This window comes from Nocardia otitidiscaviarum NBRC 14405 (assembly GCF_000308635.1).
GTDB classification, from domain to species: Bacteria; Actinomycetota; Actinomycetes; order Mycobacteriales; family Mycobacteriaceae; genus Nocardia; species Nocardia otitidiscaviarum.
The window spans coordinates 57,672-101,858 of sequence record NZ_BAGD01000048.1; the positions used below are offsets into that span (position 1 = coordinate 57,672).

Genomic DNA, 44,187 nt, shown 5'->3' on the forward strand with positions numbered 1-44,187 from the left:
CGAACGAGATCTTGTACAGCGCAGCGGTATTCAGCTCTTGTCCGGGGCCGACCAGATTCGCCTGGTCTTCGGCGCTGTAGGCCCGGTAGGCGGGTACGAACGCCTTGTCGATGACGATGTCGTTGGAGCCGGTGCCCGCCAGCCCCGACACGTCCCAGACGTCCTCGATGACGTAGTCGCTGCGCGGCACCAGCACGGTGAAGTAGTCCATGCCCTGGTCCGAGGGCACCAGCGCGCCCAGGAACACCCACTGCGCGTGGTCGCAGCCGGAGGAGAAGCTCCAGCGGCCGCAGATCTCGTAGCCGCCCTCGACCGCGGTCAGCTTGCCGGTCGGCGCGTACGAGGAGGAGACCAGGGTATCGGGGTTCTCGGCCCACACATCCTGTTGGGCGCGATCGTCGAACAGGGCCAGCTGCCAGGGATGCGCACCCAGCACCGATGCCACCCAGGCGCTCGACGGGCAGGCGGTGGCGATGGCGCGGATCACCTCGTAGAAGGCCACCGGCGACGCCTCGGCGCCCCCGAACCGCGCGGGCTGCAACATGCGGAATACCCCGGCGGCGGTCAGCTCGGCGATGGTGGCGTCGGGAATCCGCCGCTGCTCCTCGGCCTGCACGGCTCGTTCCCGGATCGCGGGCAGCAGATCCCGGACCCGATCGAGCACCTTGTTCGTCATTGAGCTGTTCCCTCCTGGTCCAGTGATTCTGATTGTCGACGCTATGGCCGCCGTCGCGCGGCGATCGGGAAAAGTCCCGGTGATCGGAACCCTCGGCCCGCTCAGCCGTCGCGGCGGCCCTCGGCCGGGCGGCGGTTCGAGCTATTCGTTCCGGGCGGCGGCGGTGCCCGCGCGGCGGCCGAAGAAGGTGCCGTCACCGAGGGATGTGCCGCTGATGTAGCCGAAGCCGTGCAACCCGTTGGCGACCCGCCCGGCGGCGAAGAGACCGCCGATCGAACTGCCGCCCAGATCCAGGACATGCCCGTCCAGGTCGGTGTGCAGCCCGCCGAGGGTGAAGACGGATGCCCCGGTGCCGCGCCGGTCGCCGGATTCGGCGGGTGGGCGCACCCCGGCCTTCACGTCGATGGCGGCCAGGGGCGGCGTGAGCGGGCGCAGCCAGCGGGATGCCTTGTGGAAGTCGAGATCCGCTCCCCGCGCGGCGAATTCGTTGTACCGGCGCACCGTGTCGACCAGCGCGCCGTCCGGGAGCCCGGTCAGCCGCTCCAGTTCCTCGGGTGTCTCGCCGACGTGGGTCGGCCGCACCCCCCACCGCTGCGGTTCGGGCACCGCCTCGAATCCTTCCTCGTCCACGATCACCCAGACGGCCGTGTCGCCACCGGCCCAGGCGCCGCCCATGTTCTGTCGGAACAGCGCCGCCTGCCCGATGCGCCCGGGATAGGTGTCCTCGTTCACGAACCGCTGTCCCCGAGCGTTGACCACCATGCCGCGCGCCGCCAGGCCCGGTATCAGCGATATGCCGACCTGCCCCGCACCCATGTGCCGCACGCCCGCCCCGAGCGCCTGCGCCATCAAAATGCCGCTGCCGTCATCGGTTCCGGCGCTGACCTTGGTGTGGCCCAGCAGATGTGGCGCGTGCGCGGCCAGCATGGCGTCGTTGTCGACGAATCCGCCGGTGGTGAGGATGACGCCGCGCCGGGCGCGGATGGCGATCTCCCTGCCGTATCGCCGGGCGACCACCCCGATCACCGTCCGATCCTCGGCGATCACGAGATTGGTGACGTAGGTGTCGAAAAGAGTTCCGGCCCTGGCCGTTTCGGCGGCCTCGGTGAGGCATTCCATGAGCAGTCTGCCGCCGAAGTCGTGCGCGGCGGGCCGGTGCCCGCGCGGTGCTGGCCGCGCCGATTCCGTGAACGGCCAACTGTTCTCGCCCAGCCACATCAGCCCGTCGTCGGTCGGCGGCACCCAGGTCGGGGCGTCCCACAGACTCGGGGTGAACGGGACGCCGCGGTCGACCAGCCAATGGAAGTGCTCGACGCTGCCCGCGCAGTACTCGGCGATCTTGGCCGGGTCCGCGCTCGGCCCCAGCGCAGCGGTCAGGAACGCCGCCATCTCCTCCGGGGTGTCGTCGAATCCGCACGCCCGCTGTACGGGGGTGCCGCCGCCGAGGTAGATCTCGCCGCCCGACAGCGCGGACGCGCCACCCGCTCCGCCCGCCCGGTCCACCACCAGCACGCGCGCCCCGGCCCGTGCCGCCTCGAACGCCGCCGCGGCACCGGCGGCACCGTATCCGACCACCAGCACATCGGTGTCGATGTCGAACTCGTCGACCTCGGTCACCGCCCGCGTTGTCACAGCTTTCCGCACCGTCATGGCTACGACGGTCCCCGCGCCGCGGGAAGGGCATAGCGGCGCATCTTGCTCAATGACTCTCCGATCCCGTTGATCGGGACTGGGAACCGTGGCCGGCCAGCCCAGTGGCGATGGTGTGTGAACGGCGTCACGTGTGGTTGGGACGCCTCACGAGGAGGAGAGTCGATGCGGATTCTGGTCACCGGAGTCACCGAACCGAGTGGTCGTGCCGTGGCGCGCATGCTGGTGGCGGCGGGCCACGAGGTGGTCGGTCTGGACCGGCGGCGGCACCGCTACGTGGACCCGCGGGTCACGGTGACCGTCGGCGACCTGTCCGACGCGCGGGTGTGCGCCGACGCCGTCGCCGGGGCGGATGCGGTGGTGCATCTGGCCGGAGGCGCGGTCGCCGGGCTGCTGTCCGCCGTTCGCGATGCCGGGGCACGCATCGTGGTGCCCGTCGCGGCGGGCTTCGATCCGACGGTGGAGCGCACGATCACCGGCAGTGGTGCGGACGCGCTCATCGTGCGCACCCCCGTGGTCACCGGCCGTCGGGTGGACCGAACCAGTTGGCGCGCCGTGGAAACCCTCGCGGGCACGCGCGGAGATCACGCGCTGCAGGTGCTGCACTATGACGATCTGGAACGCTTCCTGGTGCTCGCGGCAGTCTCCCAGCGCGGTGGCGTGGTCGGATTGGCCGCTCCCGGTGAGGTTTCCGGCGACGACGTGCGCCGCATACTGAAGGAGTCCGGCGTACGGTATTCGGCCTGGCTGCCGCGCTCGTCCCCCCGGCGCGCCCCGGTGGACACCACCGCCGCCCGGGACGAATGGCAGGTCCGCTACGGCTGGACCGCCCGGGAGGTGGTGGCCGACGTGGCGCGCGGCCTGCACGGGCGCAAGGCCGACGGCACCGGATTCCGGCCCCGGCGCGGGGCCATTCCGCTACCGAGTCACGTAGTGCCGCAGTCGGCCCCGACCTCGGACGGCCATCCGCTGGTCTCCGCCGCCCCCGAGGGATATCAGGGCGAGTTCGACGATCTCGTCGACGAACGTATCCCGGTACATACCGCCACCAATACCTCCGAAGCGCTGCCCGGTCCGCTGACCCCGCTCACCATCGACCTGCAGGCCGGTGCCATCCGGCTGGGCAACGAGGCCATGGGCCGGATGATCGCGCTGGAGGGAATCGCGTTGGAGCACTGGGTGTCCCGGGTGACCAGTGTGCTCGGCCACCACATGTACATCAATCCCTCGATCGGTGTGTTCACCGCCGAGAACATGCCCGGCTGGGACGAGGAGAGCATCCGCAAGGACGTCTACGGCGCGATCGGCGATATGGAGCTACATCCGCTGGGCCGTCCGCCCATGGCGGGCGGTCGCCTCGGCACCCTGAAGGCTACCGGTCGGGTGGCGGCCACCGCCCTCGGCTATCGCCGCACCGCCGAGCACATCAATGCCGCATCGCATACCGAATCGCTGTCCCGCGAGGAGATTTCGGAGCTCACCGACGAGCAGTTGCACGCCCGCGCCCTGCTGTGGCGCGACCGCCTGAATCAGGCGTGGCAGGCCGCCGCCATCGGCGTCATGATGACCGGCGCAGCCACCGCCGTGCACAAGGGTGAGGTGAAGATCGACCTGGACCGGCTGGAGTCGGCCAAACCCATGCTGGCGGTGGAGCGGCTGGCGGCGCTGTGCCGCCGCGACGCCGGACTGCACGAGGTGGCGCGCACCGGCGATGTGGCGGCCGCCCGGGAGAAGTCGCCGGAGTTCGCGGCGGCGCTGGACGAGGAACTGGGCCGGGTGGGCCATCGCGGCCCGGGAGAATGCGAACTGCTCAACCCGACCTTCGGCGACCGCCCCGAACTGCTGGTCGCCGCCGCCGCGCGCGCCGCGGAAATGCCTGCCCCGCAGCGGGAGCCGGTACCCGCGCCGACCACCCGCACCGCCCGGATGGCGGTCGGCGCGACCGTCTACCGTGAACGCGCCCGCGACGCCGTCGTGCGGATCACCAACAATCTGCGGATGGCCACCCGGGAGCGCGCCGCGCGCCTGGTCGCCGGCGGCAAGCTCACCGAGCCGGAGGATTCGGCGTTCCTGACCCTGGACGAGATCCTGTGGGCCCCATCCGATCTGAAGGAGCGGGTGGCGCGCCGCCGGGAGGAGCGCGGCCGGTTGCAGGCCATCCGCATGCCCGACCTGGTGAACGGCCACTGGGTTCCGGAGGAGATCGAGGGCGCGATCGCCGTCGGCGACACCCTCACCGGGCTGGGCGTGAGTCCCGGCGTGGTGGAGGGCACCGTCAAGCGCGTGCTGTCCCTCGACGACGATATCGAGCCCGGTGACATCCTGGTCGCCGCCGTGACCGATACCGGCCACACGGCCATGTTCGGCTATGCCGGGGCCGTGGTCACCGATATCGGCGGCGCGGCCTCCCATGCCGCCATCGTGGCCCGGGAGTTCGGCGTGCCCTGTGTAGTGGACACCAAGACCGCCAGCACCGGCCTGTCCGACGGACAGCGCGTGCGAGTGGACGGCGCGGCCGGAACGGTGACCCTGCTGGCCGACGCCGACCAGCCACCGGCACGGGCAGGCGCCTCCCGCCCCACACCCCCGTACGATCCCCCTCGATAGCGGAAAACGCACCGGTCGCGAACGCAACGGGTGCAATCTGGATATATGCGCGCACCCGGGAGCACGGATATCGAGGCGGCCCGATGACGATCGTCGCCGGAGTGGACAGTTCCACGCAGTCCTGCAAGCTGGTGGTGTGTGACGCCGACACCGGAACCGTGGTGCGGCAGCGTCAGATTCCGCATCCGGACGGTACCGAGGTGCCGCCCGCGACCTGGTGGGAGGCGCTGCGCGCGGCGTCGGAGCAGATGATGCGCGAGGTGGCGGCCATTTCGGTGGCCGGACAGCAGCACGGCCTCGTGGTGTTGGACGCGGCCGGGTATCCGGTGCGGGACGCCCTGCTGTGGAACGACACCCGTTCCGCGGAGGCGGCCGCGCAACTGGTCGGCGAGCTGGGCGGGCCGCAGGCGTGGGCCGACGCGGTGGGCAGTGTGCCGCTGGCCGCGCATACGGTGGCCAAACTGCGCTGGTTCGCCGACCACGAACCCGAACTCGCCGACCGCACCTCGAAAGTGCTGCTCCCGCACGACTATCTGACCTGGCTGCTGCGCGGCGGCGACGCCGACACCGAGCCGACCACCGATCGCGGGGACGCCTCGGGCACCGGCTACTGGTCACCGGCCGCGGGACGCTACCGCCGCGATCTGCTGTCGCTGGCCTTCCGCGGGCGCACCCCGGAGCTGCCCCGGGTGCTGGCCCCGGCCGAGATCGCCGGACACACCCCCGGCGGCCGGGTGGTGGCGGCGGGCACCGGTGACAATGCGGCCGCCGCACTGGGTTTGGGCATCGAGGAGGGGGATGTGGTGGTGTCGCTGGGCAGCAGTGGCACCGTCTTCTCCCGGTCGCCGCGGCCCAGCGCCGACGCCAGCGGGGCGGTGAACGGTTTCGCCGACGCCACCGGCGCGTTCCTGCCGCTGGTGTGCACGCTCAATGCCGCCCGCGTCCTGGATTCCACCGCCACCCTGCTGGGCACCGACATCTCCGGGCTGGAGGTGCTGGCGGCCCAATCCCCGCCCGGTGCGGACGGTCTCACCCTGCTGCCATATCTCGCCGGTGAGCGCACCCCGAATCTGCCGCATGCCGCGGGCAGCCTGCACGGCCTGCGCCCGCACACCATGCGACCGCACCACCTGGCGCGGGCCGCCATCGAGGGCATGCTCTGCAATATCGCCGACGCCCTGGACCGGCTGCCCACCGTGCCCCGCCGCATCCTGCTCATCGGCGGCGCGGCGCGCTCGCGACTCATCGCCCACACCGCGGCGGCGATCTTCCACGCCACGGTGACCGTGCCCGAACCCGGGGAGTACGTGGCCCGGGGCGCGGCCCGCCAGGCGGCGTGGGCCTTGCGCGGCGGAGCCGGGCCGCCCGCGTGGCCGAGTCCGCCCGCCACCGAGTTCCCGCCGCCCGCGCGGAGATTCGGCGATGCCATCCGGCAGCGCTACGCCGAGGTGCGGGATATGTACTACCCACCCGCGTGACCGGGACGGTGACACGCTCCGGTCAGGGACCGCACTCGCCGTCCGGCATCAACAGCGGGGCCAGTGAGACGCCGCCCTGCGCCCAGCCCGCACTGGTCACCCATAGCTCACCGTCGTCGACCACCTCGGCCGCGTGGGCGCGGATCCGACCCACCCGGTCGCTGGGGCGGAAGTGGAAGGGCCCCTCGCCGCGGAACACCTCGGTGCCCACGTATTCCGGACGGGGGCCGATGAACAGGTACCAGATCCCGTTGTGCCGCAGGACGAACGGTGATTCGGTGTTGCCGCCCTCGGTGCCGGTGAGCGGGTCGGCGTAGGCGATGCGGCGCGGGCCCCAGTGCACGAGATCGGGGCTGACGCGGTAGGCGACCACGTGGTAGCCGCCCTCGGGATCGCTGGTGGCGCAGTAGTACATCACCCACAGGCCGCGAATGCGCAGCACCATCGGGTCGCGGGCGTCGTAGCCGTCGTGGAACAGCGGCCCGTCCGGGTGCCGGGTCCAGTGGAACAGGTCCGGGGAGGTCGCCAGGTTGATGGCGGTGGCGGTGCGGTCGGGTCCCCCGCCCGAGTAGAACATCCAGTACCGGTCGTCGGCGTAGACGACATGCGGGGCCCACAGGTGTGTCTCACCGTAGTCGGGGTCCACCAGCAGGGCCGGATCCCGGGTGATCCACGGCCCGTGAAGCGATCGCGCGGTGGCGTGGGCGAAAACGGTTTCGTCGAACGGTGCGCCGGGTTCGGGGTGGGTGATGCCGAACAGGTGCCAGCCGCCCTCGGCATCCCGAACGATGGTGTGGTCGTTGATGTACCACTGTTCCGACAGTCCCTCGCTCGGGTCGTAGACGCGGGTGAAAGCACCCGCGGACACCTCGATGGCAGCTCCGCGCATCTCCTCAGTGTGACCGTCCCGCGCCCGCTGTCACCACGATCCGCGAATGATCGTGGCTACGATCGAGTTCGTGCGGTCAGGATCGCGGTTCTCCGGTGTGCTCGCCTTCGTCCTGCTACTGGCGGTGGCGGCCGCGGTGGCCTGGGAACAACAGCCGCGCGGCTATCGTGACGCCGCCGCGCCCGTCGAGGTGTTCAGCGCCGAGCGGGCGCTGCGGACCGTCGAGGCCATCGCGTCGCGACCGCATCCCATCGGCAGCGCCGAACACGACCGCGTGCGTGACCAACTGGTGGCGCAGCTGCGGGAACTGGGCTTGGAGACCGAGGTCCAGGAGGGGATCGGGCAGTGGCCCCGGGCCTTCCAGCGCGAGGGATTCGGCATGGGACGCACCGCCAATATCGTGGCGCGCATGCCCGGCACGGCCGCCACGGGCACGGTGTACCTTGCGGCGCATTACGATTCGGTGCCCTCCGGCCCGGGCGCGAATGACGACGGTGTGGGTGTGGCGGCCATTCTGGAGGCGGTGCGCGCCCTGCGCGCGGGTGAGAACTCGCTGCGCAACGACCTGGTCGTACTGCTCACCGACGGCGAGGAGATGGGCCTGCTCGGCGCGGAGGCGTACGTGGCCGCGGGTCTGGACGGCAGCCACCCCGGCGTTGTGGTCAATCACGAGGCGCGCGGTGCGGCCGGACCGGTGCTGCTGTGGCGGATCACCCATCCCGACGGCCACCTCATCGACGCCGTCGCCGACGCGCCGTACCCGAACACCGACTCCCTCTCGACTGCCCTGGGCGGCGCCCAGACCACCAGCAATACCGATTTCGTCGCGTTGGAGGCGGGCGGCCTGCACGTCCTGGACTGGGCGTTCGCCGGGAGCAGCGCCTACTACCACAACCGCCTCGACGATCCGGCGCACGTCCACCTGCCGACGGTGCAGCAGATGGGTGAGAACACCCTCGCCCTGGCCCGTGACTACGGCAACACCGATCTCGCGACGCTGGACACCGGTGTCGATCGCGCCTATTTCCAGCTGCCGTTCGGCGTGCTCGTCGTCCTCCCGGTGTGGGTGATCATCGCCCTGACGGTGCTGACCGTGCTGCTGGTCGCCTGGGTGGTCTGGCAGGCGCGGCGCCACGGGGAGACGCGGGCGCGCACGATCCTGCTGGCCGGGCTCACCTTCCTGCTCGCCGTACCGGTCGGCATGGGCGCGGTGTGGGCGCTGTGGGAACTGCTGCGCGTGATCCGGCCCGAGTACGCCGCCCTCGGTCCGGTCGATCCGTATCGGCCGGAGAGCTACTACGCGGCGGTGCTGGCGCTGCTGGTCGCGGTGCTGGCGGCGTGGTGGGCGCTGGCGCGGCGGCTGTTCGACACCACCGCAACCGCGGTCGGCCTGCTCGGCGCGGTGACGCTGGTCGGGGTGGTGTGCGCGGTGCTGGTTCCGGCGGGCGCGCAGATCCTGATCGTGCCGACCGGTGCCGCGGCGACGGGCGTCGCCCTCACCTTCCTGGTGCCGCAGCGCTGGAAACTGGTGGCGCTCACCGTCTTCCTGCTGCCGACGGCGGTCTTCCTGGGCGGTGTGACCTGGCCGGTGCTACAGACCGGACTCGCGGGCGCACCCTTCCTGGTGGCACCGATGGTGCTGCTGCTCGGCGGCCTGCTGACGGTGACGCTGGTGCGGGTGTGGCCGCCGCGGCACGGCTGGCTGATTCCCACGGCCGCGCTGGCGCTCACCGTCGCCCTGACGGCGCTGGGGTCGACCGTGGACCGCTTCGACGACGAGCACCCGATGCCGACCCAGCTGATCTACGCGCTGGACGCGGATTCCGGCGAGGCACGCTGGCTGTCCCCGCGCGAACCGGATGTCTGGAACGACACCTATCTCGACGACACCGCGCCCGCCGGACCGTTCGCGGCGCTGTGGCCCACGGCGGTCGCGAGCGGCCCCGCTCCGGCCCAGGCGCTCTCGGCTCCCGTCGCCGAGATCCTCTCCGACACCACCGAGGCCGGGCAGCGCACGGTCCGGCTGCGCCTCCGATCGACCCGCGACGCGCTGCGCCTGGATCTGCACTACGACACCGAGATCCGCGCACTGCGGGTGGCCGGACGCGCGGTGACGCCCGTTCCGGCCACCGGTTTCCAGTTCTGGGCTCCCCCGGCCGACGGCCTCGAGGTCGAGGTGGTGGCACCGGCGGGACCGCTGTCACTGCGCGTACTCGACCACACCTGGCTCACCGATACCGGCCTGACGACCTTCCCGGACCCACCGCGCGATGTCTTTCTGCGCCAGAACAGTCTGGCCGCGGTCTTCACCACCGTGCGAGGACTCTGAGCCGCCCGCCGGGGACACCGTGAGCCGGACACCACACATCCGGTGATCGACTAGGACAACAGCTGACCTATTTGCGCGACAGGATGGTCGTATGACGACCGAACTCTCGCTGCGCCGGTTGAACCGCACTCTGCTCCAGCGTCAACTGCTGGCGGAGCGGGTGGACATGTCCGCGGCCGACCTGATCCGGCACCTGGTCGCCGTGCAGGGACAGGAGCCGAACTGGCCCTACGTGGGACTGTGGACCCGGCTCACCCGATTCCGGCCCGACGACCTCACCACGCTCTTGCGGGACCGGACGGTGGTGCGCTCCACCATGATTCGACGCACCGTCCATCTCACCACCGCATCGGACCACCGCTGGTTGCAGCCGACGGTCGCGCCCATGGTGGAGTCGATCCTCGGGGCGGCCTACTTCCGCGAGGCCATGACGGCGGTGGATCCCGTCGAGCTGGCGGCAGCCGGGCGGGAACTGCTGACCGGCCGTACGGTGCCGCGCCGCGATCTGGGACGCCAACTGGCGCAACGGTTCACGACACCGCATCCGGGCCGCCTGGCGCAGGCGCTCGGGGCGGTGCTGCCGCTCGTCCACGACGCCGAGGCCGGTGCGTGGGGCGGATGGCGCAATCGCCGGGTCGCGGTCGCTCTGGCCGAGGAGTGGCTGGGCGCACCGCTGGCGGCCGGACCCCGGCCGGACACCCTGGTGCTGCGCTATCTGGCGGCTTTCGGCCCCGCCAGCGTCGCCGATATTCAGGCGTGGTCGGGCCTCACCCGGCTGGCCGAGGTGGTGGCGCGGCTGCGTCCGGAGCTGCGGGTATTCCGCGACGACACCGGGCGCGAACTGTTCGACCTGCCCGACGCGCCACTGGCGGACCCGGAGACGCCGACGCCCGTGCGCCTGCTGCCCGCCTTCGACAACGCCCTGCTCGGGCATCGCGACCGCCGCCGGATGATCAGCGACGCCGACCGCGCGCGCATCGCCGCCGAGGCGTCCGCCGGGGTGCCCATGTACCTCGTCGACGGATTCGTGCACGGCCGCTGGTCATTGGACGGCGCAACCGTCCGAATCATCCCGTGGCATCCGCTCTCGGCCGCCGACGAGGTCGCCGTATGTGCCGAGGCGGCGCGGCTGATAGCCCTGATCGCGCCGGGTGCGGACGGGAAGGTCGTCGTCGAGCGGCGCTGAGCCGGGCGGTCGGTGCGCCTCGATCAACGTGCGGCCCAGGCGTTTCGCGCGCCGCGCGGCATGTTCGTCGCCCTCCGCGGCGGCGATGATCGAGCCTTTCATGAGGATGTGGAAGGTGCGTGCGAAATCGTCCGGGTCGGTCAGCCCGGCCTGTTCGGCGCGGCCGCGGACGATATCGCGGATGGTGCCGAGATGTTCGATCCCGGCCCGGCCGATGGGGTGGTCCGCGCCCATCTCCAGGAGCACGTTGATGAAGGTGCACGCGTCGAAATCGCGCGAGACGAACCATTCCTCGAAAACATCGAAGATGGCGAGCAACTGCTGCACCGGTGTCGAACCGCGGGTGCGGGACTGTTCCTCCACCAGTGCGAAGGTCCACAGTTCCTCACGCCGCCGCAGGACGGCGAGCACCAATTCGTCCTTGGTCGGGAAGTATTCCGCGAGCGCGCCCGGGGCAATGCCCGCGCGCACCACCACTTCATCGGTATCGACATCGCGAACGCCGCGCCGAGTGAACAATTCGTACGCGGCGGCGACAATTCGTTCCCGGACTCCGACAACCGCGTGCCTGCTGGTTGTCATACCTCGAGCATACGGCCGCCGGGACCGTCCGGCGACGACTCGACCGGATGGTGTCACATCGGTGACACCACCAGGGTTTCCCGCAGTATGTCGAGTTCGGCCGCCGAAAGCCCGTTGGCCAGCAACCATTTCGCCGCGCCGCCGTAGTCGGCGCGCATCCGCTCCAGGAAGCGGAGCATCACCTCCGGCTCGACGGCGAGGATGCCGGTGCTGACCGGTGGCAGGCCGGTATAGGACGGCAGCGCGTCGAGCCGCTCGCGGACCCGGGCCATGCGCTCGTTGGTGAGCGCGTAGTCGTGGGCGATGGCCTCGGGCGTCACACCGACGGCATCGAGCAGCACCGCCGCCAGCACCCCGGTGCGATCCTTGCCCGCGGCGCAGTGGAACAGCAGCGACCGCCGGTCCGCGTCGATGAGCAGGCGCACGGTCTCGACGATGTGCTCCGGGCTGCCGCGCAACAGTTGGCCGTACAGTTCCACCAGATCCACCCGGGTCTTGTCGGGTACGAGATCGCGTGCGGCCAGCGAGGATCGCGGTGATTTGCGAATGGGCAGATTCGCGATGGTGACGGCCGCGGTGGCGATCGGCCCGTAACCCTCCCGCTCGACCTCGTCGGGCAGGCGCAGGTCGACGACCGTGCGCAGACCGAGCTCGCCGAGCAGCAACTCGATATCGGCGGGAGTGGCCTGCTGGAGCGTGCTGGAGCGGTAGAGCACACCGAATCGCGTCGTGCCGCCGCCGGTGACGGGGAGTCCGCCCAGATCCCGCAGGTTGTCGATCTGGGCGAACTCCACCCACCGCCGCCCGGTGTCGGGGTAGCGCGCGGAGACGCCGGGTGCGGAGTTCTCGTGCTGTGCCGGACCGGTCACCGGGGTGTCAGTGGGCACGACCGGCCGCCGCCTCCTCGGCGCGGTTGCGGCCGCACAGTCCGATCAGGTCCTCGTGCAGTTCGAACCACACCGTGTGGTAGCTGTCCATGATCGGGCGGGCCACCCAGGTGTGGTCACCGGCGTCGATGCGCTCCAGCGCACGGTCCAGGCGGTCGGCGTAGCGGCCCAGCCGCGGCGCGACAGCGCCGAGCCGCCCGATCAGCGGACGCAGCCGCCGGTGGGCGTCGGTGAGCCGGGCCAGGACGGCGGCGTCGTAGTCGGCGTCGGCGTGGTCGTTGACGGTGTCGGCGTCCTTCATCTGCCAGTCGGTGATGATGAGCTTCACATCCTGGTTGTGGACACAGAATTCGTCGTAGGCGGCCGAAATCGCGGCGTGGTCGACGGTTTCGCGTTCATCGGCCAACAGCCGCTCCAGGCGCGGACGGCCGTCCGGGGTGAGCCGGAAGCCCGCAGGGGTCGTGGCGCACAGGCCCGCTGTCACCAGATCCGCACAGCGGGCGGTGATCTCGTCCACCCCGGCGGCCAGGCTGGCGGCGAGGTGCTCGGCATTCACCCGGCCCTTGATTCCCACCAGACGCAGCAGCTCGAGTTCGGTGACCGGCGGCACCTCGGTCGAATCGAACTGCCGGGCAGTCGTTTCCGGTGCGCTCGCCCGCGCTTCGAGGTGTGCCGCCAGGCCGTCGGGCGCGGTGCCCGCCCACGTGGCGAGCTGCGCGACATCGGCGAGAATATCGGCCGCGACCGGCTTTCCGGCGACCTCGCCCGGCCACACCACACCGGCACCCCCGTCCACGGTGACGGTGCGCCCGGCCAACGCCGCCACCACGCCGGAACCGCAGCCGACCACGCACGGGCGGCCCAGTTCCCGGCTGACCAGCGCCGCATGGGAGGTGGTGCCGCCCAGTTCGGTGACGATGGCGCGGGCGGCGATCATGCCGTGCAGGTCGTCGGGACTGGTGGTGGGGCGCACCAGGATCACCGCCTCCCCCGCCTGGGCGCGGGCCTCGGCCTCATCCGGATCGGTGACGACCAGGCCGGAAGCCAGTCCCGGGCAGGCGGATTCGCCGTGCGCCAGGGGCTGCTGCCCGGTGGTGTCGCCGGAGGCGGGACGCAGCACCTCCCGCACCTGATCGGGAGTGATCCGATCCAGCGCCTGCCGTGCCCCGATCATCCCCTCGTCGACCATGGCGACCGCGGCCCGCACGGCGGCCCGGGCGGAACGTTTGGCCGGGCGCGACTGCAACAGCCACAGAGCGCCGGACTCCACGGTGAACTCGATGTCCTGGATATCGCGGCCGTGGCGTTCCAGCTGCGCCGCGGCGGCGAGCAATCGCTCGTGCACGCGCGGCTGGGTGGCGGCCAGTTCGTCGAGCGGGCGCGGCGTGGTGCGGCCGGAGACCACGTCCTCGCCCTGCCCGCCGACCAGCCACTCCCCGTAGGCCGGGCCGTCGCCGGTATTGGGGTTGCGGCTGAACAGCACTCCGGTGCCGGACAGGTCGTCGAGATTGCCGAAGACCATGGCCTGCACGGTGACCGCGGTGCCGAGTGTGTCGGCCACACCGCGATTGCGCCGATAGGTCTTGGCGCGCGGGGAATCCCAGGAGCGGAACACCGCCTCGATCGCGCCGCGCAACTGCTCCCACGGATCATCCGGCACCACGCCGTGCTCATCGCCGAGCACCGTCTCCCGGTACTGGGCGAGGAAGCGCCGCCACGTGTCGTCGGCGTAGGCCGGATTCCCGGATTCCTCGGCCAGCGCCCGCCGCACCGCGTCGGTCATACCGAGATTGAGGACGGTATCCATCATCCCGGGCATGCTGACCGCCGCGCCGGAGCGCACCGACACCAGCAGCGGGCGGGCGGTGCCGCCGAAGCCGCGGCCGGTACCGCGTTCGATCATGGCGATCCCCGCGCGCACCTGCGCCCAGATCTCCGCGGCGATGCCACCGCGGCGGTGGTAGTCGGCCCAGCCGTCGGTGGTGATCACGAAGGCGGGCGGCACCGGCAGCCCCAGTGCCCGCATGTGGTCGATGCTCCACGCCTTGCCGCCGATCCGCTCCCGCGACAGCCCGCAGCGGCCGTCGAGTTCGACGACGGTCGCCGCGTCGGCCGCCACATCCGGTCGCTGGGCAAGCTCCGCTCCCGCGGTCATATCACTCCTTCGATCGTGTGGATTCCTGCGCACCGCGCCCCGTGCCTCCCGTCCGGGCGTCATGTACCGAGCGTGCCGGGTCGGCGACGCGGTTCTCCAACCCGATCTCGTTGAGCGGAACCGGCGCTGCCGCGGTAACGGTCCGCCGGTCGCGGCGGATCGACCCCGGTGAACGGGACTCATCCGACGAATCGGGCGTGGCGGGCGGGGCGGTGCGGCAGGATGGGCGCATGGATCGGCGGGACGAGTCCATGGGCGATACGCGGCTGACGAGTATTCCCGCGCTCCTCGCGGACCGGGCACAACAGTTTCCGGACGTGCTCGCCATCGCCGGGCCCGAGGGCCGGATGACCTACGCCGAACTGGCGGAGCATGCCCTCGAGGTGACGCGGGCGGCCATGGCGAGCGGGCTCGGACCCGGCGACCGGGTGGGGATCTGGGCTCCCAATGGCGCGCGCTGGATCGTCACCGCGCTGGGACTGCTCGGAGCGGGTGCGGTGCTGGTGCCGATCAACACGCGGTTGACCGGAGTCGAGACGGCGGAGATCCTGGCGCGCGCCCGGGCGCGGGCGCTGTTCACCGTGCGCGGCTTCCTGGGCAACGACTATCCGCGGCTGCTGGCGGACTCGGGCCGGGTGCTGCCGACCCTGCGGCGGACGGTGGATATGAGCGCCGCCGGGGAATGGCGGGCGTTCCTCGAATCCGGCTCCGGAACACCGGCTCCCGCGGCCCGCGCGCGAGCGGCCACCGTCGACGCGCACGCGATCTCCGACATCCTGTTCACCTCCGGCACCACCGGCGCGCCCAAGGGCGTGCTCGCCACCCACCGGCAGACCCTGGAGGTGTTCGACCGCTGGGCCGACGCGGTCACACTGCGGCACGGCGACCGCTGTCTGCTGGTCAATCCGTTCTCGCACACCTTCGGGTACAAGGCGGGCATCATCGCCTGCCTGCTGCGCGCCGCCACCATGATCCCGGTCCCCCGCTTCGACGCCGATGCGGTGCTCGATCTCATCGCGCGCGAACGCGTCACCATGCTCGCGGGCGCGCCCACCCTGTTCACCGACCTGCTGCGCCGCGACCGCACCGGCCGCGACCTGAGCTCGCTGCGGCTGGCCGGAACCGGCGGCGCGCCCGTTCCCACCGAACTGGTCGAGCGCATTCGCTCCGAACTCGGTGTGCCGCACGTCTATACGGCCTACGGCCTCACCGAATCAATCGGCGTGATCACCGTCTGCCCGCCCGACGCACCCGCCGAACTGGCGGCGACCACGGTGGGAAAGGCCGTCATCGACACCGAGATTCGCCTGGTGGACCGCGACGGCGCACCCGTCGCGGCGAGCGTGCCGGGCGAGATCACCGTGCGCGGACCGAATGTCATGCGCGGCTACCTCGACGACCGGGAGGCCACCGCCGCCGCCATCGACACCGACGGCTGGCTGCACACCGGGGATGTCGGCACCCTGGACACGGACGGCTACCTGCGCATCACCGACCGCCTGAAGGATGTGTTCATCGTCGGCGGCTTCAACGCCTATCCCGCCGAGATCGAGCGAACCCTGCTGGGACATCCTGGAATTCGCGATGTGGCGGTGGTCGGCATCCCGGACCCCCGCCTGGGCGAGGTGGGGCGGGCGGTGGTGGTGCCCACCGACCCGGCCACCGCCGATGCCGACGCCATCCTGGGGTGGGCACGCACCCGGCTGGCCGGATACAAGGTGCCGCGCGAGATCGCGTTCACCGACGCGCTGCCCCGCAATACCGGCGGCAAGGTGATGAAGAACCTGCTGCGCGCACCGGCCTCACGACCGGAGTGATCCGGACTCGATGATCGCCACCCGCGTGCAGCAGGCGTCGAGCAGCTCCCCGTCGTGCGATACCACCAGCACCCCGATGCCGTCGGCGGCGGCGCGGTCCATGAGCAGCCGCACGATGGCCGCCGTGGTCGCCGCGTCCAGCATGGCCGTGGCCTCGTCACACAGCAGGTAGCGCGGCCGCTGCGCCAGGGCGCGCGCCACGCACGCGCGCTGCAACTGGCCGTCGCTGACCTCGTGCGGGCGGCGCTCCAGCAGATCCGGTGTCAGCCCGACCGCCCCGGCGAGCGCGGTGACATCGGGGTCGCGTTCCCCGCGGATGCGGGCTGGTTCACCGATGATCCGCGCGAGGGTGAAGCGCGGATCGGCAGCCGTGCGCGGAGATTGGAAGACGACGCCGACCGCACCCCGCGGAGCGCGCGCCAACGGTTGCCCGTCGAGGGTGACCACGCCGGAGCGCGGTGTCACCAGGCCCGCCAGGACGCGCACGAGAGTGGTTTTCCCGGAACCCGATACCCCCGCCAGGCCGACCACCTCTCCTGGTGCGACGGCGAAGTCGACCGCGTCGAGCACGGTGTCAGCGCGCCGGTATCCCGCGCGCACCGCGGTGGCCGCCAGCATCACCGGCTCCGTTCGCGCAGCAGGCGCGGTCCCCGCGCGATGAGGGTCGTCGGTCCACCGAGGTAGTGGCAGCGCTCGGCGGTCAGGTCGGTCAGCTCCGGGCTGGGATGCGGCAGCGGCCGCAGTCCGCGCGCGGGCAGCGCCGCCAGCAGATCCCGCGTGTACTCGTGCCACGGATCGTCGAGCAGTTCCGCGGCCGGTCCGGTCTCCAACAGGTGGGAGGCGTACATGACCGCCAGGGTGTCGGCGATTCCGGTGCGGATGAGCGCGGCCAGATCGTGGGTGATGAGCAGGACCGCCGCACCGTGGTCGGCGCACTCGCGCAGCAGGCGCAGCACGTGGTCGGTGCGGTCGCGATCCAGTCCGGAGGTGGGTTCGTCGGCGACGATCGTCTCCGGATCACCGGCCAGTGCGGCGGCGACGGCGGCGCGCTGTGCCATACCGCCGGACAGTTCGTGCGGATAGCGGTCCAACGCCTCGATCGGGAAGCCGACGCGCTCGGCCAGGTCGGCGCAGCCGTGCGGGGAGCCGAGCCGGTCGAGCGTCTCGAGGAGCTGCGCGCCGACGGTGCGCACCGGGGTGAAATGCGTTGCCGGGGACTGCGGTACCAGTCCCACATGCCGACCCCGGTAGGGCTCGTCGGTGGTGCGCACATCGAGCTGCCGGTCTCCGGCCGGGACGCGGATGGTCCCGCCGATCTCGGCGTGCGGCGGCAGCAGACCCAGCACCGCGCCGGCGACCACCGATTTGCCGCAACCGGATTCGCCGACCAGGGCGGTCACCCGGCCGCGCGGGACGTCGAGCGTCACGTCGGTGGCCGCGTGCACGACGCGCCTTCGGGGCAGCGGGATGCGCACCGTGAGCGCCGCGATGGCGAGTCCGGCGCGCAGGGCGGGATCGACCAGGGTCATGACAGCAGCCTCGCGGGTTTCGGGGGAATGAGCCTGGCGCGCAGGGCCGATCCGGCGATCGCCACCGCCACCGTGGTGACGACCAGCACGCCGGCCGGGAACGCCAGCGTCCACCAGCCGCCCAGCAGCAGTGAGGAGCGCGTCTCCTCCAGCAGGGTGCCCAGACTCGGCGCGTGCGGCGGCAGACCGAAACCCAGGAACGACAGCGTGGATTCGTGCCACACCGCATGCGGTAGCAACAGCACCACCGCGATCAACGCCTGCGGCGCGACGGCGGGCAGCACATGCCGCAGCAGCAGATATCCGGGTCCGGCACCGGCGAGCCGGGCGGCGGCGAGGTAGTCGTGCTCGCGCACGCTCAGTGTCTCCGCGCGCACCACGCGGGCGACCTGCACCCAGTGTGTGAGCGCGATGGACAGCACCACGGCGGGCACGCTGCCGCGGAACAGCGCCACGATGACGATGCCCAACAGCAGATGCGGCAGCGCGTTGGTGGTGTCGGCGACGCGCATGACCAGCCGGTCCACCCAGCCACCCGCCAGCGCGGACGCGGTGCCGACCAGGGTGCCGAGCACCGTGGCCAGCAGCGCCGAGGCCGCCGCCACCAGCAGTGAGACGCGGATGGCGGCGGCCACGCGCACGAACAGGTCACGTCCGGCGGCGTCGGTGCCGAACCAGTGCGCCCCCGACGGCGCCCGCCGCGCCGCGGCGAAATCGGTGAGCCGGTCGTCGATCCCGAACAGCCACGGCACCAGCAGCGCATAGGCCGCGACCGCGACGAGGACGGCGGCCGCGATGCGGAAACGTCGGTCAGCCATCGGCACGCACCCGCGGATCCAGTAGTACACAGGCGATGTCGGCGAGCAGCGAGCCGAGCATGACCGCGCCCGTGGTGCCCACGGTGAGCAGGGCGAGCAGCGGCATATCCAGATCGGTGGCCGAGTCGACGAACGCGCCCGCGATGCCCGGCCACGAGAAGATCTCCTCCACCAGCACCGCGCCCACCACGAGTTCGGGCAGCCGCGCCCCCAGGATGGTCACGAACGGAGCCAGGGACATGGGCAGGATGTGGCGGCGGGCGATGGTGGTCGCGTCCACGCCGCGCGCCATGGCTCCGGTGACGAAGTCCTCGCTCCGGTTGTGCGACACCGATTCCCGCACCGCCAGCAGCAGCCAGGGCAGCTGCGACAGCGCGAGCGCCGACGCGGGCAGCACCAGATGCCGGAGCACCTGCGCCACATCGGGGTCGGCGCCGGCGTCGGTGAGTCCGGCGGGCGGCAGCCAGCCGGTGCCGACGGCGAAGATCCCGATGGCGGCCAGGGCCAGCACGAACGGCGGCAGCCCCTGCACCACCACGCAGGCGGTGCTGACCGCCCGGTCCACCAGGCCACCGCGCCGCATCCCGGTCCACACGCCGAGCGTCACCGCGATGAGAACGGCCATGGTGAGCGAGACACCGACCAGCAGCACGGTCCACGGAATGCGTTCGGCCACCACCTGACTCACCGGCTGACCGTAACCTCGGGACATGCCCAGGTCACCGGTGAGCATCCGGCCGAACCAGCGGCCGAGCAGCTGGTACCAGGGGGTGTCGAGGCCCAATTCCCGTGCCAGCAGCGCCTTGTCGGCTTCCGAGGTGGTCTCGTAGCGATTGCCCAGATAGCCCGCCAGCGGATCGAAGGGCGAGTACGCGGCCGCGGCGAAGAGTCCGGCCGCCACCGCCGCCAGCACCGGGATCAGCGTGAGCAGCCGGAAGCCGATCATCCGGGGCAGTCCTCGGTCCCGGAATCGGCTGCGCCGCGGCGTCACCGAGGTCACGGGCGTCGCGTCCAGGTGTGCAGGGACCACCAGGGTCCCCACGCGACGCCGTGCGTATGCGGTTCCAGCACGGGGCCCGACATCACCCAGTTCGAATCCCTGGTCACGTAGGTGTGGTCGAGGAAGGCCAGGAACACATAGCTCGGGTCGGCGATGTAGGCGCTCTGCACGTCGCGGTACGCGGCGGCGCGGACGGCCGGATCGGTGCTGCGGCGGGCCCGATCGAGGGCGGCGTCGACGGCGGGATCGGCGTGGCGGCTGGCATTGTCGTAGACGCTGCCGACGGCCGGGTCCAGGTAGGCCGAGTGCAGCGTCTTGTACGCCTGCGTATCCGGATCGTAGGGTTCGTCCCCGCCGCCGAGCAGAATGGCGTCGCGTTCCACCCGCGGCTCGATCCGATCCCAGGACAGCCCTTCCAGATCCACCTCGATGCCGATGCGGCGGGCATCGGAGGCGAACGCCTGCGCCAGATCGCGGCGCAGGGTGTCGGTGGACTTGTACATGACCGTGAACGCGGCCCGCTGACCTTCCAGCACGCGGATGCCGTCCGGTCCGGGCCGCCACCCGGCCGCGTCCAGCAGTGCCGCGGCTCGCTCCCGATCGAAGTCGAATGTCGCCGTGGGATTGTGGGCTTCGCCGTACACCTCGGGAATCGGCGTATAGGCGGGGCGGCCGTAGCCGCCGAGCACATTGTCGATGACGGCGCGGCGGTCCACCGCCAGATTGAGCGCCCTGCGAACGGCAGGGTCACCCGTCACCGGATGTCCCGAGGGCAGCGAGACGCCGCGCCAGTCGGCGGAGGTGTTGGCGGACACCGTCATTCCGGCGCGGTCGGCGAAGGTGCGGGCCAGCAGCGGTGGCAGCGTGGTGCCGTCGAGTTCACCGGCGGCCATGCGCTGCGCGCGGGTGTTGTCGTCGGGGACGTAGACCAGCGTGACCTTCCGCACCGCGGGCGGGCCGTCCCAGTAGTCCTCGTTCGCGACCAGCACCGCGCGCTCCGGGGTCAGTTCGGTCAGGCGGTACGGCCCGGTGCCGACGGGGGCGGTGTTGAGCGGGGATTCGGCGGCCGGGCCCGGGGTGGCGACCGCCTCCGACGGCACGATGCCGATGAGCAGCTTGGTGGGGAACGCGGCGTAGGGGTAGCGCAGGGTGAAGCGCACGGTATCGGAGTCGACGGCGTCGACGCGCTCGATCATCTCGTAGGAGGAGCGCACCTCGGAGGCGGAGGCGGGGTCGAGAATGGCGCGGTAGGTGGCCACCACATCGGCGGCGTCGAAATCCGTTCCGTCGCTGAACTTCACCCCCGGCCGCAGATCGACGGTCCACACCGTGGCGTCGGCGGCGGCGACCGGCGGCGCGACCGCCAGCGCCGGATCGAACTCCGGCAGGCCCGGGCCGCCGCGCAGCCGCAGCAGCCCGTCGTACATCTTGGCCTCACCCGCCGCGCCGTACCCGGCGATCGGGTTGTAGCCGCCGAGTTCGTATCCGTCGGCGAGGACCAGCGACCCGTCGTCGGTGGTCGTCGGCGCACCGCACGCCGACAGCGCGGCGGTCAGTGCGAGCAGGACACCGGCGCTGCGCGACGTCCGGGAGCCAATCCTCATCGAGAGCCTTTCAACTGTTCACCTGTTCAGGTGAACAGATAATAGGGCCTGGCGTTCCGACGCGACTACCGTGAGGGCCATGGGAGAACCGCAGTCAACGAAGGGGTCACCGGTTCAGCGCGGACAACTGGCGCTGCGCGGCGTGGACATTCGCGCCTGGGCGCGCCGCTTCGACCTGCTCTCCGATCCCGGCCGCCTGGAGATCCTGCTCTGCCTGCACCGCTGCCCCGGCATCACGGTGGGCGAGCTCGCCGCCGCCACCGGCCGCACCGAGAACTCGATCTCCCAGGCGCTGCGGGTGCTGCGGCACGAGAACTTCATCACCTCCACCCGCATGGGCCGCGCGGTCGCCAACCACCTCGACGATCCGATCATCCACGAGGTACTGCACAATATCGGCGCGACCCACGACTGAGGCCGCCGCGCAGCTGCGCTACCCGTGTCAGCGGGCGGGCCAGACGTCTTTGAGCGACGTGGCGGCGTCGGCGGATTGGCGGACGCCGGATTCGAAGGCGGGAGTGAGGGCGGCGACGGCGAAGACGTCGGGCCCGAAGGCGGCGACGGCGGTGGCGTCGGGGACGACCGAGATCTCGCGGGCGGAGCCGAGGTCGCGGTCGGCGCGGGTGCGGGGGAACATGTGCGCGAGGGGTTCGAGGATGACGACGACATCCGCGGGCAGGGCCAAGTCGGCGTTGACGGCGGAGCGCAGGCCCCCGTCGATGTAGGTGCGGCCGTCGATGGGGATGGGCGGGAGCACACCGGGAACCGATGTGGTGGCGGCGAGGGCCTCGGCCAGGGTCGCCGCGCCGCCGGGGGTCCAGGTGCGCAGGTCGCCGGAGTGGGCGTCGATGGCGGTGAGCACGATATCGCGGTCGGGCCAGTCGTCGATGCCGACCAGGGCGCGCATGCGCTCGATGTGCGCTCCGGGCGCACCGACGTCCGCCGCCATGGCCAGCGCGCCGATCTTGCGGCGGGCGTCCTTCGGGGCGATGCCGGGTTCGGTCATGGTCGCGAAGATCTCCCCCAGCCGCGCCGGATCCGCTCGCAGCGGCGGCGCGTCCGCGGGCGGCGGGGTCAGCAGGCGGATGGGGTCGGCACCGGCCGCGAGCACGGTGCCCACCACCGCACCCGCCGAGGTGCCCACGAACCGATCGGCCAGCCCCAGGTCGATACCCGCCGCACGCAACCCGACCGCCAATCCGGCGAGCCACGAGATACCCACGGGTCCTCCCCCGCCCAGTACGAGTGCGATGCGAGATCCCTTGGGCGACACCGGTCCAGCCATGGATCCCACGGTACCGAACAACCGCCGCCGACCGGGGCGTTTGCCCATCGCCCTTGTATACCGATCGTTATACTGCAATCATGCGTCTACGAAGGAACGTTCTGTCCGTTCACCGAGGAGGAGACCGTCATGGCATCGGCGCGAAAGACGGCGTGCATCCTGTGCGAATGCAACTGCGGGCTGGAGATCGAGGTCGAGGGTCGGCGGCTGGCCCGCATCCGCGGCGATAAGGAGCACGTCGCCTCCGGGGGCTACACCTGCGAGAAGGCGCTGCGGCTGGACTACTACCAGAGTTATCCGCACCGCCTGACCCGCCCGCTGCGGCGCGAACCCGACGGCAGCTACACCGAGATCGACTGGGATACCGCCGTCACCGAGATCGCCGCCCGGCTCAGCACGGTGCGCGACACCCACGGCGGCGACAAGATCTTCTTCTACGGCGGTGGCGGACAGGGCAATCACCTGGGCGGCAGCTACGCGCAGGCGCTCCAGGCCGCGGTCGGCGCGAAGTACTACTCCAATGCGCTGGCGCAGGAGAAGACCGGCGAGATGTGGGTGGACGGCAAGCTCTACGGCGGCCACACCAAGGGCGATTTCGAACACGCCCGGGTGGTCGTGTTCGTGGGCAAGAACCCTTGGCAGTCCCACAGTTTCGCGCGGGCCAGGCCGGTGCTGCGGCAGATCGCCGCCGATCCGGACCGCACCATGATCGTCATCGACCCGCGCCGCACCGAGACCGCCGAACTCGCCGACATCCACCTCCAGGTCGCGCCCGGCACCGACGCCTACTGCCTGGGCGCGCTGCTCGGCGTGCTGGTGCAGGAGGACCTGCTCGACCACGACTTCCTCGACGCACACACCACGGGCGCCGACGCCGTGCTCGCGCAGCTGAAAACCGTCGACGTGCCCGAGTTCTCCCGCCGCTGCGGGGTCGACGAGGAGCTGATCCGCGCCGCCGCGCGCGCCATCGGCACCGGCGAATCCGTCGCCACCTACGAAGACCTCGGCATCCAGCAGGCCCCGCACTCCACCCTGTCGTCGTACCTCAACAAGCTGCTGTGGATCCTCACCGGCAATTTCGGCAAGCCGGGCACCATGGCCCTGCACTCGGTGCTGGCCGCCGTGGCGGGCAGCGCCACTCCCCCACGCGCCGCGCGCACCCGGCCGCCGTCACTGCTGGATCGGGCGCGCAAGACCCTCGGCACCGCCGCCACCCGCGCCGTTCCGCTCGGCGCGACCACGCTGTCGGCCACCCTCGGCGCACTCACCGCCCTGCCCGCCGGTGCGAAACTCGCCGACACCGCCGCCGAGAAGCTGGTGACCGCCGTCGCCCCCATAGCCGGTGGTCTGCTGGGCGGCGCGGGCGGAGTCAGTCAGCCCGGCGGAGCGCGCCGCACCCCCGTCACCGGCGCGCGCATCATCGCGGGCCTGGTGCCGTGCAACTCCATCGCCGAGGAGATCCTCACCGATCACCCCGACCGCTTCCGCGCCATGTGGATCGACAGCGTGAATCCCGCGCACTCCCTAGCGGATTCGAAGACCTTCCGGGCCGCGCTGGACGCCCTCGACCTGGTGGTCGTGGTGGACGTGGCCTTCACCGAGACCGCCCGGCACGCGCACTACGTGCTCCCCGCGGCCAGCCAGTTCGAGAAGTGCGAGGCCACCTTCTTCAATTTCGAGTTCCCGCACAACACCTTCCAGCTGCGCGCCCCGCTGTTGCCGCCGCTGACGGGCACTCTGCCGGAGCCGGAGATCTACGCGCGCCTGCTCACCGCGCTCGACGCCGTCCCACAGACCACCCTCACGCGGCTGCGTACCGCCGCCCGCGCCGGACGCCACGCCTTCGCGCTGGCCTTCTTCAGTGCCGTCGCCGCCGATCCGACGCTGATGCGGCTGGCGCCGTACGTGCTCTACGAAACCCTCGGCCCGACCCTGCCCGAGGAGTTGCGCGGGGCGGCCGTGCTGTGGGGCATCGCCCACCTGTGCGCCCTGGGCAATCCCGCCGGGGTCGGCCGCGCCGGGTACCGCGGTCCCGGATTGGCCGCCGGGGAGCAGCTTTTCGAGGCGATCCTGCACGGCCGCTCGGGCGTCACGTTCACGGTCGACGAATGGTCCGACACCTGGAACTACGTCCGCCGCCCGGATCGCCGCTTCACCCTCGAGATCCCGGAACTGCTGGCGGCTTTCGGCGAACTGGCCGACGCGCCGGACCGGGCCGATCCCGACTACCCGTTCATCCTGGCGGCCGGTGAGCGCCGATCCTTCACCGCCAATACGATTTTCCGCGATCCGGCCTGGCGACGCCGCGACGCCGACGGTGCGCTGCGGGTGAACCCCGAGGACGCGCGGCGGCTCGGCGTCGACACCGGCGACCGGGTGCGCGTGGTCACCGAGGCGGGAGCGGCCCCGGCCGTGGTCGAGGTGACCGATACCGTCCGACCCGGCAATATCACCCTGCCCAACGGTCTCGGCACCGATGACGACGGTCGGCGCGCAGGCGTGGCTCCCAACGAGCTCACCTCCCTGCGCCACCGCGACCCGATCGCCGGAACGCCGTGGCACAAATACGTTCCGGCGCGCATCGAGGTGCTCGCCTGACTCAGATCTCCTTGCGCATCTGCGCGGTCAGCGGCTTCATGTAGCCGGAGCCGAGCAGGCGCTGCATCCAGTTCATGGCCTTGGCGTCGGTGCCGATGAGAATGAGCGGCTTGTTCTTTCGGATGCCGTTCAGGATGGTACGGGCGCACTGCTCCGGCGAGGTCTTGGCCAGCCGGTCGAAGTTGGAGGCCAGGGCGTCGCGATCACGATCGGCCGACGCCCTCGCCTTCCAGGCGATCTCGGTCTTGATCATGCCCGGGTGCACACTGCTGACGCCCACCCGGTGGCCCGCGATGATCATCTCCTGGCGCAGCGCGTCGGTGAACGCCCGCATGGCGAACTTCGATGAGCTGTAACCACTTTGGCTCGGGCAGGCGACCAGCCCGAACATGCTGGAGACATTGGCGATATGCCCGTCACCCGAGGCGATGACATGCGGCAGGAACGCCTTGGTGCCGTGCGCCGTACCCCAGAAGTTGATATCGAAGATCCACTCGAAGTCCTCCCAGGTGACGTCCTCGATATTGGCGGTCAGCGAGACACCGGCATTGTTGACGACCAGGTTCACCGTGCCGAAATCGGCCACCACCGCATCGGCGTGCGCGTACACCGCCGCGCGGTCGGTGACGTCGAGCCGGTAGGCGCGGGCCTTCGCCCCCTCCTGCTCGCACAGGGCGGCGGTCTCGGCCACACTGTCGAGGGTGCGCCCCGACAGCGCGAGCGCCGCCCCCTCGCGGGCCAGTTCGAGGGCCAGCGCCCGGCCGATACCGGCCCCGGCTCCGGTGACGACGGCGACCTTGCCGTGGAAGCTCTGCATGGGAATGTCCTTGTCTCGCAGTGGCGGAGTCGCACGATGGCGGAACAGCGCCGGTCTTACTGGGTGGTGAAGCCGCCGTCGGCGACGAATTCCGCGCCGGTGGAGTAGGAGGACTCGTCGGAGATGAGGAACAGCACCAGATTCGCCAGCTCCTCCGGGGTGGCGGGGCGCGCGATGGGCTGCGTCGCCGCGATCGACCGCGAGCGATCCGACGCCGCCGTCATCTCGGTGGCGACGATGCCGGGATGCACCGAGTTGACCCGGATATTGTCGGCGGCCAACTCCTGCGCCGCCGTCTTGGTCATCCCGCGCACCGCCCATTTGGAGGCGACGTAGCCGAGGATATCGGCATAGCCGATGAGCCCTCCGGTGGAGGAGATGTTCACGATGGACCCCACGCCCGCACGGCGCATGGAGCCGATCACCGCCTTCATCCCGAGGAAGACGCCGACCTGGTTCACGTCGACGACCCGGCGGTAGTCGGCCTCCGACAGCTTCTCGATGGGGTCCACGTGCACGATGCCCGCGTTGTTGACCAGCCCGGACACCGGCCCGAACCGCGCCTCGGCGGTGGCGATCACCGTGGTCCAGTCGCCCTCGTCGGTCACGTCGAGCGGGAGGAACAGCGCGGCGTCACCGATTTCGGCCGCCACCGCCCGCCCCGGCTCGACCAGCACATCGGCAATGGTCACCCGCGCGCCCTCGGCCGCGAGTCGGCGCGCGAAGGCCGCACCCATGCCGCGCGCCCCGCCGGTGATCACGACGTGCTTGTCGTCGACGCGTCCCATCTCAGCTCTCCTCGTGTCGCGCCGACCGCGAGTCGGCCAGGTGATTGGCGGCGATGAAGCCGAACACCATGGCGGGCCCGATGGTCGCGCCCGCACCGGCGTAGTCGTTGCCCATGACGGCGGCCGAATTGTTGCCCGCCGCATAGAGTCCGGCGATGGGCTCACCGTCGTGGTCGAGCACCCGGGCGTACTCGTCGGTCACCAGGCCGCCCTTGGTGCCGAGGTCGCCGGGCACCATCTCCACCGCGTAGAACGGTCCGCGCTCGAGCGGTGCGAGAGTCGGGTTCGGGCGCACGGTCGGATCGCCGTAGTACCGGTCGTAGGCGGAATCGCCACGGCCGTAATCCTCGTCGCGACCGGCGCGGGCGAAGTCGTTGAACCGCCGCACGGTGGCGGTGAGCCGGTCGGCGGGCACCCCGATCTTGTCGGCGAGTTCGGCCGGGGTGTCGGCCGAGGTGATGATGCCCGCGTCGTAATACTTCTGCGGCAGTGGACGTTTCGGGAAGTTGCCGAGGAACAGGTAGCGGTCGCGGAAGTTCTGGTCGAAGATGAAGTGCGCCGGGATGCTGCCGGTGCCGGCCGCTTCCATCTCGTACATCCGGTGCACCACGTTCACATACGGCGCGGATTCGTTGACGAACCGTTCCCCGTTGTCGTTCACCATGATCGCGCCCGGCTGCGAACGCTCGGCCAGGCAGAAGAACGGCGGTCCGTCGGGATTGCGCACCGACGGGCCCCACCAGGCGTCGTCCATCAGGTCCACCGCGCCGCCGACCTTCTGGCCCGCCACGATGCCCTCCCCGACGTTCTCGGTCGCGCCCACGGTCCAGTCGGTGGACTGCGGTCCGGACAGGTACTGCTCGCGCATCTCGAGGTTGTGTTCGAAGCCGCCCGCCGCCAGCACCACACCGCGCCGCGCCCGGATGACGACGGAGCGACCCTCGTGCTCGGCCCGCACCCCGACCACGGCGCCGCCCTCGGTGACGACCTCGGTGAGCGGCGTGCTCAGCCACACCGGCACGCCCGCGTCCCGCAGCGACAGCCACAGCCGGGCGGCAAGGGCCTTGCCCAGGCTGAGCGGCAGCGCGCCCCTGAGCAGGTTCAGCGCGGTGCGCGCGCCCACTTTCACGGCCGTCTTCTTGCCCGCCCAGGTGCGGGCGATCATATTGAGGTCGTGGAAGTCGCTGACCGTGATGGCGATGCCCTTGGGCGCGGACATGGTCGGCTGATTGATCTTGTGCAGATCCGCGCCCAGCAGCCGCCCGTCGATGGGCGCGGGCTCGATACTGCGGCCCTGTGACAGCCCGCCGGGGAACTCCGGGTGATAGTCGGAATAGCCGCGGTCGTAGACGAACTCCCAGTACCGCGAGCGAGCGCCCAGATAGCGGAACATCTCCGGCCCGTGATCCAGGAAAGCCCGCTGCTTGGCCTCCGGAACACGATCGCCCACAACGGCTTTCAGATAGGTGCGGGCCATCTCCGGGCTGTCGGGCACGCCCGCCGCCTGCAGCACCGGATTGTTCGGCACCCAGATACCGCCGCCGGAGCGCGCGGTCGAGCCGCCGAACAGGCGACTCTTCTCGATCAACGTCACCGACAGCCCGCGGTAGGCGGCGGTGAGCGCGGCGGTCATCCCGGCCGCGCCGGAGCCGACCACGACCACATCGAATTCGAATTCCACAGTTCTCGAGTCCTTTTCGGTTACCGCAGCCGGTGCGCGGGCCGCCGTGGCACGGCGGGACGACGGCAGGCGGGGACGCGGGTTGTGAGATCGACGCTAAGGCGGCCCCCGGTGCCCGGCACGATGTGGTCCCGACCACTGGGACACCCCCGTGACCACGGGGTATGCGTGCAGAACTATTTCGGACAGGCATAACCCCACCCGACCGCGGTGGCGGCGCGACGGACACAAGGACATGGAGCAGGGAAACGACATGGTTGATCTGAACGGCAAAGTCGCGCTCATCACGGGCGCGGCCCGCGGCCAGGGCGCGGCGGAGGCACGGCTGTTCGCGTCACGCGGGGCGCGGGTGGTGATCACCGACGTATTGGCCGCCGAGGGTAAGGAGCTAGCCGAATCACTCGGGGCGGCGGCACATTTCGTGCACCACGACGTCACCGACAACGACAGCTGGAACACCGCCGTCGGTGAGACCGTCTCGACCTTCGGCAAGCTCGACGTACTGGTGAACAATGCCGCGATCTACACCATGAAACCACTCGTGGAGACCTCCACCGAGGAACTGGAGCGGATTCTGCGGGTGAACCTGGTCGGCGCGTTCAACGGCATCAAGGCGGTGGTCGGGCCGATGACCGAGGCGGGCGGCGGCTCCATCGTCAACATCTCCTCCCAGGCCGGGATCGAGGGCCTGATGAACCACTCCGCCTACGGCTCCTCGAAGTGGGGGCTGCGCGGACTCAGCAAGATCGCGGCGCTGGAGCTGGGACCCGTCGGCATCCGTGTGAATTCGGTGCATCCGGGCCCCATCGCCACTCCGATGGTGCCGTATCTGACCACCGGCCCGGGCAGCTTCCCGACGCTGCCGCTGGAACGCACCGGACTGCCGGAGGAGGTCGCCGAGCTGGTGGCCTTCCTCGCCTCCGACGCGGCGGCCTACATCACCGGCGCGGAGGTGACCGTGGACGGCGGTCTGGCGGCGGGCAAGTTCATCCCGCGGAATCCGTAGCGACCCCGGTGAGGAATACGTGATGCCCCTCTCCCCCGAATGGCGATCCTTCGTCGACGCCGCCGCGGCGGCCTTTCCCGCTCTCGGCACCGAGGTCTGCGACGCCGCCGCGGCGCGGGCCTTCCTGGCCGCCCGGCCCGCGCCGGTGGTGGAGCCGATACCCGTTGCCGGGGTGGAGGATTGGCTGATACCTGGTCCTCCGGACGCCCCCGAGGTGCCGGTCCGGCTGTACCGGCCGCTACACGCCGAGCGGGTTCCCGCCGTCGTGGTCTTCTACCACGGCGGGGGGTTCGTCCTGTGCGGACTCGACAGCCACGACCGGTTCTGCCGGACCATGGCCGACGCGGCGGGCGTGATCGTGGTGTCGGTCGACTACCGGCGTGCCCCCGAGGCCCGCTTCCCGGCCGCCGCCGACGACGCCTACGCGGTCCTGCGCTGGGTGGCCGACCACGCCGAAGCCCTCGGCGGCGATCCGGCCCGCATCGCCGTCGCCGGTGACAGCGCCGGCGGCAATCTCGCCACCGTCGCCGCCCTCCGGGCCCGCGACACCAGCGGCCCCGACATCGCCTTCCAACTGCTGCTCTACCCCATGCTCGACCCGGCCTGCGACAGCCCCTCCTACACCGACAATGCCGAGGGCTACTTCACCACCGCCGCCCACCTGCACTGGTACTGGCAGCAGTATCTGCGCACCCCCGCCGACGCGAACCACCCCTACGCCAATCCGACCCGCGCCGACCTGTCCGGCCTGCCGCCCGCCCATATCGTCACCGCCGAATTCGACCCGCTGCGCGACGAGGGCGAGGCGTATGGCCGCCGCCTGCGCGCGGCCGGGGTGGACGCGGAGATCCAGCGCTGGGACGGCACCGTCCACGGCTTCATGTCCATGGCCTGGCACCTCCCGGAGACCGAACGCGCCAATGCGGCGGCCTTCGCCGCCCTGCGCACCGCCCTCACCCGCACCGCGCCTGTGACCCGATAGACCCGAGGTCGCCGGGCCGCTCAGGGTTCGACGAAATCGGCTGCGATGGAACACAATCGCCACTCGCCGTCGCGGCGGACCATGGTGCCGGTGTAGTCGATGTCCTTGAAGTACTGGCGGTACTTCTCCGGGATATCGGTGAACGATTCGTGCGCCAGGTAGGTGGCCGAATTCGGGCTGGTCTGGGTGATGCCGGTGATCGTCTTGGTGAAGCCCGCCGATCGCACTTCCGGGCCCAGGGTGCGGTCGTACTGCGGGGTGTACTGGATGACGAGATCGTCGATGTCCTGGGCGGTTTCGGGGCAGACCAGCTGCTGGAAGCCCTCCCAGTCCTGGGCGTTGAAGGTCGCGGCGATGGCCTCGGTGATGCGGACCAGCTCCGGATCGAGCTGAGTGCGGTCGCCGGGGGCGATCTCCTTGTCCGGGGCGTTGAAAACCGGTGGGGGCGGCAGGGTTCGGTGGCCGGACGGGCTGATATTGGCTTCGATGGCGCGCCGCCAGCTGCCGTCGTCGATCATCATGCGAATGGCCCGGGTGATGCGGGCCTGCATGTCGATGTCACCCTTGCGGACGCCGACGCCGTAGCGCTCCCGGGTGAAGCGATGGCCCACCACGCGCAGGGTGCCGGGATGCTGCGCGGCGTATCCGGCGAGGATCACGTCATCGGTGGAGACCGCGTCCACCGTGCCGGTGAGCAGGTCGGCGACGCACTGCACATAGGTGTCGCGGGTGACCAGATCGGCGCGGGCGGCGAAGTCCTTGCGGATCTTGTCCGCGGAGCTGGAGCCCTCCGCGGTGCAGACCGTGCGGCCGTTGAGATCCTCGGGACGTTCGATCTTCCGCTCGCTCTGCCGCACCAGCAGATCCTGGCCCGCGACCAGGTAGGGCCCGGCGAAGGACACCTGCTGCTGGCGACCCGCGGTAATGGAGTAGGAGGCGACCACGAAATCCACCGCCCCCGAATTCAACAGGCGCTCGCGGTCTTCCGAGCGCGCTTCCTTCCAGACGATGTGCTCGGGCGTGACACCGAGCTTGCCCGCGATGTAGGTGGCGGTGTCGGCGTCGAAACCGCGCGGCACGCCGTCCGGCCCCATGACCGACATCCCGGGCTGATCGAATTTGATCCCGACGGTCAGCGACGGGGGCTGTTGCGGCGGCACCGCGGGTTCACTCTCCTCACCGCAGGCCGCGACCGTCAGACCCACGGCGATCACACCGGCGAGGCTCACACCTTTCATCGACAACGCTCTCCTGTCTGCGGTGGTTCGGAATGCGTAATCTTCTGGCGCAATGGGCAACCATCGTGCATCCAACCATTCGACAGCGGAAAACTCGGCTAACTCGAATACTTCCGACGTGAATTCCTCCGAATATCTACGCCGATTCGCCCGCTAGGACGCGTTTGCCGTACAGGCGGAGAGCACGATCTGGGCGGGTCGCGGGGAGGCACTGCCGAGATCGGGGAATGGCGGATGCGATTCTCCCAATCCGCCCACGGCGGCCGCCTCGGCCTCGGCGCGCGTCGGCGCGGCCGCCCACCCGTACCCGCCGTCCGCGCCCCGGGCTACCGCACCGCATCCGTCGCTGAAGCGCAGCACGATTTCGCAGTCGTACACATTGCAGTCCTTGATGGCGGCGGCGTCGGCGACGACCCGACTGGAGGTGTCGGTGGCGGCGACCACCACATTGTTCAGCCGGGAAATCGCGATGGTGCCGTGCTGTCCCGCGGCCTGCGCGGGCGCGGCGAAACCCAGCGCGCAGACGGCGACGGCGGCGGCGGTGACTGCGGCACTACGAGCGAGCGACAAGAGAATCTCCACTATTTCAGAAGCGATCGAACGAGGCGATGCTAGACGAATCCGGCGACACCCGGAAAGCATTCGGCCGCCGTCACCCGGCCCGATATTCGGATGCGCGCACGTCCACTCGGTCCTTACGGTGGAGCTGTTCGCAAAAGAGGAAGGACCGAACGATGTTTCCCGTCGAGCTGCGCGGAACGCGCGCGCAGACGCTCATGTGGGCGCACGAGCACGAAGTCGACCCCGCCGCCTTGCGGCAGCTGCGCACCATCGCGCAACTGGAATGGGTGCACGGCGTGCGCGTCATGCCCGATGTGCACCTCGGCAAGGGGGCCACGGTCGGATCCGTCATCGCCATGCGGGACGCGGTCGCGCCCGCCGCGGTCGGCGTCGATATCGGCTGTGGCATGGAGGCCGTGCGCACCTCGCTGACGGCCGCGCAACTGCCCGATGATCTGCTGTCGCTGCGGTCCCGCATCGAGGCGGCGGTACCGGTCGGATTCACGGCGCATCAGGAGCCGGTGAATGTGCGACGACTCGAGGCGGAGGTGCACGGCCAGCGTGCGGCGGGTACCACATTGCGCACCGGCTGGGAGCGATTCTGGAAGTCCTTCGACGGCCTGCATTCCGGAGTTCAGTCCCTGGAATCCAAGGCGCACAAGCAGATGGGATCACTCGGCGGCGGCAACCACTTCGTCGAAGTCTGCCTGGATACCGAGCAGAATGTGTGGATTCTGCTGCATTCCGGGAGCCGGAATATCGGCAAGGAACTCGCCGAGCGGCATATGGCCATCGCGCGGGCACTTCCGCACAATCAGGATCTGCCGGACCAGGATCTGGCGGTATTCCTCTCCGGGACCCCGGAAATGGCGGCGTACCGGCGGGATCTGACCTGGGCGCAGGAATACGCGGCCCGCAATCGGGCCGTGATGCTGGCGCTGGTGTGCAAGGCCGTGCGGGACGAATTCACCGGGGTCGACGTGCGTTTCGACGAGCCGATCTCCTGCCATCACAATTATGTGGCGGAGGAGATCGTCGACGGGGTGCCCATGCTGGTGACGCGGAAGGGCGCCGTGCGGGCGGGCGCGGGCGATCTGGCGCTGATTCCCGGATCCATGGGTACGCGGTCGTATGTGGTGCGGGGCAAGGGAAATCCGGCCTCGTTCCAGTCCGCGTCGCACGGTGCGGGCCGCCGGATGAGCCGCAATGCCGCCAAGAAGCAGTTCACGGTGGCCGATCTGATCGCGCAGACCGAGGGCGTGGAGTCGCGCAAGGACGCCGGGGTGATCGATGAGATCCCCGCGGCGTACAAGGACATCGACCAGGTCATCGACGCCCAGCGCGAACTGGTCGACGTCGTGGCGACGCTGCGCCAGGTGCTGTGTGTGAAGGGCTGAGTTGTGCAGTGCGGGCGCGGGCTCAGCGGCGCAGCAGTGCGCCCACGATGCCCGCGCCCAGCAGCATGAACCCCGAGATGAGCGCGAAACCGTAGGTGACCCAGGCGTGCAGCGCCACCGTCATCTCACTGGAGATGAGCGGCAGGTCCCCGATCAGCCGGAAGGTGTCGTCGGGGAACAGCAGGTGCAGCACGCCCGGGAACACGCCCCACACCAGGCTCGCCACCATCGTGCCCAGCGGTGAGTAGGCGGCCAGCACCGCCACCAGCATGAGCAGCAGCGAGCCCACGATGATCTGCACCGACGCGGTGAACCGGTCGGTCACCGCGCCGACGATCACCCAGTAGCGGATATCCAGCCCGCCGTTGGCCGCCAAGGCGATTCCGATCGGCGTCATCACCAGTCCCGCCACCACCCCGGTGACCGAGCGCGACGTCGCGGAACCACTGGTGAACTGTGTGCCCGGCGGGCTCCACCCCGCAGGCGACGGAAATTGCTGACCCATGACGCCTCCCATCCGCCCCCGGGACGCGCCCGCCGGTCCCCGGTTCCCCCATTGTCCGGCACCGAGCCCCGACCCGCCCGATCTTGACCGCACCGCAACGAAGTCTCCCGTCATTCGGTACACCGGATCGCACGGTCGAGATGTCGCCGTGCCGTCGAACCATCGACCGAAACGCCTGAAAGCGGTGCGCGAGCGGGGGAAGGGGTGCGGAAGCCCCCGCTCGCGGTCGGTTGTCGGCGGCGTGAGGCACGATGGAGCGCGTGACCCCGACCAACGCGACCTCTCCGACCGAGACCAGTGCGGCGCTGCGGGACGACGCCGAACGGCTGCTGCGCGAACTCGCCGGGCCGTCGGCGCGGCTGCGGGAGGATCAGTGGACCGCCATCGAGGCGCTGGTGGTGCGACGGCAGCGGGCGCTGGTGGTGCAGCGCACCGGCTGGGGCAAGTCGGCGGTGTACTTCATCGCGGCCAAACTGCTGCGGGCGGCGGGACGCGGCCCGACGGTGATCGTGTCTCCGCTGCTGGCGCTCATGCGCAACCAGGTCGCGGCCGCCGAGCGCGCGGGCGTGGTGGCGGCGACCATCAACTCCGGCAATGTCACCGAATGGGACGAGATCCACGCCCGGGTGGCCGCGGGCGACGTGGACGTGCTGCTGGTGAGCCCGGAACGGCTGAACAATCCCGACTTCCGCGACGCGGTGCTGCCGAAACTGGCCGCCGACGCCGGACTGGTGGTCGTCGACGAGGCGCACTGCGTCTCCGATTGGGGCCACGACTTCCGGCCGGACTACCGGCGCATCCGCACCCTCATCGCCGACCTCGGCTCCGATGTGCCGGTCCTGGCCACCACCGCGACCGCCAACGATCGCGTGGTCACCGACGTGGCCACCCAGATCGGCACCGATACGCTGGTGCTGCGCGGCAGCCTCGATCGCGAATCGCTGCGGCTGTCGGTGGTGCGCATCGCCGACGCGGTCGAGCGCACCGCCTGGCTCAGCCAGCACCTGCGCGCACTGCCCGGCTCCGGGATCGTCTACACGCTGACCGTCGCCGCCGCGCACGACCTCGCCGACGTGCTGAATTCCCACGGCCACCAGGTCGCCGCCTACACCGGCCAGACCGAACCCACCGAGCGCGAAGCCCTCGAGATCGCGCTGTTGAACAACGAGGTCAAGGCGCTCATCGCCACCTCGGCGCTGGGGATGGGCTTCGACAAACCCGATCTCGGATTCGTGGTGCACGTCGGCGCGCCCTCCTCCCCCATCTCCTACTACCAGCAGGTCGGCCGTGCGGGGCGCGGTACCGAGCGCGCCGAGGTGGTGCTGCTGCCCGGACCCGAGGACCGGCGCATCTGGAGCTACTTCGCCTCGGTCGCCTTCCCTCGGGAACATATCGTGCACTCGGTGCTGGACAGTCTGGACCGGGATCGGCCGCTGTCCACCGCCGCGCTGGAACCGCTGGTCGAACTCAATCGCTCCCGCCTGGAGATGGTGCTCAAGGTCCTGGACGTGGACGGCGCGGTCAAGCGGGTGCGCGGCGGGTGGATCGCCACCGGCGAACCCTGGGCCTACGACACCGAACGCTATGAACGGCTCGCCGCCGCCCGCGACGCCGAACAGCAGGCCATGATCGACTACCAGGCCACGGCCGAATGCCGGATGAATTTCCTGCGGCGACAACTGGACGACCCGGGCCTCACTCCCGACTCCCCCGGCTGCGGACGCTGCGACAACTGCACGGGCACCCGCCCGGATACCGGCGTGGACACCGCCCAGGTCGCCGAGATCCGAGCCCGTCTGGACCGGCCGGGTATCGATCTGGCCCCGCGCAAGCAGTGGCCGACGGGTATGGCCAAGCTCGGAATCTCCCTGTCCGGCAAGATCTCCGACGGCGCCGAGACCGGCCGCGTGCTGGGCCGCCTGAGCGATCTCGGCTGGGGCCAGCGGCTGCGCGCCCTGCTCAACGCACCGGACGGCCCGGTGCCGGACGAGGTCTTCCGCGCCTGCACGGTGGTACTGCGCGAATGGGATTGGGCGCGGCGCCCCACCGCCGTCATAGCCCTGGAATCACCCACCCACCCGATTCTCGCCGCCTCCCTGGCCGCCCGGCTCGCCGAGATCGGCCGCCTGCGCGACCTCGGCGTCCTGCACCTGCGCCCGGACCTGCCCCTGGTCTCGGCCGTCAACTCCGCCCACCGCGTGGCCGCCCTCCACAATGCCTGGGAGACACCGGATCTCACCTCCGTGGACGGCCCGATCCTGCTGGTCGACACCCTCACCGACACCGGCTGGACGTTCACCATGGCCGCACGCGCGCTGCGCGCCGCCGGAGCCGACGCGGTGCTGCCGTTCGCCCTGGCCACCCCCTCCTGAACCCGTCGGGGGCCGATGCGCACACCGGCCCCGCTACGTGTGCGTGGGCGCCTGGGGGCGGGCACCCCACGCCACCGGGCCGGGCTACTCGCAGGTTCGTGTGATGTGCTTGCCGATATTGGTGGAAGCATTGGTCAGCTTCGTGGCGTTCTGCTGCGCCTCCACCGTTTTGCCCTGCAATTCCTCGATGGCGGTGTCGGGGTTCGAGAAATCGATTTCCGAAAGATCGAGCCCAGCCTCACTGGCGTCGGCGAACGCCACCCAATCGGCGCGGATATCGGCCGGGGCGACTTCGGCGATTCGACGCGCCTTGGCGATGAGTTCCGCCGAGGTCGAGGCTGCCGCCAAATCACCCAGTTCCTCGACCGCCTCACAGTATTCGGCTGTGCTCGCACCGGAGGCCGCTGCTGTCGTCGAGGTCCCGGCGCCGCTGGGAGCGCTCGTCTCCGAGGAAGTGCGGCTGCAGCCGCTCAGCGCGCCGACGCTGATCGTGACTGCGAGAATGATCATGGTGGTTCGGCGCATGGCGACGATTGTTCCTTCCGGTCGGTGGTTCGACCCGATCGAAGCAGCCGGTAACCCCGACCGGCAAACCGAAAATCTCAAGTAATCGTCAAATTCAGCGCGGACGCTCGGCCGCGCATTCTCGAGATGGATACCGGCCCCGCCGCCGTTCGCTGTCCCGTGCGACTGCCGCCACGCCACGCCGGATCGAAAGTGACCGCGCCCCAGTGGACGAGGCGGCGTAGGCACGACGGGTCCGAGCAGCGCCGATCAGTGATGGAGCCGCCGTGGCATTCGGATCTATGAAACTGCCTCCGCCACCGCTGGTGCGCGCGGTGGGGTGGGTACGCGATGGGCTCGCGGCGCTGCATCGGCATCTGGTGCCGGGGCATATCGCACTGCTCGAATTGCAGATGACCGGGTTTCTGGCGCCCGCGATTCAGGCGGCGGCACAGCTCGGGATCGCGGACGCGTTGGCGGACGGGCCGAAGCGGGTGGAGGAGCTGGCGCGTGCGGTGGGGGCCGACGCGGATGCGTTGGAGCGGCTGCTGCGGCTGCTCGTCAGCTTCGACGTGTTCACGCGGCGACGTGACGGGACGTACGCGCTGAACGGGATGTCGCGGGCGCTGCGGTCGGACGGCGAGGTGACGCTGCGGGATCTGTCGCTGTTCTTCGGGTCCGAGTACCACCGCCGCCACTGGACGCATCTGGCCGATGCGGTGCGGACCGGAAAACCGGTCGGGCCCGCGCTGGACGGGGCGGGATTCTTCGAATACGCCGCCGAACACCGGGAACTCGGTGAACTGTTCGACCGTGCCATGGCCAGCGTGAACACCCTCGCGATCGAACCGCTGCTCGCCGCATACGATTTCGGCCGGTTCAAGACGGTGGTCGATATCGGTGGCGGACGCGGAGCCCTGCTCGCCGCGATCCTGCGCCGCCACCGGGACGCGCGCGGCATACTCTTCGATCTGCCACGGGTGCTGGCGGAGCCGCCCGACGAGATCACGGAACTCGCACTGGCCCAACGCCTTACACTGCGCTCCGGATCGTTCTTCGAATCGGTGCCCGAGGGCGGCGACGCCTACCTGCTCGAACACATCCTGCACGACTGGCCCGACGCCGACGCCGAGCGGCTGCTGCGCACCGTGCGCGCGGCGATGGCACCCGACGCCACCCTCCTCGTCATCGAGATCCTGCTGCCCGAACACCACCGCCCGCACGCGGGCAAGTTCATCGACCTGGAGATGCTGGTCAACTCCGGCGGCCGGGAACGCACCGCCGAGCAGTTCCGAGACCTTTTGTCCCGCAGCGGTTTCACTCTCGTCCGCACCGTCGACACGGTCGCTCCCGACAGCATTCTCGAAGCCCGCCCGACCGGATAGCCACGGCGTGGGCGACGGCCGTGGTGGTCGCGGCCGCGCCCCCTGCGCGCGACCACGACCACCGCACCCCGGGCGTCTGGCCCCCGGGGCCGGCACATCTCAGGCCGACCGGCGCACCGGTTCGCCGACCATTCCGGTCACCAGCGCCACCCGGTCGGTCCACCCGTCCGCCATGGAGGCCAACAGAAACCACGCCGCGTGCACCCGCTCATCGGAGACCGCGTCGACGGTGCGCAGCAGATGCACCGCGCGCACATGGGCGGCGGCCATGGCGTCCACCACGCTGCCGAGCGATTCGCCGTGCGCCGCGGCCGAATCGGCGCGCCGCGCCCGGCGCAGCACGTAATCGTCGATGCACTCGACCATATGGGCCCGCCGCCGGTCGATCTCGATGGCGCACTCCGGCCGATCCCGCCGCGCCAGATGCGATTCGGCCAGCAGCCGAGCCCAGCGGGTCACGGGATGATCCTCCGGCTGATCGCCGATATGACCGCAGAACGCGGCCAGCAGTTCATGCCAGTCGGGCAGTACGTACATACCTACCTCCACGGCGGTGCGGGCGCACCCGGCGCCGCGGGCGGTCACCGAACCGCGAGCCCGGCGCGGTAAGGGCGGACCGCGCCGGATCCGGGACCGCTATCGGCGAAGGGCACATGCGATACGGCGCCGGGTGCCTCTCCAGCATGCGCCGTACCGCCCGTCCGCCCACTGCCCTTCCGGTGGCCTTCCGTCGCCCCTGAACTCGGGACACGCCAGCCATACCGGGAACTCGCGGCGCGCCGCCGGGCCGACGGTGCTGCCGACCGGTTCCGGCCTTTCCGCCGAATCCCCTTACGCCGGTGGCGGCTTGGGCACGACGGCCGCGCTCACACCTTGACGAGGTCGTCGGCGTGCACGACGGGACGTTGCATACCTTCCGGTAGGTCTGTGGTGGAGCGGCCCTTCATGGTCTCCAGTTCGTCGCTGTCGTAGGAGACGATGCCGCGGGCGACCACCTGGCCGTCGGGTGCCATCAGGCTGATCACGTCGCCGCCGTAGAAGCGGCCGCGCACCTCCGTGATACCCGCGGCGAGCAGGGAGCTGCGGCGCTCGGCCACGGCCCGCACCGCGCCCGCGTCGAGGTGCACCGCACCCCGGCTGTCGGCGGCGTGGCGGACCCAGAACTTGCGTGCCGACAGGCGGATCGGCCGGGCGGCGAAGGCGGTGCCGACCGTCGCCCCGGACAGGGCGGCAGCGGCATCGGAGGCGGCGGCGAGCAATACCGGCACACCGGCGTCGGCGGCCAACCGCGCCGCGGACAGCTTGGACGCCATACCGCCCGTGCCGAGCGCGCCGCCGCTGCCCGCGATCACCCCGTCCAGATCCGCGCTGCCGCGCACCTCCGGAATGAAATTCGCGCCGCCCTTGCGCGGGTCGCCGTCGTAGAGGCCGTCCACATCGGAGAGCAGCACCAGCGCGTCCGCACCCACCAGGTGCGCCACCAGCGCCGCCAGCCGGTCGTTGTCGCCGAACCGGATCTCTTCGGTTGCGACGGTGTCGTTCTCGTTCACCACCGCGATGGCGTGCAGGGCGCGCAGCCGATCCAGAGTGCGTTGCGCGTTGCGATGCGATTCCCGCCGCGCGAAGTCGTCCGCGCTGAGCAGCACCTGCCCGACCACGCGGCCGTAGCGCGCGAACGAGGTGCCCCAGGCGTGCGCCAGCGCCAGCTGCCCCACGCTCGCCGCCGCCTGCTTGGTCGCCAGATCCTTGGGGCGACTGGACAATCCCAGCGGTGCGATGCCAGCGCCGATCGCGCCGGAGGACACCACCACCACATCCGATCCGGCCCGCATCCGCGTCTCCACCGCATCGGCCAGCTTGTCCAGCCGATCGTTGTCGAGACCGCCCTCCAGGCTGGTCAGCGCGGAGGAACCGATCTTCACGACGACACTGCGCGCCGACGCGATGGCCTGCCGGGCGTCACTGCGCTCGGTCTCCACCCGCGTGATACTCGAACTCACTGCACCACACCTCAATTCGCCCGCGGTACACCCGCTGCACCGCCGCCGCGGTCACTGTCGAACACCGCGCCGCCGCGGCACGTCATTCCTCGTAGTCGTCCTCGTCCACCAGACCACGGCGCACCCGCGAGGCGTGCTTGCGCTCGGCGGCGCTGATGCGCTCGGTCTGGTCCAGTCGCGGATCCACGCCGCGCCGCGTCATCATGACCTCCACACCCGCGGAGATCTGCGGCTCCCAGTCGAAGCACACATCGCCGATGGTGACCGGCGCGCCCGGCTGCGCACCCAGCCTCACCAGCTCCTCCTCGACCCCGAGGCGAGCCAGGCGGTCGGCCAGGTAGCCCACGGCCTCGTCGTTGTCGAACTGGGTCTGCGCCACCCAGCGCTCCGGGCGCTCGCCGTAGACGATGAACCCGCCCTCGGTCTCCGGATCGTGCGTCACGCGGAATCCGCTGTCGCCCTTGGCGACCGGGCGGATGACCGGACGCTTCGGTTCGGCCTTGGGATGCGCCTCCCGATACTCGGAGACCATGTCGGCGAGCGCGAAGGTCAAGGGCCGCAAACCTTCCCGGCTGACGGCGGAAATCTTGAACACCGGCCAACCCCGCTTGGCGAACTCCGGAAGCACGAAATCGGCCAACTCGTCGGCATCGGGAATATCGGCCTTGTTGAGAATGACCACGCGCGGCCGGTCCGCCAGATCCCCCAGTCCGGTATCGGCCTGCAACGCGGGCTTGTAGGAGGCCAGTTCGGCCTCGAGCGCGTCCACATCCGAGACCGGATCCCGACCCGGCTCCATGGTGGCGCAGTCGACCACGTGGGCGAGCACCGCGCAACGCTCCAGATGCCGCAGGAAGTCCAGGCCCAGACCGCGGCCCGCACTGGCCCCCGGAATCAGCCCCGGCACATCGGCGACGGTGAAGGTGGTGTCACCGGACTGCACGACCCCGAGATTCGGCACCAGCGTGGTGAACGGGTAGTCCGCGATCTTCGGCTTGGCCGCCGAGAGCACCGACACCAGCGAGGACTTACCGGCCGACGGGAAACCCACCAGCCCCACATCCGCCACCGACTTGAGTTCGAGGACCAGATCGCGCTCCTGCCCCGCCTCACCCAGCAGCGCGAAACCGGGCGCCTTGCGCGCCTTCGACACCAGCGCGGCATTGCCGAGGCCGCCACGGCCGCCCTTGGCGGCGATGAAGCGCTCACCGTCGGCCACGAGATCGGCCAGGATCTCACCGTCCGCGGTCATGACGACGGTGCCCGAGGGCACCTTCAGCAGCAGTTCCTCACCCTGTTTGCCATTGCGGTTGCCGCCCTCGCCGGGCTTGCCGTTGCCGCCCTTGGCGTGCGGGTGGAAGTGGAAGTCCAGCAGGGTGTGCACATTCGGATCGACCTCGAGGACCACGTCCCCGCCATTGCCGCCATTGCCGCCGTCGGGGCCGCCGAGCGGCTTGTACTTCTCGCGGTGCACCGAGGCACAGCCGTGCCCACCCTTGCCCGCGCGCACATGCAATACGACACGGTCGATGAATTTGGACATATCGGTGATCATCCTCCTTCAGGACGTGTCGGCTGCGTTGGCAGCGCCGATCGGACAGTAGAGCGAACAGCAAAACGGGTCAGGGTGTTTCCGCACCCTGACCCGCTTCGGAAAGTTGTGGAGAAGCTCCGTGACGGCGTCAGGCCGACACCGGCTCCACGATGTTGACGGTCTTGCGGCCACGCTTGGTGCCGAACTCGACCGAGCCCGCCGCGAGGGCGAACAGCGTGTCGTCACCGCCACGACCGACGTTCACGCCGGGGTGGAAGTGGGTGCCGCGCTGACGGACCAGGATCTCGCCCGCCTTGACGACCTGGCCGCCGAAGCGCTTCACACCGAGCCGCTGGGCATTCGAGTCGCGACCGTTGCGCGAGCTGGATGCACCCTTCTTATGTGCCATTGCTAACTCCTCGTGCCGGGGTGCGAACCCCTGGTCGGACTACTTGATGCCGGTGACCTTCAGGACCGTCAGCTTCTGACGGTGGCCCTGACGCTTGTGGTAGCCGGTCTTGTTCTTGAACTTGTGGATGCGGATCTTCGGTCCCTTGGTCTGTTCGACGACCTCGGCGGACACGGAAACCTTCGCCAGCTTGTCAGCATCGGTGGTCAGCTCGGCGCCGTTCACGACCAGCACCGGCGACAGCGACACCGAAGTGCCCGGCTCACCCTCGATCTTCTCGACCTTCACCAGGTCACCGACCGCGACCTTGTACTGCTTTCCGCCGGTCTTGACGATCGCGTACGTTGCCATCGGTCGGCTGCCCTTCTTCCTCTACTAGTGCACTGGGCACTGTGGCTCTCACGGCCTGTCTCCGATCGACACCGGAAACCGCCGCAGACTGGTCTGGTAATCACCGCCGCCTCAGCGCCTGGTGGCTCTCGATTGAACCGGGCCACGGCTCCACAGCAGACTGCTGTCACCGGGCAGCGACCGTCCAAGACTACCTGACCGGAGCCGACGCCTCCAAACCGGGCCGCGATGGGCTCGAGCACACACCCGGCGCACACCTGTCGGTGGCCGGGCCTATGGTGCCCTGGTGCCCCGTGAGCTGAGCGATCTGCCCTATGCCCGCTATCTGAAGCCACTGGAGACCGAACCGGAACCCGACACCGGCTACGAGACCGTGCACCTGGACGGCGCCCACTTCCAGGATGTGCGAGCCAGTGGTGCGCGCTTCGAGGAGTCGGCCGGAACCGGCGTCACCTTCCAGGGCGGCAGCCTGCGCTTCGCCCGCTTCTCCGACGTCTGGTTCCGGGACACCCGCTGGCTGGGCGTCGACCTGAGCCAGACGCACTGGATGGACGCCGAGCTGATCGACACCGCCCTGTCCGGCGTCGAGATCTTCGGCTCCGGACTGCGCCGCGTCCGTTTCGAGGGCTGCAAGTTCGATGGAGTGAACTTCCGCGACGCCAACCTCCAAGACGTCCAGTTCGTCGACTGTGTGCTGCGACAACCGGATTTCATCGGGGCCAAGCTCACCCGGGTCGGCTTCCCCGGCTCGTCGATCGACGGTATGACGCTGCACGATGCCCGGCTGAAGGAGGTCGACCTGCGCGGGGCGCGGGCGCTCGGCATCAGCCAGGGTATCGAAGCCCTGCGCGGCGCGATCATCAGCCCGCCACAGCTCATGGACCTCGCCCCGGCCTTCGCCCAAACCTTCGGAATCACGGTCCGCGACGACTGACTCGACGTATCCCCGGAATCGACGCATCCCCGAGACAGATCGTGGCCCCGCCTGGGAAGGGCGGGGCCACGATCTGTGTCAGCGAACGTACCGGCTAGTTGCCGCCCTCCGGTGCCCCGGCCGGGCGACCGGCCGCACGGCGACGGGTGCGGGCGCGCGGAGGCGGCGGCGATGCCGTGTCCTCGAGGGACAGCGCCGGGGTCTGCGGCTGATCCGCGCTGGACAACACGAACACCGCACCCCGACTGTCGGCTGCCGGGGCGGCGGCCGTGCGGGCGACCCGGCGGCGACGGCGACCGGCCGGAGCCGGGGACTCGTCCGTGGTCGCGGCGGGAGCCGCCTTCTCCGGGGCGGGTACCACCTTCTCCGGCTCGGCCACGGCCATCTTCGGCTCGGGGTGCACCGCCTTCGGGCGTCCGACATCGCCGGTCACCGTCTCCGCGGTCTGGGCACCGGTGGCGGCCTGCGCCTCGGCGACCATCAGCTCCGCCTCACCAGCGGCCGTCTCGGCCTCCGGCGCGACCACCGCGTCGGCGGCGGTCGACGCGGTCCCGTTGGTGCGGGCCTTCGCGGCGCGGGACTCCCCGGTGGTCGGTGCGGTCCCGGATTCGGCGGCGCGAACCTCGACCGCCT

General features: G+C 70.5%; 36 protein-coding genes and 2 pseudogenes (1 of these 38 cut by a window edge). 13 read left to right on the forward strand and 25 right to left on the reverse strand.

The annotated features are described in order from the left end of the window. Both hsaA and ON31_RS08780 read right to left on the reverse strand, forming a co-directional pair. Nucleotides 1-676, reverse strand: partial view of a 3-hydroxy-9,10-secoandrosta-1,3,5(10)-triene-9,17-dione monooxygenase oxygenase subunit gene (gene hsaA / locus ON31_RS08775; RefSeq protein WP_039811343.1) — the 5' portion only. It extends 485 nt beyond the left edge of the window; the window shows 676 of its 1,161 coding nt (coding positions 1-676); it begins with the start codon at nucleotides 674-676; the stop codon falls past the left edge of the window. Nucleotides 677-817: 141 nt separating this feature from the next. Beyond that, nucleotides 818-2,326: an FAD-dependent oxidoreductase gene (locus tag ON31_RS08780; protein WP_039811346.1), complete on the reverse strand. Its 1,509-nt coding sequence runs from the start codon at nucleotides 2,324-2,326 to the stop codon at nucleotides 818-820. A gap of 165 nt (nucleotides 2,327-2,491) precedes the next feature. Between ON31_RS08780 and ON31_RS08785 the strand changes: the two genes are divergently transcribed. After that, nucleotides 2,492-4,933, forward strand: coding sequence for a PEP-utilizing enzyme (locus ON31_RS08785; RefSeq protein WP_039811349.1), 2,442 nt, complete (start codon nucleotides 2,492-2,494; stop codon nucleotides 4,931-4,933). 83 nt (nucleotides 4,934-5,016) lie between these two features. Beyond that, nucleotides 5,017-6,411, forward strand: coding sequence for a xylulokinase (gene xylB, locus ON31_RS08790; protein ID WP_039811352.1), 1,395 nt, complete (start codon nucleotides 5,017-5,019; stop codon nucleotides 6,409-6,411). A gap of 22 nt (nucleotides 6,412-6,433) precedes the next feature. Here xylB and ON31_RS08795 read toward each other — a convergent pair whose 3' ends face one another. Further along, nucleotides 6,434-7,300, reverse strand: a complete 867-nt coding sequence (locus ON31_RS08795) for a family 43 glycosylhydrolase (protein WP_218007297.1) — start codon at nucleotides 7,298-7,300, stop codon at nucleotides 6,434-6,436. Between the two features lie 70 nt (nucleotides 7,301-7,370). Between ON31_RS08795 and ON31_RS08800 the strand changes: the two genes are divergently transcribed. Continuing rightward, nucleotides 7,371-9,629 carry a M20/M25/M40 family metallo-hydrolase gene (locus tag ON31_RS08800; protein ID WP_157533620.1) on the forward strand — a complete coding sequence of 753 codons (2,259 nt, stop codon included), beginning with the start codon at nucleotides 7,371-7,373 and terminating at the stop codon, nucleotides 9,627-9,629. Between the two features lie 91 nt (nucleotides 9,630-9,720). Next, a complete protein-coding gene (locus tag ON31_RS08805; RefSeq protein ID WP_039811354.1) occupies nucleotides 9,721-10,815 on the forward strand; it encodes a winged helix DNA-binding domain-containing protein in 1,095 nt (364 codons plus the stop codon). 3 nt (nucleotides 10,816-10,818) lie between these two features. On the opposite strand, the pseudogene ON31_RS35505 reads toward ON31_RS08805, so the two are convergent. From ON31_RS35505 to ON31_RS08820, 3 genes and pseudogenes are all read right to left on the reverse strand, one after another. Beyond that, a pseudogene (locus ON31_RS35505) lies at nucleotides 10,819-11,397 on the reverse strand (TetR/AcrR family transcriptional regulator); the annotation flags it as partial. Between the two features lie 53 nt (nucleotides 11,398-11,450). Continuing rightward, a complete protein-coding gene (locus ON31_RS08815; protein WP_051036998.1) occupies nucleotides 11,451-12,284 on the reverse strand; it encodes a tyrosine-protein phosphatase in 834 nt (277 codons plus the stop codon). Beyond that, nucleotides 12,274-14,439, reverse strand: coding sequence for a pyruvate, phosphate dikinase (locus ON31_RS08820; RefSeq protein ID WP_063821448.1), 2,166 nt, complete (start codon nucleotides 14,437-14,439; stop codon nucleotides 12,274-12,276). Before ON31_RS08820 ends, ON31_RS08815 begins: the two co-directional genes overlap by 11 nt. Nucleotides 14,440-14,669: 230 nt before the next feature. Here ON31_RS08820 and ON31_RS08825 point away from each other — a divergent pair, with 230 nt between their 5' ends. Next, nucleotides 14,670-16,256 carry a FadD3 family acyl-CoA ligase gene (locus ON31_RS08825; RefSeq protein WP_051037010.1) on the forward strand — a complete coding sequence of 529 codons (1,587 nt, stop codon included), beginning with the start codon at nucleotides 14,670-14,672 and terminating at the stop codon, nucleotides 16,254-16,256. Here ON31_RS08825 and ON31_RS08830 read toward each other — a convergent pair. Genes ON31_RS08830 through ON31_RS08850 form a run of 5 tightly spaced genes read right to left on the reverse strand, consistent with a single transcriptional unit; the run spans nucleotide 16,242 to nucleotide 21,207 of the window. Beyond that, nucleotides 16,242-16,874 carry an ABC transporter ATP-binding protein gene (locus tag ON31_RS08830; RefSeq protein ID WP_039811470.1) on the reverse strand — a complete coding sequence of 211 codons (633 nt, stop codon included), beginning with the start codon at nucleotides 16,872-16,874 and terminating at the stop codon, nucleotides 16,242-16,244. The two genes, ON31_RS08825 and ON31_RS08830, sit on opposite strands and share 15 nt — an antisense overlap. Continuing rightward, nucleotides 16,874-17,785, reverse strand: a complete 912-nt coding sequence (locus ON31_RS08835; protein ID WP_039811356.1) for an ATP-binding cassette domain-containing protein — start codon at nucleotides 17,783-17,785, stop codon at nucleotides 16,874-16,876. Before ON31_RS08835 ends, ON31_RS08830 begins: the two co-directional genes overlap by 1 nt. Further along, the gene (locus ON31_RS08840; protein ID WP_039811359.1) at nucleotides 17,782-18,603 is read right to left on the reverse strand and encodes an ABC transporter permease; all 822 of its coding nucleotides are present in this window, start codon (nucleotides 18,601-18,603) and stop codon (nucleotides 17,782-17,784) included. Before ON31_RS08840 ends, ON31_RS08835 begins: the two co-directional genes overlap by 4 nt. Beyond that, on the reverse strand, nucleotides 18,596-19,549 hold the full coding sequence (locus tag ON31_RS08845) for an ABC transporter permease (protein WP_172544797.1): 954 nt from the start codon (nucleotides 19,547-19,549) through the stop codon (nucleotides 18,596-18,598). The genes ON31_RS08840 and ON31_RS08845 overlap by 8 nt, the downstream gene beginning before the upstream one ends. Before the next feature lie 50 nt (nucleotides 19,550-19,599). Then, nucleotides 19,600-21,207 carry an ABC transporter substrate-binding protein gene (locus ON31_RS08850; RefSeq protein WP_039811365.1) on the reverse strand — a complete coding sequence of 536 codons (1,608 nt, stop codon included), beginning with the start codon at nucleotides 21,205-21,207 and terminating at the stop codon, nucleotides 19,600-19,602. 79 nt (nucleotides 21,208-21,286) lie between these two features. Between ON31_RS08850 and ON31_RS08855 the strand changes: the two genes are divergently transcribed. After that, nucleotides 21,287-21,622, forward strand: a complete 336-nt coding sequence (locus tag ON31_RS08855; RefSeq protein ID WP_051036999.1) for an ArsR/SmtB family transcription factor — start codon at nucleotides 21,287-21,289, stop codon at nucleotides 21,620-21,622. Nucleotides 21,623-21,649: 27 nt separating this feature from the next. Here ON31_RS08855 and ON31_RS08860 read toward each other — a convergent pair whose 3' ends face one another. Beyond that, nucleotides 21,650-22,492 carry a patatin-like phospholipase family protein gene (locus tag ON31_RS08860; RefSeq protein ID WP_063821449.1) on the reverse strand — a complete coding sequence of 281 codons (843 nt, stop codon included), beginning with the start codon at nucleotides 22,490-22,492 and terminating at the stop codon, nucleotides 21,650-21,652. Between the two features lie 129 nt (nucleotides 22,493-22,621). Between ON31_RS08860 and ON31_RS08865 the strand changes: the two genes are divergently transcribed. Further along, nucleotides 22,622-25,090: a molybdopterin-dependent oxidoreductase gene (locus ON31_RS08865; protein ID WP_039811370.1), complete on the forward strand. Its 2,469-nt coding sequence runs from the start codon at nucleotides 22,622-22,624 to the stop codon at nucleotides 25,088-25,090. Between the two features lies 1 nt (nucleotide 25,091). Here ON31_RS08865 and ON31_RS08870 read toward each other — a convergent pair whose 3' ends face one another. From ON31_RS08870 to kstD, 3 genes are read right to left on the reverse strand one after another with little or no spacing between them, the layout of a single operon-like run. After that, complete coding sequence (locus ON31_RS08870) at nucleotides 25,092-25,907, reverse strand: SDR family NAD(P)-dependent oxidoreductase (RefSeq protein ID WP_029927137.1); 816 nt, start codon at nucleotides 25,905-25,907, stop codon at nucleotides 25,092-25,094. Nucleotides 25,908-25,963: 56 nt separating this feature from the next. Beyond that, nucleotides 25,964-26,695 carry a glucose 1-dehydrogenase gene (locus tag ON31_RS08875; RefSeq protein ID WP_039811373.1) on the reverse strand — a complete coding sequence of 244 codons (732 nt, stop codon included), beginning with the start codon at nucleotides 26,693-26,695 and terminating at the stop codon, nucleotides 25,964-25,966. Between the two features lies 1 nt (nucleotide 26,696). Then, complete coding sequence (gene kstD, locus ON31_RS08880; protein ID WP_039811375.1) at nucleotides 26,697-28,376, reverse strand: 3-oxosteroid 1-dehydrogenase; 1,680 nt, start codon at nucleotides 28,374-28,376, stop codon at nucleotides 26,697-26,699. Between the two features lie 253 nt (nucleotides 28,377-28,629). Here kstD and ON31_RS08885 point away from each other — a divergent pair, with 253 nt between their 5' ends. Beyond that, entirely contained in the window at nucleotides 28,630-29,382 is a 753-nt protein-coding gene (locus ON31_RS08885) for a glucose 1-dehydrogenase (protein ID WP_039811476.1), read from the forward strand. A gap of 22 nt (nucleotides 29,383-29,404) precedes the next feature. Continuing rightward, entirely contained in the window at nucleotides 29,405-30,364 is a 960-nt protein-coding gene (gene lipP1, locus ON31_RS08890) for a LipP1 family hormone-sensitive lipase (protein WP_039811378.1), read from the forward strand. A 20-nt stretch (nucleotides 30,365-30,384) separates the two neighbouring features. Here the strand turns inward: lipP1 and ON31_RS08895 are convergent, their stop codons facing one another. Further along, a complete protein-coding gene (locus ON31_RS08895; protein ID WP_051037001.1) occupies nucleotides 30,385-31,602 on the reverse strand; it encodes a glutamate ABC transporter substrate-binding protein in 1,218 nt (405 codons plus the stop codon). A 153-nt stretch (nucleotides 31,603-31,755) separates the two neighbouring features. Continuing rightward, nucleotides 31,756-32,172, reverse strand: a complete 417-nt coding sequence (locus ON31_RS08900; protein ID WP_255222030.1) for a DUF4189 domain-containing protein — start codon at nucleotides 32,170-32,172, stop codon at nucleotides 31,756-31,758. A 164-nt stretch (nucleotides 32,173-32,336) separates the two neighbouring features. Between ON31_RS08900 and ON31_RS08905 the strand changes: the two genes are divergently transcribed. Beyond that, the gene (locus ON31_RS08905; RefSeq protein WP_039811381.1) at nucleotides 32,337-33,560 is read left to right on the forward strand and encodes an RtcB family protein; all 1,224 of its coding nucleotides are present in this window, start codon (nucleotides 32,337-32,339) and stop codon (nucleotides 33,558-33,560) included. A 22-nt stretch (nucleotides 33,561-33,582) separates the two neighbouring features. Here ON31_RS08905 and ON31_RS08910 read toward each other — a convergent pair whose 3' ends face one another. Continuing rightward, on the reverse strand, nucleotides 33,583-34,065 hold the full coding sequence (locus ON31_RS08910; protein WP_039811385.1) for a hypothetical protein: 483 nt from the start codon (nucleotides 34,063-34,065) through the stop codon (nucleotides 33,583-33,585). A 251-nt stretch (nucleotides 34,066-34,316) separates the two neighbouring features. On the opposite strand from ON31_RS08910, the gene ON31_RS08915 reads away from it, so the two are divergent. Further along, nucleotides 34,317-36,437: a RecQ family ATP-dependent DNA helicase gene (locus tag ON31_RS08915; RefSeq protein ID WP_051037002.1), complete on the forward strand. Its 2,121-nt coding sequence runs from the start codon at nucleotides 34,317-34,319 to the stop codon at nucleotides 36,435-36,437. Nucleotides 36,438-36,521: 84 nt separating this feature from the next. On the opposite strand, the gene ON31_RS08920 is transcribed toward ON31_RS08915, so the two are convergent. Beyond that, nucleotides 36,522-36,962 carry a hypothetical protein gene (locus tag ON31_RS08920; protein ID WP_039811388.1) on the reverse strand — a complete coding sequence of 147 codons (441 nt, stop codon included), beginning with the start codon at nucleotides 36,960-36,962 and terminating at the stop codon, nucleotides 36,522-36,524. A 266-nt stretch (nucleotides 36,963-37,228) separates the two neighbouring features. Between ON31_RS08920 and ON31_RS08925 the strand changes: the two genes are divergently transcribed. Beyond that, entirely contained in the window at nucleotides 37,229-38,326 is a 1,098-nt protein-coding gene (locus tag ON31_RS08925; RefSeq protein WP_255222031.1) for a methyltransferase, read from the forward strand. A gap of 99 nt (nucleotides 38,327-38,425) precedes the next feature. Here ON31_RS08925 and ON31_RS08930 read toward each other — a convergent pair whose 3' ends face one another. The 5 genes from ON31_RS08930 to rplU all read right to left on the reverse strand — a co-directional run bounded on the left by ON31_RS08930 (nucleotide 38,426) and on the right by rplU (nucleotide 42,620). Further along, the gene (locus tag ON31_RS08930) at nucleotides 38,426-38,863 is read right to left on the reverse strand and encodes a DUF4254 domain-containing protein (protein ID WP_063821450.1); all 438 of its coding nucleotides are present in this window, start codon (nucleotides 38,861-38,863) and stop codon (nucleotides 38,426-38,428) included. Nucleotides 38,864-39,192: 329 nt separating this feature from the next. After that, nucleotides 39,193-40,326: a glutamate 5-kinase gene (proB, locus tag ON31_RS08935; RefSeq protein ID WP_255222032.1), complete on the reverse strand. Its 1,134-nt coding sequence runs from the start codon at nucleotides 40,324-40,326 to the stop codon at nucleotides 39,193-39,195. Between the two features lie 82 nt (nucleotides 40,327-40,408). Beyond that, a complete protein-coding gene (gene obgE, locus ON31_RS08940; protein ID WP_029927111.1) occupies nucleotides 40,409-41,869 on the reverse strand; it encodes a GTPase ObgE in 1,461 nt (486 codons plus the stop codon). Nucleotides 41,870-42,008: 139 nt separating this feature from the next. After that, nucleotides 42,009-42,269, reverse strand: a complete 261-nt coding sequence (gene rpmA, locus ON31_RS08945; protein ID WP_029927109.1) for a 50S ribosomal protein L27 — start codon at nucleotides 42,267-42,269, stop codon at nucleotides 42,009-42,011. A gap of 39 nt (nucleotides 42,270-42,308) precedes the next feature. Beyond that, nucleotides 42,309-42,620 carry a 50S ribosomal protein L21 gene (gene rplU, locus ON31_RS08950; RefSeq protein WP_029927107.1) on the reverse strand — a complete coding sequence of 104 codons (312 nt, stop codon included), beginning with the start codon at nucleotides 42,618-42,620 and terminating at the stop codon, nucleotides 42,309-42,311. A gap of 286 nt (nucleotides 42,621-42,906) precedes the next feature. On the opposite strand from rplU, the gene ON31_RS08955 reads away from it, so the two are divergent. Continuing rightward, a complete protein-coding gene (locus ON31_RS08955; protein WP_039811396.1) occupies nucleotides 42,907-43,554 on the forward strand; it encodes a pentapeptide repeat-containing protein in 648 nt (215 codons plus the stop codon). Between the two features lie 94 nt (nucleotides 43,555-43,648). Here ON31_RS08955 and ON31_RS08960 read toward each other — a convergent pair. Next, nucleotides 43,649-44,187 (reverse strand): annotated as a pseudogene (locus tag ON31_RS08960) (hypothetical protein); the annotation flags it as partial.

Excerpts from the sequence above, each read along its gene's own strand:
- ON31_RS08780 (WP_039811346.1), bottom strand. The coding sequence starts at position 2,326 with ATGACGGTGCGGAAAGCTGTGACAACGCGGGCGGTGACCGAGGTCGAC.
- ON31_RS08785 (WP_039811349.1), top strand. The coding sequence starts at position 2,492 with ATGCGGATTCTGGTCACCGGAGTCACCGAACCGAGTGGTCGTGCCGTG.
- xylB (WP_039811352.1), top strand. The coding sequence starts at position 5,017 with ATGACGATCGTCGCCGGAGTGGACAGTTCCACGCAGTCCTGCAAGCTG.
- ON31_RS08795 (WP_218007297.1), bottom strand. The coding sequence starts at position 7,300 with ATGCGCGGAGCTGCCATCGAGGTGTCCGCGGGTGCTTTCACCCGCGTC.
- ON31_RS08805 (WP_039811354.1), top strand. The coding sequence starts at position 9,721 with ATGACGACCGAACTCTCGCTGCGCCGGTTGAACCGCACTCTGCTCCAG.
- ON31_RS08820 (WP_063821448.1), bottom strand. The coding sequence starts at position 14,439 with ATGACCGCGGGAGCGGAGCTTGCCCAGCGACCGGATGTGGCGGCCGAC.
- ON31_RS08825 (WP_051037010.1), top strand. The coding sequence starts at position 14,670 with ATGGATCGGCGGGACGAGTCCATGGGCGATACGCGGCTGACGAGTATT.
- ON31_RS08830 (WP_039811470.1), bottom strand. The coding sequence starts at position 16,874 with ATGCTGGCGGCCACCGCGGTGCGCGCGGGATACCGGCGCGCTGACACC.
- ON31_RS08835 (WP_039811356.1), bottom strand. The coding sequence starts at position 17,785 with ATGACCCTGGTCGATCCCGCCCTGCGCGCCGGACTCGCCATCGCGGCG.
- ON31_RS08840 (WP_039811359.1), bottom strand. The coding sequence starts at position 18,603 with ATGGCTGACCGACGTTTCCGCATCGCGGCCGCCGTCCTCGTCGCGGTC.
- ON31_RS08845 (WP_172544797.1), bottom strand. The coding sequence starts at position 19,549 with ATGATCGGCTTCCGGCTGCTCACGCTGATCCCGGTGCTGGCGGCGGTG.
- ON31_RS08850 (WP_039811365.1), bottom strand. The coding sequence starts at position 21,207 with ATGAGGATTGGCTCCCGGACGTCGCGCAGCGCCGGTGTCCTGCTCGCA.
- ON31_RS08855 (WP_051036999.1), top strand. The coding sequence starts at position 21,287 with ATGGGAGAACCGCAGTCAACGAAGGGGTCACCGGTTCAGCGCGGACAA.
- ON31_RS08860 (WP_063821449.1), bottom strand. The coding sequence starts at position 22,492 with ATGGCTGGACCGGTGTCGCCCAAGGGATCTCGCATCGCACTCGTACTG.
- ON31_RS08865 (WP_039811370.1), top strand. The coding sequence starts at position 22,622 with ATGGCATCGGCGCGAAAGACGGCGTGCATCCTGTGCGAATGCAACTGC.
- ON31_RS08870 (WP_029927137.1), bottom strand. The coding sequence starts at position 25,907 with ATGCAGAGCTTCCACGGCAAGGTCGCCGTCGTCACCGGAGCCGGGGCC.
- ON31_RS08875 (WP_039811373.1), bottom strand. The coding sequence starts at position 26,695 with ATGGGACGCGTCGACGACAAGCACGTCGTGATCACCGGCGGGGCGCGC.
- ON31_RS08885 (WP_039811476.1), top strand. The coding sequence starts at position 28,630 with ATGGTTGATCTGAACGGCAAAGTCGCGCTCATCACGGGCGCGGCCCGC.
- lipP1 (WP_039811378.1), top strand. The coding sequence starts at position 29,405 with ATGCCCCTCTCCCCCGAATGGCGATCCTTCGTCGACGCCGCCGCGGCG.
- ON31_RS08895 (WP_051037001.1), bottom strand. The coding sequence starts at position 31,602 with ATGAAAGGTGTGAGCCTCGCCGGTGTGATCGCCGTGGGTCTGACGGTC.
- ON31_RS08905 (WP_039811381.1), top strand. The coding sequence starts at position 32,337 with ATGTTTCCCGTCGAGCTGCGCGGAACGCGCGCGCAGACGCTCATGTGG.
- ON31_RS08910 (WP_039811385.1), bottom strand. The coding sequence starts at position 34,065 with ATGGGTCAGCAATTTCCGTCGCCTGCGGGGTGGAGCCCGCCGGGCACA.
- ON31_RS08915 (WP_051037002.1), top strand. The coding sequence starts at position 34,317 with ATGGAGCGCGTGACCCCGACCAACGCGACCTCTCCGACCGAGACCAGT.
- ON31_RS08920 (WP_039811388.1), bottom strand. The coding sequence starts at position 36,962 with ATGCGCCGAACCACCATGATCATTCTCGCAGTCACGATCAGCGTCGGC.
- ON31_RS08930 (WP_063821450.1), bottom strand. The coding sequence starts at position 38,863 with ATGTACGTACTGCCCGACTGGCATGAACTGCTGGCCGCGTTCTGCGGT.
- obgE (WP_029927111.1), bottom strand. The coding sequence starts at position 41,869 with ATGTCCAAATTCATCGACCGTGTCGTATTGCATGTGCGCGCGGGCAAG.
- rpmA (WP_029927109.1), bottom strand. The coding sequence starts at position 42,269 with ATGGCACATAAGAAGGGTGCATCCAGCTCGCGCAACGGTCGCGACTCG.
- rplU (WP_029927107.1), bottom strand. The coding sequence starts at position 42,620 with ATGGCAACGTACGCGATCGTCAAGACCGGCGGAAAGCAGTACAAGGTC.